This is a genomic window from Blastococcus sp. TBT05-19, from assembly GCF_003319095.1.
In the GTDB taxonomy this organism is placed as follows: domain Bacteria; phylum Actinomycetota; class Actinomycetes; order Mycobacteriales; family Geodermatophilaceae; genus Blastococcus.
The window spans coordinates 792873-849493 of the sequence record NZ_QOHI01000001.1; the positions used below are offsets into that span (position 1 = coordinate 792873).

Here is a 56621-nt window from a genome sequence, read left to right on the forward strand (position 1 = left end):
CTTCACCCAGCACCACGGGTCCAGCGAACGGGACCAGGAGTCCTGGCAGTCGCTGTTCACCGGTCAGCGGTCCTTCCGTCCCGACCTCTCCGTGCTGGCGGTGGCCGACGGCGAGGTCCAGGGCTACGTGCTGGCCTACGTCTACGAGTCCGACGCCCGGGCGAAGGGCTACCGGGAGACGGTCCTCGGCCAGATCGGGGTGCTGCCCGGCGCCCGGGGGCGCGGGATCGCCTCGGCGATGATCGTCCGCGCCCTCCGGTCGGCCGCCGACGCCGGCTGCGCTCGGGCCGCCCTCGACGTCGACAGCGACAACGTCACCGGCGCGCTCCGGCTCTACGAGGGCCTGGGGTTCGAGACCGTCCGCACCCGGGTCTCGTGGTCGACCTCGCTGCCGCCGGTCGCGGCTGACTAGGGTGCGGCTCATGGTCAGCGTCGATCAGCCCGTGCCCGCGTTCGATCCCGCCCTCGTCGGCCGCGCCCACCGCGCGATCGACCCGCTGCACTCGCAGCTGTACTTCGCCCCCGAGCAGGACGAGCACCTCGCCGCCCTCGGGCTCAAGCCGGGCCGGATGGTCTACTTCGCCGGCCGGGCCGCCGCCATGGGCGCCGTCGGCGCAGGGGTCGTGACGGCGACCTTCTACAACTTCTCGCCGTCGCTGGTGGCGCACATGGTCCCGCGGTGCTGGACCCTCGCCTCACCGGAGCAGGTGCTGGCCGCCCGGCTGGACGCCGCCCGCGCGTCGCTCACCCGCCTGCTGGGGGAGGACGTCGCCGCGTCGCCGGAGGTCGCCGAGCTGGGCGAGCTGCTCCGCAAGGCCTGCGCCGGGCTGAGCGCCGAGGGGCGGGCGCTGTTCGCCGGGCACGCCGACCAGCCGTGGCCCGAGGAGCCGCTGCTGGTGCTGTGGCACGGCGCCACGCTGCTGCGGGAGCACCGCGGGGACGGGCACGTCGCGGTCCTCGTGCACGCGGGCCTCACCGGCCTGGAGGCCCTGATCACCCACTCGGCCACCGGCCGCGGTTTCACCGTGCAGGCCGCCAAGGCGATCCGCGGCTGGAAGGACGAGCAGTGGGCGGCCGCGTCCGCCGCGCTCGCCGACCGCGGCCTGCTCGACGACGCCGGGCTGACCGCCGAGGGCGAGGAGCTGCGGCAGCGCATCGAGGTGCAGACCGACGCCCTGGCCGCCGACCCCTGGCTGCAGCTGGGCGCGGAGAAGACCGCTCGGGTCGTCGAGCTCGGCAAGGGGCTGTCCCGCCAGATCACCGCCAACGGCGCGTTCGGGCAGGGCATCTTCGGTCGCTGAGCCGACGGCTCGCCGGGTGGTCCGGCGCGTGCCAAGGTTCGAGGTCAGATCCTCAGCACCGGGAGACGCCATGACCGCGACGGAGCGGGCACCAGGCCAGGGCAAGCGGACCGACGTCGACGCGGCCTTCCGGGGCAGCGCGACCTACCGCAGCCTGGGCGAGCAGGAGCTGAGCCCGGCCGAGGAGCGGTTCGAGAAGGGTCGCCGCACCATCGGCCTGTTCCTCGCGCCGGCGGTGACGATCATCTTCGCGCTGCTGCCGATCGACCTCCCGCGCGACCAGCACCTGCTGGCCGCCATCCTGCTCGGCGTCATCGTCCTGTGGATCACCGAGCCGGTGCCCATCCCGATCGGCGGGCTCATCGGCATCGGGGCGATCGTCGTCCTGGGCGTGGTGCCCGCCGACGACGCGCTGGCGCCGTTCGGCTCCACCACGGTCTTCACCTTCATCGGGGCGTTCATCCTCGCCTCGGCGATGCTCAAGCACGGGCTCGCCCGGCGGTTCGCCATGTTCGTGCTCTCGCTGAAGTGGGTCGGCACCTCGACGTACCGGGTGGTGATCGCCTTCGGGGCGATCACCGCGCTGCTGTCGGCGTTCGTCTCCAACACCGCCACCGTCGCGATGCTGCTCCCCACCGCGCTCGGCATCATCTCGGTGATCGCCAAGCTCCTGCAGGACAAGGAGCTGGTGAAGCCCGACTTCGACCCGCTCCGGTTGCGGGTCGGCGTCGCGATCATGCTGATGCTCGCCTACGGCGCCAGCGTCGGCGGGCTGCTGACGCCGGTCGGCACGCCGCCCAACCTGATCGGCCGCGGGCTGATCGAGGAGGCGACGGGGGAGCGGATCGGCTTCCTCGACTGGATGATCATGGCCGCGCCGATCTGCGCGCTGATGTTCGTCGCGCTGGCCGCCGTCCTGCTGCTGCTCAACAAGCCCGAGATCCGCCGGATCGAGGGCGTCAGCGAGTACGTGGACAAGGAGCGCGCGGAGCTGGGGAAGTTCTCCCGCGCCGAGAAGAACACCCTGATCGCCTTCGCGATCACGGTCGCCTGCTGGATCTTCCCCGGCATCATCGCGCTGACCGCCGGTACCGAGTCCGACCTCTACGCGACCATCAGCGACCGGATGGACGAGGGCATCATCGCCGTCCTCGGCGCCTCGCTGCTGTTCCTGCTGCCGACGGACTGGAAGAACCGCGAGTTCACGCTGCGCTGGAGCGACGCCGCCACCATCGACTGGGGCACGATCCTGCTGTTCGGCACCGGCATCATCTTCGGCTCGCTGCTGGCCAGCACCGGCCTGGCCGAGACGATCGGCACCGCCTCGGCGGACTCGCTCGGCCTGACCAGCACCTTCGCGATCACGATCTTCGCGGTGATCCTGGCGATCATCATCAGTGAGACGACGTCGAACACCGCCTCGGCGGCGGTCGTGGTGCCGATCATCATCCCGGTGGCGATGGCGGCGGGGATCAACCCGTTCGTGCCGGCGCTGGCGGCCACGTTCGCGGCGTCGTTCGGGTTCATGCTGCCGGTCTCCACGCCGCAGAACGCGATCGCCTACGGGTCCGGCGTCGTGCCGATCACGAAGATGATCCGCTCGGGCGCCTCGTTCGACGTCCTGGGCGCGCTGCTGATCGTGATCCTGCTCCCGGTGATGGTCGAGGTGGTCCTCGGCTCGGTGGGCTGACGGCGATCCCGTGCGCGCCCGGGGAGGGACCGCCGCGCTGGCCTGCTCTCGGACTGCTACGACACCGGCCAGCCGGGCACGCCGCCACCCGCCCAGGACGTACCCGTCCTGCTCCAGCCGCCGGGCTCGGCGGCGCCGGTGCCGCTGGCCGAGGTCGACGCCGACGCGGAGGGGCGGATCGACGTCAGCGTGCCGATCCCGGCAGACACCGCCGCGGGGTCGGCTCGCATTCAGATCTGGGGGTCGTCTGCGGACCTCGAGGTGACCCCGCCCGGGTGACCCCGCCCACGGTCACCCGTTCGGGCCGACGTGCTCGACACCGCGTGGGAACATGGACGACGGCCCGCGGACGAGACCGGACCCGGATCAGGAGGGAGTCAGCGCGTGCGCAGCGAACCTCCGAGTACCGACCCCGAGGTCCTCCCGCTCTAGCCGGCTCCCCGAGCGTGGCGCGCGAAGACCTCACGGTGCCCTTCGTCGTCCCTCGCTCCCGGGAGTCCGTCATGACCGAGCGCCGCCTCGCCCCGCTCTCCGCGCTGTCCACCCTCACCCGCCGCCCGCGGGCGGACCTGGTGCCCTCCGCGCCCCCGGCGCCGTTGCCGGGCGAGCCCGCTCCGCGGCCGCACATGGTCGACAACGCCGTCTACTCCGACGGCCGTCGCGTCGCCACGCCGGACTCCGCCGAGGAGAGCCGCGAGGAACTGGGTCTGGGGGAGGACCGGCTGGCGTGGCTGGGGCTCTACCGGCCGGACGCCGGGGAGCTGGGCTCGCTGGCCGAGCTGTTCGACCTGCCCGAGCTGGCGGTCGAGGACGCGATCAAGGCCCACCAGCGGCCGAAGTTCGAGCGGTACGGGTCGACGCTGTTCGTCGTCCTCAAGGCGGCCCGGTACCTGGACGCGGCCGAGGAGGTCGAGTTCGGGGAGCTGCACCTGTTCCTCGGCCGTGACTTCGCCATCACCGTCCGGCACAGCGAGTCGCCCGACCTCTCGCGCGTGCGCCGGCGGCTGGAGAGCGAGCCCGCGCTGCTGGCCAAGGGCAGCGAGGCGGTGCTCTACGCGACGCTGGACGCCGTCGTCGACGGGTACCGGCCGGTCGTCGACGGGCTGGCGAACGACATCGACGAGATCGAGACGCAGGTCTTCGGGGGCGACCCCGGGGTGTCCCGGCGCATCTACGAGCTGTCGCAGGAGGTCCTGGAGTTCCAGCGCGCCGCGCAGCCGCTGAGCGGGATCCTCGTCGCCATCACCGCCGGCTTCGACAAGTACGGCGTGGACGAGGAGCTGCGCAGCTACCTGCGCGACGTCGCCGACCACGTCGCCCAGGTGACCGAGCGGGTCGAGGGCTTCCGGCTGCAGCTGCGCGACATCCTCACCGTGAACGCGACCCTGGTGGCGCAGCGGCAGAACGAGGAGATCCGCGAGCTGACCGAGACGAGCATCGCCCAGGGCGAGGAGGTCAAGAAGATCTCCGCGTGGGCGGCCATCCTCTTCGCGCCGAGTCTCGTCGGCGGTGTGTACGGCATGAACTTCGACGAGATGCCGGAGCTGCACTGGGCCTGGGGCTACCCGTTCGCGCTGCTGCTCATGGTCGGGGTGAGCCTGACGCTCTACCTGGTCTTCAAGCGCCGCGACTGGATCTGAGCCGGCGGCAGCCGAGGCCGGACGCCGAGATCCGTGCGCTGCGCGGTTCTGTCGCCGGGGTCAGGTAGACAGACCGGGTGCTGCACGTCCACCGAGCCGAACGGACCGCGCGCCTGGCCGACGGCCTGGCGGCCGTGCTGGCGCGTCCGCTGGCCGATCCGTTCGCTTCCGAGGTCGTCGCGGTGCCGGCCAAGGGCGTGGAGCGGTGGCTCGCCCAGCGCCTCTCGACCGCGCTCGGCGCGGGCGCGGCCGGTGACGGGATCTGCTCCGGGGTCGAGTTCCCGCCGGTCGGCCAGGTGGTCGGCGAGGCGCTCGCCGCGGCGCGCGGTTCGGGTGAGGCGGACGATCCCTGGACCGAGCCGGTGTGGCCGCTGCTCGAGGTCATCGACGCCTCGCTCGGCGAGCCGTGGTGCACCGTCCTGGCGCAGCACCTGGGGCACGGCGCCGACGACCACCGCCGCGGCCGGCGCTGGGCCGCCGCCGCCCGCCTCGCCGGGCTGTTCCGCTCCTACGGGGCGCACCGCCCGCACATGCTGCGGGACTGGGCCGCGGGCCGGGACACCGACGGGGACGCCCCCCTGCCGGCCGACCTGGCGTGGCAGGCGGAGCTGTGGCGCCGGTTGCGTGCGCGGCTCGGCGCGAGCCCGGCGGAGCGGCTGGAGGCCGACTGCGCCGCCCTGCGCGCGGACCCCGGGCTCTCCGAGCTGCCCGAGCGGATCAGCGTCTTCGGGCCCACCCGGTTGACCGCCGACGGGCTCGCGGTCCTCGATGCCCTGGCCGCGCACCGCGACGTCCATCTCTGGCTGCCGCACCCGAGTCCGGTCCTCTGGCAGCGGCTGGAGGGGCGGTCCGTCGGCCGGCGCCGCGCCGACGACACCGCCACGCTGCCGCGCCATCCGCTGCTGCGCAGCCTGGCCCGCGACGTCCGCGAGCTGCAGGTACGCCTGCCCGCGCACCAGGGGGAGCACCACGCCGACGCCGAGCGTCCCGCTACGCTGCTGGGCCGGCTGCAGGCCGACCTGCGCGACGACGTCGTCCCGGGTACCGCGGAGACCGACGACAGCCTGCAGGTGCACGCCTGCCACGGACCGGCCCGGCAGGTCGAGGTGCTGCGCGAGCTCCTGCTGCGCCTGTTCGAGGACGACCCGACGCTCGAGCCGCGCGACGTGCTGGTCATGTGCCCCGACGTCGAGACCTTCGCGCCGTTGGTCTCCGCCACCTTCGGGCTGGGGCCCGACCTGCCGCACCCCGGCGGAGCGCTGCGCGTCCGGCTGGCCGACCGGAGCCTGCGCCGGACCAACCCGCTGCTCGACACCGTCGCCGCGCTGTTGGACCTCGCGCAGGGCCGGGTCACCGCCAGCCAGGTGCTCGACCTCGCGGCCACCCCCGGGGTGCGCCGCCGGTTCGCGTTCACCGATGACGAGCTGGAGCGGATCCGCGGGTGGGTCGCCCAGTCCGGGGTGCGGTGGGGCATCGACGCGGTCACCGGGCGGCCCTTCGGGCTGGAACACGTCGTGCAGAACACCTGGCAGGCCGGCCTGGACCGGGTGCTGCTGGGGGTGACGACGTCGGAGGACGAGCCGGTGTGGCTGGACCGCGCGCTGCCGCTCGACGACGTCGACAGCAGCGACATCGACCTCGCGGGGCGGCTGGCGGAGTTCCTCGACCGGCTGAGCGACGTGCTCACCGATCTCAGCGGGAAGCGCCCGGCCGGCTCCTGGGTGGAGACGCTGGCGGCCGCGCTGGAGTCGCTCACCGAGACCGATCCGGACGAGGCGTGGCAGCTGTCCCAGGCGCGGCGTGAGCTCGCCGCAGCCGGCGAGGGAGCCGTCGCGCCGGTCCAGCTGGCCGACGTGCGCGCCATGCTGGCCGACCGGCTCCGCGGGCGGCCGACCCGCGCCAACTTCCGCACCGGCAACCTCACCGTCTGCACCCTGGTGCCGATGCGCTCGGTGCCGCACCGCGTGGTCGTGCTGCTCGGGCTCGACGACGGCGTCTTCCCGCGGACCGCCGGGATGGATGGCGACGACGTGCTGGCCCGGGACCCCTGTGTGGGGGAACGCGACGTCCGCAGCGAGGACCGGCAGCTGCTGCTGGACGCGCTCATGGCCGCGGGCGAGCGCGTGGTCGTCCTCTACACCGGGGCGGACCCGGTCAGCGGTGCGGCCCGCCCACCCGCGGTTCCCCTCGGGGAACTGCTCGACGTGCTGGAGGCGATGGCGCCCGGTGCCCGGTCCGCCGCGGTCAGCCGGCATCCGCTGCAGCCCTACGACGTCCGCTGCTTCACCGGCGCGCGCCCGACCAGCTTCGACCCGGTGGGCCTGGCGGGTGCGCGTCGGTCGGTGCGGCCGCGCAGCCCGGAGCGCGAGCGCCGGCCGCTGCCCCCGCGCACCGGTCCGGTGGCGCTCGACGACCTCGTCGCGTTCGTCGAGCACCCCGTCCGGGCCTACCTCCGGCAGCGGCTCAGGATCACGCTGCCCGGTGAGGACGACGAGGTGGACGACGCCCTCGCCGCGACCCTCGACCCGCTCCAGGAGTGGGCGGTGGGCGAGCGGCTGCTGGCCGCGGGCCTGCGGGGAGCCTCGCCCGAGGAGGCCCGGCGGGCCGAGTGGCTGCGCGGCACGCTGCCGCCGAGGGGTCTGGGCGAGCAGGTGCTGCAGCGGGTCGGTGGGCGGGTGGACGCCCTGGTCGCCGTGGGGCGGCCGCTCGTGGCAGCGACCCCGCGCACGGTCGACGTGCGCCTCGAGCTGGGCGGCCGCGAGCTCTCCGGCACCGTCAACGGCGTGCGCGACGGCGCGGTCGTGAGCGTCACCTACTCCAGCCTCTCGGCGAAGCACCGGGCGCGGGCCTGGGTGCTCGCCCTGGCGCTCGCGGCCACCGAGGGCACAGGCCGGGCGATCACCGTGGGCCGGCTCGGCAACCGTGCGCGGACCTTGACCCTCACCGCCCCCGCGGACCCGACCGCGGCACTGGCCGACCTGCTGGACCTCTACGACCGCGGCATGTGCGAGCCGCTGCCGCTGGCTGTGAAGACCTCCTGGGCCTACGCCGGATCGCGGCTGGGCGGGAACTCCCCGGAGCAGGCGCTCGACGCCGCCCGCAAGGAGTGGAACCGCGAGGCCGGCGGCGAGCGCGAGGACCGCTCGCACCAGCACGTCTGGGGGAACCGGCCGGCGTTCGAGGGGCTGCTCGCCGCACTCCCCGGCGACGGGGAGCAGTGGACCGGCGAGACCACCCGGTTCGGCGCCCTCGCCTGCCGGCTGTGGGCGCCGGTCCGGAACGCGGAGCAGCACTCGTGAAGGCCTTCGACGTCTGCGCGGCCCTGCCCACCGGGACCACCGTCCTGGAGGCCAGCGCCGGAACCGGGAAGACGTTCACCATCGCCGCGCTCACCGCGCGCTATGTGGCCGAGGGCGCGGCCGACCTCTCCCAGATCATGCTGGTCACCTTCGGCAACGCCGCCTCCCGCGAGCTGCGCGACCGGGTGCGGGAGCGGCTGGTGTCCGCCGAACGCGGCCTGCGCGACCCGGCGGCGGCCCGGGAGGACGACCGGGACCCGGTCCTCCAGCTGCTGGCCGACGCCGACCCCGCCGAGCTGGAGCGGCGGCGGGAGCGGCTGGCGCGGGCGCTCGCCGGCTTCGACGAGGCGACGATCGCCACCACGCACTCGTTCTGTTCGCAGATGCTGGCCGGGCTGGGCATGGCGGCCGACGCCGACCCCACCGCCGCCTTCGTCGAGGACATCAGCGACCTCGTGCGGGAGGTCGTCGACGACCTCTACGTGCGGGTCTTCGCCGGAGCCGCCGATCCGCCGTTCCTCACGCACGCCGAGCTGCTCGAACTGGGCCTGCGCGCCGTGGGCAGCGACCGGCAGGCCGAGCTGTGGCCGCTGGACGGTGACGGCGACTCCGGACGGCGGCGGCGAGCCGCGGAGGCGGTCCGCGGCGAGGTGGAGCGCCGCAAGCGGCTGGCCGGACTGGTCGACTACGACGACTGGCTGTCGCTGCTCCGCGACGCCCTGGCCGACCCGGCGGCGGGCGCGGTCGCGTGCGAGCGGATCGCCGCCCGCTACCGGGTGGTCATGGTCGACGAGTTCCAGGACACCGACCCGGTGCAGTGGGAGATCCTCGACCGGGCCTTCCACGACCGCACGACCCTGGTGCTGATCGGCGACCCGAAGCAGGCGATCTACGCCTTCCGCGGCGGCGACGTGACCACCTACCTCGCCGCCGCGGCGGAGGCGACCACCGAGGCGACCCTGGGCACCAACTGGCGCAGCGACGCCCCGCTGCTCGGCGCGCTGGACCAGGTGTTCGGCGGCGCAGCCCTCGGGCACGAGCGCATCGTCGTCCGCTCCGTCGAGGCGGCGCACACCGAGGCTCGGCTCTCGCGCGCGGGCGCCCCGCTGCGGCTCCGACGGCTGGGCCGGACCGGCCACGGCCGGGTGTGGCGGGGGTTCCCCGCGGTCGGTCGGCTGCGCGACGCGGTGGCCTGCGACGTGGCCGCCGACGTCGTCGACCTGCTGTCCGGGCCCGCCGAGTACGACGGACGGCCGGTGCAGCCGGGCGACATCGCGGTGCTCGTGCGCACCAACGCCCAGGGCCAGTTGGTGCGCGAGACCCTCGGACGCGCCGGGGTCCCGGCGGTCTTCGCCGGCGGCGGCAGCGTCTTCGCGACACCCAGCGCGCGGTCGTGGCTGCGGCTGCTGGAGGCCCTGGAGCAGCCGCACCGCGCGGGCCGGGCGCGCTCGGCCGCGCTCTCGGTGTTCCTCGGGTACGACGAGGAGACCCTCGACGCGGCCGGGGACGAGCTCGCCGACAGGCTCGGTCCGCAGCTGCGCCGGTGGGCCGACACGCTCGCCGAACGCGGCGTGGCCGCCTTCCTCGAGGTGCTCACGGCCGAGGTGGGGCTGCCCGCCCGGGTGCTCTCCCGCCCGGACGGCGAGCGGGTGCTGACCGACCTCCGGCACATCGGCCAGGTGCTGCACGCCGCGGTGCAGCGGGAGTCCCTCGGTCTCACCGCCCTCGTGGAGTGGCTGCGGCGCCGCATCGCCCAGGCCTCCGTGGAGGGCGCCGACGAACGCAGCCGGCGACTGGAGTCCGACGCCGCAGCGGTGCAGGTCATGACCGTGCACGTGAGCAAGGGTCTGGAGTTCCCCGTCGTCTACGTGCCGTTCGGCTGGGACCGGTGGGTGCCCGACAACCCGCAGGTGCTCCGGCTGCACGACGAGCAGGGACGCCGGGTGCTCGACGTCGGCGGCCCCGGAGGAGCCGGCTACGCGCAGGCGCGCGCCCGCCACGAGGCCGAGGAGTCCGGTGAGGACCTCCGGCTGCTCTACGTCGCGCTGACCCGTGCGCGCTGCCAGGTGATCGCCCACTGGGCGCCGAGCGGCAACACCGCCGCCGCGCCCCTGAACCGGCTGCTGTTCGGCGCCGCGGGTGCCGGAGCCGAGCCACCGGCGCGCATCCCACCGCCCGGCGACGACGACGCCGAGGCGGTCCTGGCCGCGCTGGCCGCGCGGTCGCACGGCGCGATCGACGCCGAGGAGGTCGGCAGCCGGCCGGTGCCACGCTGGGAGCCGCCGGTGCCCCCGGCGCCGGAGCTGTCGGTCAGCCGGTTCACCCGCGCGCTGGACGACGACTGGCGGCGCACCTCCTACAGCGCGCTCACCCGCAGCGCGCACGACGCGGCGCACGAGCAGCACCTGGCCAGCGAGCCCGACGAGCCGGTCACCGACGACGAGCGCGACGCGGAGCTGCCGGTGCCCGAGGAGCCGTCCGCCGACGCGCTCCCGTCGCCGCTGAGCGACCTCCCCGGCGGAGCGACGTTCGGCACGCTCGTGCACGACGTCCTCGAGGACCTCGACCCCGCGAACCTGGACGAGCGCTGCGCCGACGCGGTGGCGCGGCACCTGGTGCCGGGGGTGACCGCCGAGGCGCTGGCCGACGCGCTGCGACCAGTGCTGAGCACCCCGCTCGGCGACCTCGGGACCTCGCTGGCCGGGGTGGCAGCGGCCGACCGGCTCGCCGAGCTCGACTTCGAGCTGCCGCTGGCCGGCGGGGACGCCGCGGTGCTGCACGCGACGCTGGCCGACGTCGTCGCGCTGCTCCGCCGCTACGACCTCGGCTCGCTGGCCGGGTATCCCGATCTGATGGCCGCCCTCGAACCGCAGGCGCTGCGCGGCTACCTCACCGGCAGCATCGACGCCGTGCTCCGGCTGCCGGGACCGGTGTTCGCCGTCGTCGACTACAAGACCAACCGGCTCGGCACCGAGCCGCTGACCACGTGGCACTACCGGTCCGACGCGATGGCCGAGGAGATGCGGCGCACCCACTACGTGCTCCAGGCGCTGCTCTACTGCGTCGCGCTGCACCGCTACCTGCGCTGGCGGCTGCCCGGCTACGACCCCGAGCAGCACATCGGCCCGGTGCTCTACCTGTTCGTGCGGGGCATGGCCGGCCCGGACACTCCCGCCGGCGCCGGGGTCTTCAGCTGGACGCCGCCGCCCGGCCTGGTCGCCGAGCTCTCCGACCTGCTGGCGGGTCGGTCGTGATCCCGGTCCGGGCCGAGGGCCTGCTGCGCGAGTTCGCCGCGGCCGGGGTGCTGACCGCCGCCGACGTGCACGTCGCGCTGCGGCTCGCCCGGCTCGGGAACGAGCAGCGGGAGACGGTGCTCCTGGCCGCGGCGCTGGCGGTGCGCGGCGTCCGCGCCGGATCGGTGTGCGTGGAGCTCGCCATCGTCGCCGACTCGGTGGCGCCCGACGAGGACGCGCCCCCGGTCGAGCTGACCTGGCCGCAGGACTGGACGGCCCTCGACGACAGCCCCCTGGTCGCCGTCGGGGCCGACGCCTCGTGGCGCCCGCTGCGCCTCGTCGACGGCCTGCTCTACCTGGACCGGTACTGGCAGCAGGAGCAACTGGTCCGCCGGGAACTCGACGAGCGGGCCGCCCGCCCGGCACCGCCGGTCGACCTGGCCGCGCTGTCCGCGCTGTTCGACGGCCCGGCCCCGGACCTGCAGCGGCTCGCGACGGCCGTCGCCGCGGGCCGCTGGGTCAGCGTCATCACCGGCGGACCCGGCACGGGCAAGACGCACACGGTCGCGCGGCTGCTCAAGCTGCTGCTCGACCAGGCGGGCCCGCGGCCGCGCATCGCGCTGGCCGCGCCCACCGGCAAGGCCGCCGCGCGGCTCCAGGAGTCGGTGCTGGAGCAGGCGGCCGCCGTGGGCCTGCCGCGGGACCTCACCGCCTCCACGCTGCACCGCCTGCTCGGCTGGCGCCCCGGCAGCAGCAGCCGGTTCCGGCACGACGCGACGAACCGGCTGCCCTTCGACGTGGTCGTGGTGGACGAGTCCTCGATGGTCTCGCTCACGATGATGGCCCGGCTGCTGGAGGCGCTGCGGTCGACGACGCGGCTGGTCCTGGTCGGCGACCCTGACCAGCTCACCCCTGTCGACGCGGGCGCGGTGCTCAGCGACCTCGTCCACCGCCCCGCACCTCCGGAGGCGGCGGCGACGGTGCCCGCCGAGGCGGTCGCCGACGGCACGGAGCTCGACGAGGAGGCCCGCCGGCAGCTGCGCAACGGCGTCGTCCGGCTGCGGGTGTCCCAGCGGTACGGCCCGGCGATCGCCGGGTTGGCGGAGGCGGTGCGGATGGGCGACGCCGATCTGGCGCTGGAGCTGCTCGAGACAGAGGAGGGGCTCGTGCTCGACCCCGGAACCGAGGCCCTCGAGGAGCGGATCGGCGCGGTGGCCGGCGAGATGCGGGCGGCCGCCGAGCGCGGGGACGCCGCGGAGTGCCTGGCGCTGCTCGGGCGGCACCGGCTGCTCTGCGCCCACCGGCACGGCCCGTTCGGCGTCTCGGTGTGGAACGACCGGATCGGCCGGCTCACCGGCGCGATGCCGGGGGAGTGGTCGCCGGGGCTGCCGCTCCTGGTCACCGCCAACGACTACGAGAACTCCCTGTGGAACGGCGACACCGGCGTCGTGGTCCGGACCCCCGACGGGGTGCGGGCGGCGTTCCTCCGCGGGCAGTCGCCGGATCTCGTGCCGCTCTCCCGGCTGTCCTCGGCCGGCCCCGCGCACGCGCTGACGGTTCACCGCAGCCAGGGCAGCCAGTTCGACGAGGTGACCGTGCTGCTGCCGCCGGCGTCGTCACCGCTGCTGACCCGGGAGCTGCTCTACACCGGGGTCACCCGCGCTCGGCGGCGGGTGCGGGTCGTCGGCTCCGAGGCGTCGGTGCGGGCGGCCGTCGGCCGGCAGGTGGTGCGGGCCAGCGGCCTGCGCCGAGGTGCGCCACCCGCGCTGGGGAGCGTCGGGAACACCTGACTGGCGCGGAGCGCTACGCTGTCTGCACAACTGCACAGGGGGTGATTGGTCTCGACTTCGGTCGGGTGACCAGGGGAAGCGAGCCGAGGAAGCCAACGATGAGCTCGTTAACCACGCGTTGGAAAAAACACAAGCGCCGATTCCAATCAGCGCGACTTCGCTCTCGCTGCCTAACAGCAGCTAGGCGAGTCTGTCAGCCCGGGTTCGTCATCGGCCCGGATCCTGGCATCAGCTAGATGACTCACTGCACGTGCCGGTCGCGGGTACGTGCGGGACATCAAACAGTGACTGGGCCCGTCACGTCGACTTGTCCGCATGATCGACGGGGTCGAGCAGAGACAGCGCGGACTGCGCTCGGAGAAGCCCTGGTTGTACGTCGAAGGACGCGGGTTCGATTCCCGCCACCTCCACCACCACACCCACCCCTGAACGTCAAGCCGGGGCCACCGCGAACAGCGGTGGCCCCGGCTTCGTCGTCCACCGGCCGCCGCATGCTTCGGTCATCCCCACGACGACTCGGCGGCTGGCCTAGAGCATCTCGAGCGGGGCGTTCGCCGTCGGTGGCGGGAAGATCCGGTCCAGCTGGTCGAGCTCGTCCTGGGTGAAGCCGGTTCTCGATCGCGTGGGCGCTGTCGATACCGGTCCGGGAGGCGGACGGCTGGATGTCGTGGCCGCCCGGATCCTCACCCAGGTACCAGGTGCCCATGCCCAGGCGCGGGACGGCGGCTCCGCCGGGCAGGGTCACGGCGTGGGCGCTGGTTTCCGTCATGGCTCGCGCCCCTCGAGGATGGAAGGCGGAATCCGGAACGACACATCCGCTGCGACGGATGCCGGTGGCTGCCAGAGCCCGACCGGGCGCATTCGCCCGTGACACCGGGCGGCGGGCGGCGGAATCGGTCACCTGACGGATGTCGGCCCAGGGGAGCAGGACCTACCGTCGGGAAGCAGCGGCGGGTCCGCCGCGGGCGCCGATGGAGGCTCACATGTCGCAGTCGCCAGGGACCACGTACAAGGTCGGCTACTTCGTGGGGAGCCTCTCCTCCACGTCGATCAACCGGATCCTGTCCCGCTCGCTGATCCGACTCGCCCCGCCGGATCTGGAGTTCACCGAGATCCCGATCGGGAATCTGCCGCTGTACAGCCCAGACCACGACAGCGACTACCCGCCGGAGGCCCGGGCGCTCAAGGACGCGATCGCCGGGTCGGACGCACTGCTGTTCGTGACCCCGGAGTACAACCGGTCCATCCCCGGAGCCCTCAAGAACGCCATCGACTGGGCCTCCCGCCCCTGGGGCAAGAACTCGTTCCACCACATCCCGGCCGCCGTGATCGGAGCGTCCATCGGGGCCATCGGCACCGCGGTGGCGCAGCAGAGCCTGCGTGGAGTGCTCAGCTTCTGCAATGCCCGGCAGATGACGTCACCGGAGGCATACGTCCAGTTCACGGCGGAGGGATTCCGTGACGACGGGGAGGTCGTCGACGAGACCACGGCCGGCTTCCTCAAGGACTTCATGGAGGAGTTCAGGGACCACCTGGTGCGGGTGCTGACGGTTCTGCCCCGGCCGTGACCCCGAGCGTCCCTCCTGACCAGGGCCTTCCTCGACGATGGGGACCTAGCCATCGTGTCGCCGCGCGGCGGGCGGCGGAATCGGTCAACTGACGGATGTCGGCCAGGGGGGTTCCGGCCTAGCGTGCGGACCGACTCACCTTTCGGGCCGGAGGAGCCGACATGAACAGCAAGACGACCAAGGCGCTCGTCGTGAGGCTCACCGCCAAGCCGGAGACCTGCGACGAGGTGGCGGCATTCCTCGCCGGCGCCGTGGAACTCGCCAACGGCGAGAGCGGCACGACCGTATGGTTCGCCCTCCGCACCGACGAGTCCACCTTCTGGATCGTCGACGCCTTCCCCGGCCCGGCCGAGCGGCAGGCGCACCTCGACGGCCCGATCGCGGCGGCGCTGATGCAGAACGCCGACCGGTTGCTGGCCACCGATCCGGAGATCTTCCCTGCGGACGTGCTGGCCGCCAAAGTTCCCTGAGTACGGGCCGGCTCTCGATACCGCAGTGTGGACAGAACGCGATCTTGTTGTGACCGCCGATCGGCAAAGATCAACTACAGTCGGCTGACCTGGAGAGACGCATTTCGGGGACAACCCCACCACGGGGTGCTGGCGAAAAGCCAGGCCCCTAGTTGGCGAAAAGCCGGGGCCACCGCACACAGCGGTGGCCCCGGCTTCGTCGTCTGCGGGTGCTGTCCCGCAACCACCAGAGCCTGGCCGACGGCGGGCTGGTCACGAGCAAGGTGCTGGTGCGGGCCTGCTTCGCCGAGAACGCCCCGGGCGCCTGGGGTGACCTCGCGCTGGAACCCGAGTCCGGGGAGATCGTCGTCGTGAAGCTGTACGCCTCGGCGTTCTTCGGGACGTCGCTGGCCACGACGCTGCACGCCGCGGGCGTGGACACCCTGATGATCGCCGGCGTCTCGACGTCGGGCTGCGTGCGGGCCACCGCGATGGACGCGCTCAAGTCCGGTTTCCACCCGCATGTCGTGCGGCAGGCCTGCGCGGACCGGACACCGCGCTGGACGACAACAACCTCGCCGACCTCGACGCCAAGTACGCCGACGTCATCGACCTGGCGGAGCGCTCACGCACCTCTGACCATCAGCGGTCCGCGGGGAGCATGTCGTCGAGCGCAGCGCAGCCGACCCGCGTCATAGGACGTGTCGGCGCAGCGCCTCGTTGACGACCCCGGGAGCGGTCGCGTTCGGCAAGTGTGCGGCGCCGGGGACGACGGCGAACTGCGCCTCCGGGATGCCATCTGCGATGGACCGCACCATCTCCGGCGTCGTCGCCGGGTCTTCGGCGCCGGCGATCGTCAGGGTGGACGCGGTGATCTCGCCGAGCCTGTCGCGCACGTCGAACGCGCCGATCGCCTCGCAGCAGGCCGCGTACCCCTCCGGCGGGGTGGCGCGCAGCATGTCGAGCAGCCGCTTCGCCTCTCCTGGGGAGCGCTCCGCCCACTCGGCCGTGAACCAGGTGCCGGTGCGGGAGGACTCCAGGAACCCGGTGCCCTCCTCGCGCACCTGCTGCGCCCGCACCGCCCACGAGGGCGGGTCGGCGAACTGCGCGGCCGACGCGATGATCGCCAGCTTCTCCAGCCGCTCGGGCACGGTGAGCGCCAGCTGCTGGCCGATCGCCCCGCCGATGGAGACCCCCGCGTAGGAGAAGCGCTCGACACCGAGCCGGTCGAGCAGCGCGAGCACGTCGGCGGCCAGGTCGGCCATCGTGCAGGGGCCCGGTACGACCTCCGACGCCCCGTGGCCGCGCAGGTCGTACCGGACGATCCGCAGCCGGTCGGCGAACGCCGCGACCTGCGCGTCGAAGAGGCCGGTGTCGGTGCCCAGCGACGGGCCGAGCACGAGCACCGGGGCGTCGGCGGGGCCGTCCACGACGGCGTGCAGGCGGGCGGTCATGTGTCCTCCAGGGTGGCGGCGCGGGCGGACTCGAGCGTGAACGTGTGCCGGTCCCAGCCGTCGGCCAGGGGCACCCAGTAGGAGAAGCGCACCCGCTTCTCCCGGTAGCGCCAGCCGGCCTCGGTGCGCACCAGCTCGTCGGTGTAGCGGCCGGCGGCCACGTGCGGGACGCCGTCGACGACGCACGGCTGCCACAGCAGCGAGGTCACCGAGGCGCGGTCGCCGTCCACCTCGATCTCCAGGTTGGACACGTGGTGCCAGAACGCGGTCAGGCCGCCGTCGGCCAGGCCGGCGAAGAAGGCCAGCAGGTCGGCCCGGCCCTCGACCCGGCTCAGGCCGTCGAAGATGCCCTCCGGCGTGAACAGCCCCACCAGCCCCGGCCATTCGCCGTCGTCGAGCAGCCGGCAGTAGCGGGCGTCGAGCGACCGGATCGCCTCGACGTCCTCCAGCCGCCGCAGCCGCTCCTCGATCGTCACCGGGCACCCTCCGGCAGGAAGTCCAAGGAGACGACACCGTCGCCCGCCGGGCCGCCGGCCAGGCGGATCGCGCCGCCAGCCCCGACCACGACCTCCACGCAGACCCGCGCGTCGAGTCTGGTGATCGCGACGGGGTAGCGGCCCGGTGCCGGCACCGCCGTCCCCGGCGGGACCGCCAGCACGCCGCCGGCCAGCCGGCCCTCGACGCGGTGCGGCCGGCCCAGCACCCGCGCCGCGCCGGCGACGTCACCGGTGGCCAGACATGTGCGGACCTGTGTCGACGAGCACCGCACGCCCTCGGGGGAGAGCAGGTCGACGCCGTCGGCGGTGAAGCCGTGCCGCTGACCGAGCTCGGCGAGGGTGGCGACGTCCCCGGCCCCGCGGGCGCCGAACCGGAAATCGCTGCCGACGATGACGGCGTGGGCATCCAGCGCGTCGACCAGCACCCGCCGGACGAAGTCGTCGGGACACGTGCCGGCGAGCTCGGCGGTGAACGGCAGCACGAGCACCGCATCCACCCCGAGCTCCCCGGCCAGCTCCGCCCGCCGGCCCGGTGTCGACAGCGCGGCGGTGTCGCGCGGTGGGCCGACCACGCGGGCCGGGTGCGGGTCGAACGTGACCAGTACCGTCGGCAGGCCCCGCCCCAGACCCACGGCGACCGCTCGCTCGATGACCCGTACGTGCCCGCGGTGGACGCCGTCGAAGACGCCGATCGTCACCGCGCACGGGCCGAAGCCGGCCGGGACGTCGTCCAGCCCGTGCCAGAGCCGGGCGCCGGTCACGGTCGCCACGGTCATGGATTGGCGGAGAGGGCCGAGGGGTGCTCCGTCAGCGGGGTGACCGCGACGGTCATGAACGGGAACAGCGGCAGGTTCCACAGGATCTCGTGCAGCTCGTCGGAGCTCTCCACGTCGAAGATGCTCACGTTGCTGTACTGGCCGACCACCCGCCACAGGTGCACCCAGGTGCCCGTGCGCTGCAGCTCGAGCGCGCGGGCCTTCTCGTTCGCCAGCAGCGTCGCCCGTTCCTCGGGATCGAGGTCGCGGGGCACGGCGACGTCCATGCGGACGTGGAACAGCATGATCAGGTCCTCCTGGATTCAGCGGCGGGTGAAGCGGGCGACGGCGGCCGGGTCGAGCTCGACCCCGAGACCTGGGCCCTCGGGCAGGTGCAGCGCGCCGTCGGCGTAGCGCAGGGGCTCGGTGAGCAGCTCCTCGCGCATGAGCAGCGGGCCGAACAGCTCGCTGCCAAAGCTGACCGCCGGGGTCGAGCAGGCCAGATGGAGGGACGCGACCGTGCCGATCGGCCCCTCGATCGCGGTGCCGCCGTGGCAGGGGATGCCCGCAGCCGCGGCGACGTCGGCGATCTGGCGGGTGTAGCGGAGGCCACCGGACTTGGTCGTCTTGAGCGAGAAGACGTCGGCGGCGCGCAACCTGACCAGCCGCAGTGCGTCCGACGGTGTCCGGAGGCTCTCGTCGGCCATGACCGGGATCGGCAGCGCCGCGTTGATCTCAGCCAGCCACTCGACCTCGGCGCCCGGCACCGGCTGCTCGATGAGATCGACCCCCGCCTCAGCCAGGCGGGGCAGCCAGCGGAGCGAGGTGATGAGGTCCCAGCGGGCGTTGATGTCTACCCGGATGCTCGCGTTGCACGACAGCTTCTCGGCCACCTCGACGATCCGCGCGACGTCGTCCGCGGGATCCTGGGCACCCATCTTGAGCTTGAAGCTGGAGTGCAACCCGGCGTCCAGCTTGGCCTGCGCCTCCTCGACGACCTCGGACGCCGACTCGGTGCCCAGCGCCCACGTCACCGGGATCGAGGTGCGGGCGAGACCGCCGAGCAGCGTGTGCACCGGCACGCCGAGGCTGCGGGCCCACGCGTCGTGCAGGGCCACCTCGACGGCGGCCTTCGCGTAGAGGTTGGCGGCGACGACGTCGTTGATCGCCTGCTGGATGCCGGCGATGTCGTCGACGCGGCGGCCGATCAGGAGCGGCGCGATGTACCGCTCGATGATCAGCTGCATCGTCTCGACCGACTCGCCGCCCCACCACGGCCCGCCGGGGACGACGCCTTCCCCGATGCCCGAGACGCCGCCGCGGGTCGTGAGGGTGACCAGCAGCAGCGGCTGGGCGTCCATGCCGGTGCGCGCGAACCGGTGTGGTCGCCGCAGGGGGACGTCGAGGATCGCGGTGCTGACTCGTTCGATGTGCAGGTCGTTCACGGGGCAGCCCTCCGAGCAGGAGCGGGCATCAGGACGTGCGGGCCGGGAAGTGCAGGATCTCCAGGCCACCCGTCGCGAAGTTCGGGATGTCGGCCTGGGCCGCGGCGCCCTCCGGTGAGGCCAGGGCGGCGCCCATGTCCTCGGCCGAGTCGAAGTCGGCCTCGAAGACGGCGGTGAACGAGGGTTCGCCCTCGGCCGCGGCGACGTCGAGGCTGTAGCGCGCGGCCCGCACGCCGGGCAGCTTCTGCGCCAGCGGCAGGTGGACCTGCTCGTAGTACCGGTTGAACGCCTCGCGGTCGGCCGGGGGGCGGTACAGGACCATCAGGGTGTGCATCGGGGGAGCGCCTCTCGTTCGGGAGTTCAGCTGGCGGTGGCGAGGGGGGCACCGGCGGCCGCGAGGTCGGCGGCGTCGGTGAACTCCTCCTTGAAGACCAGTCGGGGGGCCATCCGGCGGCGCTTGAGCACCTTGCCGGCGGCCTCGACCATGGCAGGGGGCCCGCACAGGTAGGCCGACATGCCCTTGCAGCTCTCGAAGTCCTCCAGGACGACGTCGGTGACCATGCCGGTCGCGCCGTCCCACTGCTGTTCGGACAGGCACGGCCGGTAGTGGAAGTTCGGGTGCTCGGCCTCGAGCGCCCGGAACAGGTCGCCGTCGTAGAGATCGGCCTCGGTGCGCCCGCCGTGGTAGAGGTACAGCTCGGGCACCAGCCTCTCGGCCAGCGCGTGCAGCACCATCGACTTCATCGGGGCCAGGCCGGTGCCACCGGCGATCAGGATCGCCGGCTCCTCCTGGGGCCGGGAGATCCCGAAGACGCCCAGCGGGCCGCGGACGTCGACGGTGTCACCGATGGCCAGCGAGGCGAAGACCCACCCGTCGGTGGCGATGCCGCCGGGGGTCCGCCGGACGTGGAACTCCAGCCGGTGGGTCTCCGAGGGAGGGTTCGCCATCGAGTACTGGCGCCACACGCCTGAGCCCGGAACCTCGAGCTCGGCGTACTGACCCGCGTTGAACGGCATGGCCTCGGTCAGCTCGATCACGACCCGGCGGGTGTCGCGGGCGATGTCCTCCAGGACGACGACGCTGCCGGTGAGGTCGCGGAGCGGGTGCCGGACGACGCCGTCGTCGCTCACCTCGGCCAGCGGCTCAACCAGCAGGTCCGACCGCGGCGTCGCCTGGCACGCCAGGGTGATCCCCTGCTCCCGCTCCTCCGGGGTGAGGGTGAACGCCGGCGCGTTCCCGTGGTCGACCTCCCCGTCGAGCACCCGGAGCTTGCAGCTGCCGCAGGTGCCCTGCGTGCAGCCGTGCGGCAGCCAGACGTTGTCACGGAGGTAGGCGTCCAGGAGGGACTGGTCGCCGCGGCAGCTGGTGACCTTGCCCAGCGTCTGCAGGCGGACGGTGTGCCCAGTCATGTCAGCTCAGACCTCCCAGTTCGCGTGCAGCTCGACCGGCCCGCGGAAGCCCCAGCCCCAGAAGTCGATCTCCTTGGTCTCGTCCCGCTCGAGGTTGGGGATGCTCTCGAAGAGCTCCTCGAGCCCGATCCGGCACACCTCGCTGGCGAAGTAGATGCCCGCACAGCCGTGCTTGCCGGCGCCGAAGGCCATGTGCGGGACGGGCGCGCGGTCGAGGTCGTAGTCCGACGGCGCGTCGTAGGCGTTCGCGTCGTGGTTGGCCGAGCCGTAGGACAGCATCACGACCGAGCCGGCCGGCAGGAAGGTGCCGGCGACAGTGGTGTCGACCTTGTTGACCCGGGCGACGGCCGACCAGATGGGCGAGGTCCAGCGCAGGCTCTCGGTGATGGCCCGGCGGATCAGCTTGGGGTCGTCGACGACCCGCTCGAACTGGTCGGGTCGGGTCCAGAGGCCGGCGATGGTCGAGGCCATCGCGTGCCCCGGCTCCTGCATGGCGCCGAGCAGGAAGACGAACACGGTCGGGTAGATCTTCTCCCGGTCCCGTGTCTGGCCCTCGGGCATGCCGTCGTGCAGCCAGTGGGACAGGGCGCTGTCGTCCGGCTCGACGGTCCACTTGTCCAGCAGCGGGTCGAGCACCGCCCGGATCTCGGCGCGCGCCTCGTCACCGGGGATGAAGCCGTCCGGGTTGGCGAACTCGCCGTTCTCGTCCACCGCCGCGTTGGTGAACGAGACGTTCAGCTTGTGGAACCACTCCCGCAGCTTGTCCGAGCTGACCGACTGCAGGCCCATGAGGTCACCCAGGGCGCGGACGCTCACCGGCTCGCAGAACTGGGCCACCAGGTCGGCGTGCCCGTCGTTCTCGAAGGCCTCCACGTACCGCTTGGCGATGGGGCGGACGAGCCTGTCGACGTACCGGTCGACCTCGCTGGGCTGCAGCGCCGGGTCGACCATCCCGCGGAGCTCGTCGTGCTCGGGGCCGTTGACGTTGAGCACCGCGGGGTGTCCGAAGGTGCGGCCGCCGGCCGGGCTGATCACGCCGTCCCAGATGTCGCTCTGCGACCCGATCTCCTGGCAGGCCGCCCTCGTCGAGGCGATGTGGAGGCCGAGCGCGGGGACGAAGGCCACCGGGGCCTCCTTGCGCAGCCGCTCGTAGAACGGGTACGGGTCCTTCTCGAGCTCGGCCATGGTGATCTCGGCGATCCAGGCGGGCGTCTCGGTCACTGCGGTCACGCGGGGGTTCCTCCTCGTACGTCGGCGTCGGTGCCGATGGGGTGGGGGTGGTGGGCCGTCGGCCCCGTGCAGGGCTGCGGCCTCCGGTCGCTGGGTGACCGGAGGCCGCAGCAGAACGGTCGGTCAGGCGCGCTCGAGCTCGAAGTCGTAGGTGGACTTCAGCGTGCCGTCGCCCTGGTCCTGGGGGTCGAGCACCAGCTCGGGCTTGACCGCTTCGGCGACGTCGCTCTCCAGGTACTCGCCACCCTGGAAGTACAGCTGGGTGGTGATCGGCCGGTGTCCGGGCGCGCGCACGATCAGGTGCAGGTGCGCCGGACGCCACGGGTGCCAGCCGGCGGCGGTGATCAGCTTGCCGGTCGGTCCGTCGGTCGGGATCTGGTACGGCGCGGGCTGGATCGTGCGGATCTCGAACCGGCCCTCCTCGTCGGTGGTGACGACGCCCCGCAGGTTGCCCTCGGGCAGGTGGGGGGCGAAGCCGGAGTAGTAGCCCTCGCTGTCGGCCTGCCAGATGTCGACCTCGGCGCCGCCCAGCGGGGTGCCGTCGACGTCGCGGACCTGGCCGGCGAAGACCAGCGGCGTCCCCTTCTCGTCGTCCCGCATCGGGAGCGTGGCCTTCGCGGGCAGCGGCTTCGCGTCCGGCAGGTAGTAGGGGCCGAGGATCGTGCCCTTGCTGCCCAGTTGGGCCTGTGAGGTGACGTCCTCGACGACGTGCTCGATGAAGACGTCGAGGAACAGCGGCCATTCGCCGCCCTCGCCGACCTCGATCAGCCACGCCTTGGCGGCCTGGAACTCCGGATAGGTCACCTTCTGCTCGCGGATCGCGTTGTGGACGCCTTCCAGGACGCTCCGGACGACGGCGCTGACGCGCTCGGGTGAGACGTCGGCGACCTCCTTCTGGACCGATCGGAACGCCTGGGTGGCGTTGGCGCCGGAACCGGCGGCGGTGGGGCTGTGCTCGACAGTGGTCACGGATCGCTCCTCGTTGAGTGGGTGCGGGCCGCTGAGCCCGCGGGGGTGGGCGGAGGGGGTCAGCGGCGGTTGCGGAAGTAGGAGACGTCGTCGTTGCCGATGAGGTCGGGCACCGTCCAGCCGTCGAGGTCGTACTCGGAGAGGCATTGCTCGGCCAGGCCCTTCATGGCGCCGGTGGTGCCCTGGGCCTCGGCGGCGAAGAGGAGTTCGGCCTTCACGCCCTCGTGGTTGCCGGAGTAGTTGCGCTCGTACAGCTCGTGCCGGCCGCCGAACTCGGTACCGACCGAGTCCCAGAGCGCCTTCATGAGCTTGACGCGGTCGACGGCCTCGATGCCGTTGGAGCCGCGCACGTACTTGTCCAGATAGGGCCGGATCTCGGGGGTCTTGAAGTCCAGCGAGTGCGAGTTCAGGTAGATCAGCCCGCTGGCGACGTCGGACTCGATGATCTCCTTCACCCGCGGATAGCCCTGGATCATGAACATCCGGTAGGTGAGGCCGTAGTCGAGCTTGGGCAGCATGGTGCCGCCGACCCACTCGTCGGGGTTGTGGATCATGGCGTCGCTCAGCGCCCAGAAGATGTTCCGCCAGCCGATGACCTCGCCGACGCGGGTCTGCACGCCGCGGAAGTCCTTGCTGCCGGTGATCTCCAGCGCCTTGAGCAGCAGGCCCGCGATGAAGTCGAGCTTGACGGCGAGGCGGGTGCAGCCGTGCAGGGTGAAGCGGGGGAGGAACCCGGACGCTGGGAAGAACCCGTTGATCTTCTCCACGTCGCCGTAGAGGAAGACGTTCTCCCACGGCACCAGGACCTTGTCGAAGATGAAGATCGTGTCGTTCTCGTCCATCCGGCTCGACAGCGGATAGTCGAACGGACTGCCCATCACCGCGGCCTGCTGGGTGTACGAGGCGCGGCAGATCAGCTTCACGCCCGGTGCGTCCATCGGCACCGTGCAGATGAGCGAGTACTCCTTCTTCTTGATCGGGAGTCCGTAGTGGGCGATGAAGTTGTAGTTGGTGATCGCCGAGCCGGTGGCCACGACCTTGGCCCCGGACACGATCAGTCCGGCGTCGGTCTCCTTCTCCACCTTCATGAAGACGTCGCCGACCTCGTCCGGCGGGAGGTTCCTGTCCACCGGCGGGTTGATGATCGCGTGGTTCCAGTAGAGGACCTTCTCCTGCGATTCCTTGTACCAGCGCTTCGCGTTGTCCTCGTAGGGCGCGTAGAACTCGCTGTTCGCGCCCAGGGTGCCGAGGAAGGCGGCCTTGTAGTCGGGGGCCCGGCCCATCCAGCCGTAGGACATCCGGGCCCAGGTCGCGATCGCCTCGCGGTCGGCGACCATGTCCTCGACCGAGTGCGGTGCGCGGAAGAACGGGTGGGTGACGCCGCCGCTCCCGGTGTCGGTCGGCGTCGTCACCTTGTCCTTGACGGCGGGGTCGTGCATCGAGTCGTAGAGCCGCGCGGTCATGCGGATCGGGTTGCGGAAGGCCGGGTGCGTGGTGACGTCCTCGACCCGCTCGCCGTAGATCCAGACCTCGCGGTCGTCGCGGAGGCTCTCGATGTACTCGTCGCCGGTCATGGGCCGGGTGGCCGTGGGGGCGTCCAGATCCGGGACGCCGTCGGCGGCACTGGTGGGGCCAACGACTTCGCGCTCTTGCTCGAGTGTCACGGGAGAACCCTTCTTCGTCGGTGGAGTCGGGTGACGCGGTGGTGCAGGGGCCGCGCGGAGCTCAGGAGGCGGCGCGGTGCTCGTGGGAGTGCAGCGGGGTGAAGGTGGTCGAGGCGTCGAACCACCCCAGCTCCGGGCAGTCCATGGACCCGGCCCAGTGGATGCCGGTCGCCGGGGCGGCCAGCTCGCGGAAGCGGCCGCTGAAGAAGACGAGGGGCTCCTCGTCGGCGACCTGGAGGTCGGCGACCTCGCCGATGACGATCAGGTGGTCGCCACCGTCATAGGTGCGCCAGGGCCGGCACGAGATGGTCGCCGCATTGCCCACGAGAACGGGGGCGGTCGGACCCTCGGCCCATTCCGGCTCCGGGGACTGCGGCCGGCCCGCGAAGTGCCACGCCGTGTCCAGCTGCGCCGAGGACAGGACGTTGACCGCGAACGGCGCGTCCTCCAGGTAGCCGCAGGCCTTCGACTGCCGGGTGAGCGTCACCTGGCACAGGGCCGGTTCGAGGGAGACGGCGGTGAACGCGTTGACGGTGGCCCCGTGGGGGAGGCCGTCGTCCTTGGCACAGGTGACCACGGTGACGCCGGTGGCGAAGCGGCCGAAGGCGTTGCGGATCGTTCGTGGGTCGAGCATCGGGGGATCTCCTCGTCGAGGTCGCCGGCCGTGCCTGCAGGTTGTCTACTGCCCGCTATGCGTACGATCTGATCGCAGCGCGTGCATGCAGTGTGTTGTGCGTCACCTGGCGCGTCAACCCCTCCGGTGCAGGAAGATGAGGCCGATGGCCATCGCAGACGACTCCACCGGCGAGTCCCCCCAGGTCGACCGCGATCACGTGCAGAGCCTGGAGCGTGGGATCGCCGTCCTGCTCGCCTTCGACGAGGAGCATCCCGAGCCGACGCTGGCCGAGCTGGCGCAGATCACCGGCTTCTCCCGCCCGGCGGTGCGGCGCTTCCTGATCACGCTGGAGCGGATGGGGTACGTGCGCGGGTCCGGGGGCCGCTGGTCGCTGACCCCGCGTGTGCTCGCGATCGGCCAGCACTACACGGCCTCGCACGCCCTCATCGAGCTGGCCCAGCCGCACCTGCTGCGCCTGGCGGAGGAGACCCACGAGTCGGCCTCGCTGGCGACGCTGGACGGCGACGACGTCGTCTACGTCGCCCGCGTGCCGGTGCGCCGGATCATGAGCATCAACGTCTCGGTGGGCACCCGTGTGCCGGCGCACGCGACGTCGATGGGCCGGGTGCTGCTGGCCTGGGCGCCCGTACCCGTGGTCGATTCGGTGCTCAACCGGCGGCCCCTGCGGCCGATCACTCCGCGGACGGTGACCGATCCGTCCGCCCTGCGCGCCGAGCTCGCCCGCGTCCGGGCCGACGGCTGGAGCATCGTCGACGAGGAGCTCGAGCTAGGCCTGCTGTCAGCGTCGGCCCCGGTGCGCGACCGCACCGGCCAGGTGGTCGCCGCGCTGGCATCCTCCACCTCCGCGGGCCGGTCGAGCCGCGGCGAGCTGGAGCGGAACGTCGTCCCGCTGCTGGTGGAGACCGCCGAGCGGATCACCGCCGACCTCGGCCGGCGCTGACGGCGGGGCCTGGCGACATGGCCGGATCTCGCCGGAAGGGGACGGCGGTGAGCGGGCCGCACGGCCCCGCCGCGATGGCTCATCTCGGAAGGGAACCCACACAGACCTCGGTGGGCGTCGAAGCCGTGGCCGAGCCGCCCGCGGCGTGGGCACACCCCATGAATGGTGTGGGACACACGGTGTCACTGCTGAACGTCGGCTCCCCACGGTTCTCTACGCGGACGGTCGTCTCGGCGCGAAGATCAGCACGGCGGTCCGGGCGTCGTGGAGGTCGGAGCGACGCCCGCAGAGGCGTGTGCAAACCCGCGTCGATTCGTGTGCAACTCGAACAGGTCATCGCCATTCGTGGGCATGGACCTGCGGGTTTGCTTTTCGCCAGGCTCCCACCACCCCTGTTGTGTGCGAGAGCCCCGGTCGGCTGACCGGGGCTCTCGTGCGTCGTGGCCCGGTCGGCGGTCGGCGTGAGGGACCTCGCAGACCCCGTCCGGCGCGCCGTCGCACGGCTCCGTAGAATCGCCTCCGCAACCATCCGGAGCGGCTGAGAGACCTGGCTCGTCGACGTCGCAGCAACCCCCCGCATCGGCGGGCGCGGGTGCTACTGCCAGGACCGATGGAGGAACACCATGTGGCACGGGCAGATCTCGTGGGCTCGCCGGCACATCGACCTGTGCCGGACCGGCACAGCTCTGTGTCGCTGAGGCCTTTCCCCTCTCCCTGCTCGCACCCGCTTCGGGACGGCGCCCAGCCGCCGGCGCCACCGTCCTGCCTGGCCACATCGAGGATCCACGCTCCGTGATCGAACTGAAGGACGTCCGCAAGGTCTTCCCCGCCCGGGGGCGGGCCGGTGAGGTCGTCGCCGTCGACGGCGTCAGCCTGTCCGTGGACCGCGGCGAGTTCGCCGGCGTGGTCGGACCGAGCGGCTCCGGCAAGAGCACCCTGGTGCGGCTGGTGAACCTGCTCGAGCGGCCGACGTCGGGCTCGGTGACGGTCGACGGGCGGGTGCTCACCGAGCTGTCCGGCGACGAGGTCCGCAAGGCGCGCCGCTCCATCGGCATGGTCTTCCAGCACTTCGAGCTGCTCGACTCGCGGACCGCCGCGGGCAACGTGGAGCACCCGCTGGAGCTGGCCGGCGTCGGCCGCGCGGAGCGTCGCAGCCGCGCCACGGAGCTGCTGGACCTCGTCGGCCTCGGCGACCGCGCGGACGCCCGCCCCGGCCAGCTCTCCGGTGGGCAGAAGCAGCGCGTGGCCATCGCCCGCGCGCTGGCCGTCCGCCCGAGCGTGCTGCTCTGCGACGAGGCGACCTCTGCCCTCGACCAGGCCAGCACCGCCGGCGTGCTGGAGCTGCTGCGCCGGGTCCGCGACGAGCTGGGCCTCACCGTCCTGCTGATCACCCACGAGATGGCCGTCGTGAAGGCCGTCTGCGACAGCGCCGTCCTGCTGGACCGGGGGCGGGTGGTGGACAGCGGCCGGCTGACCGACGTCCTCACCCGCGAGCGCTCGCCGCTGGGCGACGCGTTGCTCCCCGCGCCGGTCGCCGACGCCGGCGCCGGGCACGGCGGCGCGCTGCTGCGGGTGACCGTCACCGACCGGACGCCGGAGACGCTGGTGCTGCAGACGCTCATCGGTGACCTGGGCGCGGCCGTCGAGATCGCCGGCGGGTCGGTGGAGACCGTCGCCGGCGGCCGTTACGGCCGGCTGCTCCTGCGGGTCACCGGGGGAGCGGAGGGCCTGGACGACGCCGTGCAGCGCCTGCGCACCGGCGGGGTCCTGGTCGAGCGCGTGACCGCCGGAGTGGCCCGATGAGCGACTGGAACCGCATCTACCCGCAGCTGCTGGACGCCACGTGGGAGACGCTCTACATGGTCGGCGTCTCGGCCGTGGTCACCGTGCTGCTGGGCGTCCCGCTGGGCGTGCTGCTCACGGTCACGTCCCCGGGCGGACTGGCGCCGCGGCCGATGCTGAACCGGGCCCTGGGCCTGGTCGTGAACCTCGGCCGCGCACTGCCGTTCATCATCCTGCTGGTGCTGGTCGCCCCGGTCACCCGCGGCATCGTCGGCACGACGATCGGCTCCACCGCGGCGATCGTGCCGCTGACCATCGGCGCCGTGCCGTTCCTCGCCCGGCTGGTGGAGACCAGCCTGCGCGAGGTTGCCGGCGGGAAGGTCGAGGCCGCGCTGTCGATGGGTGCACGGCGTCGCGACGTCGTCCGCACCGTGCTGCTGCCCGAGTCCCTCCCGTCGCTGGTCGCCGGCGTCACCGTCACCGTCGTCGCGCTGATCAGCTACTCGGCCATGGCCGGCGCGGTCGGCGGCGGCGGACTGGGCGACTTCGCCATCCGCTTCGGCTACCAGCAGTTCCGCACCGACATCACCCTCGCGACCGTCGTCCTCCTGCTGGTCGTCGTCCAGGCCCTCCAGTGGGCCGGCGACCGCTGGGCCCGCTCGCTCGCGCACGCCTGATCCCGCACACCGAACCGCACCACCGACGAGGAGAAACACCACCATGCGCACCCGCTTCCCCGCCCTCCTGACCGCCACGGCGATGACGGCGCTGCTCGCCGCCTGCGGCGGTGGCGAGGCCGAGCTGTCCGGGGCCGACGAGCCGCTGCGGGTGGGTGCCTCCCCGGTCCCGCACGCCGAGATCCTGCGGTACATCGACGAGAACCTCGCCGAGGACGCCGGCCTGGACCTGGAGATCAAGGAGTTCACCGACTACATCCAGCCCAACGTCGCCCTCGACGACGGCTCGCTGGACGCGAACTACTTCCAGACCATCCCCTACCTGGAGGAGCAGGAGTCCAGCGCGGGCTACGACTTCCAGGCCCTGGAGCCGGTGCACATCGAGCCGCTGGGCATCTACTCGAGCAGCCTGACCGACCTCGCCGAGCTCGCCGACGGCGGCACGGTCGCGATCCCGAACGATCCCACCAACGCTGCCCGGGCCCTGCGCCTGCTCGAGGCCAACGAGCTCATCACGCTCGCCGACACCGGTGACGCGGCGCCGACCTCGCTGGACATCGAGGACAACCCGAAGAACCTGGAGATCTCCGAGGTGGAGGCCGCCCAGGTGCCCCGCTCGCTGGCCGACGTCGACATCGCGGTGATCAACGGCAACTACGCCATCGAGGCCGACCTGGTCCCGGCCGAGGACGCCCTCGCGCTGGAGGAGGCCGAGGGCAACCCCAACGCCAACCTGCTGGTGGTGCGCACCGGTGACGAGGACGACGAGCGGATCCAGAAGCTGGAGGAGCTGCTGCACTCCGACGAGGTCCGCCAGTTCATCGAGGACACCTACGAGGGCGCGGTTCTCGCCGCCTTCTGATCCTCCCCGCACGACGAGGGCCCCGGTCGATTCCGACCGGGGCCCTCGCGCGTTCCTCAGAGCTCGAGCACGGCCACGGTCTGCTCGCCGGCCAGCTCCCCGGTCTCCCGGAAGCCCAGGCCCCGGTAGAAGCCCGCCGGACCGTCGTCGTCCGGTTCGTAGGTGGTGAACAGCTGCGTCCCGCCGCGACGGCGGATCTCGGCGGCCACCTCGTCCACGGCGAAGCGGCCGTACCCCCGGCCCTGCTCCTCGGCTGCGATGTTGAGCCGCCACAAGCCGGAGCGGACGTCGGACCGCGTGCCGTCGCCGAGCCAGTCGATGTCCAGGAACGCCATGAGGAACCCGACGGGGCGGTCTCCGTCGACGATCAGCCGCGGCCAGGCGAACTCGCCGTGCGCGTAGGCCTCGGCCAGCGACGTCGCCACCGGGGTGACGAAGCGCTCCTGGTCCGGGCGCACCCGGATCCCCATCGCCGCCTCGACGGTGGCCGGGGTGATCGGTTCCAGGCGGGGTGCGCTCACGGGTGCACCGTAGAGCGGGCCGGCGACGTCCAGCCGGCGCGGTGCAGCCGCTCGGCGCCGTCCAGGAGCAGGTCGAGGGCGAACTCGAACTCGAAGTCCTCGTCGCACCCCTGACCGACCGCCGAGAGGTCGCCACCGGTTGCCGCGGTGGCGACGGCCAGGATGCCGGGGAAGCGCTGCGCGAACTCCCGGGCCATCTCCGCCTGCTGCTCGGGGTCGGGGAGGGCCGCCCCCTGGGCCGGCTCCTCCTCGAACAGCTCGGGGCTGAAGCCCCAGATGCGGTTGCCGAGGGCGTGCATCACGTGATGGGTCAGGTCGGGGGAGAAGCCGCCGGCGAGGAGGAGGCGCGCGACCGCATCCATGTGCCCGAGCACGACCGGGGTGCGACGGGTGCGCGACTCGATGGCCCTGCGCGCCCAGGGATGGCGGAGCACGGCCCGGCGCGCGCCGAGCACCCGGGCCCGCACCGCGGCCCGCCAGTCGAGCGCCGGATCCGGGTCCTCGATCTCGATCAGGACCTGGTCGACCATGCCGTCGAGGAGCACCTCCTTGCTCGCGACGTGCTTGTACAGCGCCATGGGGACGACGCCCAGCCGCTGGGCCAGGGCTCGCATGCTCACCGCGTCGACGCCGGCCTCGTCGGCCAGCTCCACCGCGGCGACCAGCACCCGAGAGCTGCTCAGCGGCGTGCGCCCCGTTCCCGGCGCCATGTCGTACCTCCCCTGCTTGACGAGGTGTACAGCGTACGCCTAGCGTCTGCGGCGTTGGTGTACGCCGTACACCACATCCTGCTTCCGGAGGAGCTCAGATGGGATCGACGAGGACGACCGCTGTCGTCGCAGGCGTGTTCTTCGTGGTCGCGGCGGTCACCGCGGTCATCGCCCTGGCGCTGTACCAGCCGGCCCTGGGCGACGCGGAGTACGTGCTCGGTGCGGGGGAGAGCACCGGTGTGCTGGTCGGCGGCCTGCTCGAGATCGTGCTCGCCGCCTCGTGCATCGGGACGGCGGTGACCCTGTACCCGGTCATCCGGCAGCACGGGGAGGGCATGGCGCTCGGTTACGTCTGCGGGCGGCTGCTCGAGGCCGCGGTGATCGTCGTCGGGATCGTGGCCACGCTCTCGCTGGTCAGCCTCCGGGGGGCAGGGGGCGACGACGAGGCGCTGGTCGCCGTCGCCCGGGCGCTCGTCGCGGTGCACGACTGGACCTTCCTGATCGGTCCGGGCCTGGTGATCGGGGTGAACAGCCTGCTGCTCGCGGTCCTGCTGCACCGGTCGCGCCTGGTGCCGCCGGCGATCACGATGCTCGGGCTCGTGGGCGGTCCGCTGGTCCTCGCGTCGTCGATCGCGATCATGTTCGGGGTGTACGACCAGGTCTCGGTCTGGGGCTTCCTGGGAGCGGTGGTCGTCGCCGTCTGGGAGATGGCGCTGGCCTACCGGCTGATCGCGACCGGCTTCCGCGCGCCCGCCGAGGGGCCCGTGCCCGCCGGGATGCCGCTGCCGGCCTGACGGAGGGCCGGGTGCCTGTCGGTGGGCTGCCCTACCGTGCCGCCATGGATCTCGTCCTCGTCCCCGGGTTCTGGCTCGACGCGTCGTCGTGGGACGACGTCGTCCCTCTGCTGGAGGCGGCCGGGCACCGCGTCCACGCGCTGACCCTGCCCGGTACGGAGTCGCCGGACGCCGACCGGTCGGGCATCGGGCTGCGCGACCACGTCGACGCCGTCGTCGCCGCGATCGACCGGCTGGACGGGCCGGTGGTGCTGGTCGGGCACTCCGGCGGCGGCTCGATCGCCCACGGAGCGGCCGACGCGCGCCCCGACCGGGTGGCGCGGGTGGTCTACGTGGACAGCTGGCCGTTGGGCGACGGGGACTGCATCAACGCGGGCCTGCCGGTCGTGGACGGGGAGATCCCGCTGCCGGACTGGTCGGTGTTCGGCGAGTCCGAGCTGCGCGGGCTCGACGCGGACGCCCGGGCCGCCTTCCGGGCCCGGGCGGTGCCGACGCCGGCCCGGGTGGCGAGCGACCCCCAGCGGCTGGGCGACGAGCGCCGGTACGACGTCCCGGTCACGGTCATCGCCTGCGAGTCCCCGAGCGCCGACCTGCGCGAGTGGATGGACGCGGGGGAGCAGCCCCTCGCCGAGCTCGCGAAGGTCCGCGACGTCACCTGGATCGACCTGCCGACCGGGCACTGGCCGCAGTTCACCGAGCCCGCGCGGCTCGGCCGGCTGATCGCCGACAGCGCCTCGAACGGCTGACCGGCGCCGGTCTTCCTCCGCCGTCCGGGTGAGCCGGTCGGCGCGGCGGGCCCCGGTCACCGATCATGATCGGGTGAGCAACGGGAGCGGTCCGCGCCCCGGTCCCTCGTGACCGACGGCGACGGGACCCGGGACGGCGTGTGGCGCCGGCTCGCGACCCGGGCCGGGTGGATGCCCGGTGGACGCCTGGCGGTGCCGCTCGTCGTGGGCGTGGTGGTGGTCGCCAACATGATCGGTGTCGGCACCGTCGTGCTGCTGCTGATCGGCGTCCAGGACGGCAGCGCCACCTCCGCCCGGACCCCCGTGCTCTGGACCGCGGCCGGCTACCTCGTGCTGGCCTTCCCGCTCGGGGCCGTGGCCGGCCTGCGACGGCAGCGGGTCACCAACCACTGGCTGATGAGCGGCCGGGCGCCCAGCGGCGAGGAGGCCCGGCACGCGCTGCGGCTGCCGCTGGACACCGCGCTCATCGCCGGCAGCGTGTGGTTCATCGGCGCGGTGCTGATGGGCGTGGTCTCCGCGTTCGTCTTCCCCGACCCACGGGTCGGCTGGCGGGTGGGCGTCGCGGTGGCCCTGGGTGGTGTCGCCACCGCGGGTGTCACCTACCTGCTGGTCGCCTGGGTGGCCCGAGCGGTCACCGCGCGGGCGCTGGCCGAGCACCCGCCGGCCGGCACGCTGGCCCTGGGTGTGCGCATCCGCCTGCTGCTCACCTGGGGGCTCACCAGCGGGGTCCCGATGCTCGGCGTCGTCCTGCTCTACGTCGACCCCAGCAACCCCGGCGGCCCGGGCAAGACCGCCGTCGTCTTCCTCGTGGTCGTCGCGCTGCTCGTCGGCGCGCTGGCCACGCTGCTCATCGCCCGCGCGGTGGGCGAGCCGCTGCGCGAGCTGCGGCGCGCCGTGCAGCAGGTCGGCTCCGGCGACTACGACGTCGACGTCGTGGTGGACGACGCCGGCGAGATCGGTCTGCTGCAGGAGGGCGTCAACTCCATGGCCGCGGGGCTCGCCGAGCGCGAGCGGCTGCGCGACCTGTTCGGCCGGCACGTCGGCACGACGGTGGCCCAGCGGGCGCTGGCCACGGGGGTGTCGCTGGGCGGCGAGGAGCGCACCGTCGCCGCGCTCTTCGTCGACATCGCCGGCTCCACCTCGCTGGTCCGCCGCACCGGACCGGAGCAGATGGTCGGCCTGCTCAACCGCTTCTTCGAGATCGTCGTCGACACCATCGAGGACGAGGGCGGGCTGGTGAACAAGTTCGAGGGCGACGCCGCGCTCTGCGTGTTCGGCGCCCCCGCCGACCACCCGGACCCGGCCGGCGCGGCGCTGCGGGCCGCGCGCCGCATCTGCGCCGCGGTCGCCGAGGCCGGGGAGGTCGACGTCGGCGTGGGTGTGGCCTGCGGCCCGGTGTGGGCCGGTCAGGTCGGTGCGGCCAGCCGCCTGGAGTACACCGTCATCGGTGACCCGGTGAACGAGGCCGCCCGGCTCACCGACCTGGCGAAGGACCACCCCGGGCGGGCGATGGCCAGCGAGTCCACCGTGCTGACCTCGGGTGGCGACGAGCGCGAGCACTGGACCGCCGACGCCGAGGTGGAGCTCCGCGGCCGCGACGAGCCCACCCGCACCTGGGTCTTGGTTACTTAGGTCCTGCCGAGCGGGGCCCGCTCGGCGCGACACCTCAGGGGTGGGAGCGGACCACGACCAGCACGTCGTCGGCCTGCAGGGTGCCGATCAGGTGGTCGTCGAACCGCAGCGTGCGTCCGCTGCGGGTCACCGACAGCACGATGTCGCGCAGCTGGCGCGGACCGAGCCCGACCTCGTCGGCGGTGACCGTGCGCTGGTGCAGGTCCAGGCCCTGCCCGCCGGTGACCAGGTCCTCGACCACGGCCACCACGCGCGGGGCGTCGGTCGACAGCCCCAGCAGCCGGCCCGAGGTCGCCGACGTGATGATGACGGTGTCGGCCCCGGACTGGCGGAGGAGGTTGGCGTTCTCCTCCTCCCGCACCGAGGTGGTGATCGGCACGCTCGGGTTGAGCTGGCGCACGGTGAGGGTGATCAGCACGGAGGCGTCGTCGCGGTTGGCGGCCACGATCACCGACCGGGCGCGCTCCACCGAGGCCCGGCGCAGCACCTCGGTGCGGCCGGCGTCGCCGACGATGCCGGTGAGCCCGAGCGAGTTGGCCTCGTCGATGGCGCCCGGGTCGGGGTCGACGACGACGATCTTGTCCGACGGCGTGCCGTTGGCCTGCAGCGAGCGGATGGCGCTGCGGCCCTTGGTGCCGTAGCCGCACACGATGACGTGCTGACGCAAGCGGGACCTCCAGCGACGGATGCGGAACTCCTCCCGCGAGCGCGTCGTGAGCGCCTCGAGGGTGGTTCCGATGAGGACGATGAGGAACAGCACGCGCAGCGGCGTGATGACGGCGAGGTTGATCAGCCGGGCCTGGTCGGTCACCGGCGTGATGTCGCCGTACCCGGTGGTGGAGAGGGTGACCGTCGCGTAGTACGCCGCGTCGAGCAGCGTCACCTCGCCGTCGACGTCGCGGTAGCCGTCGCGGTCGACGTAGACCAGCACGACGGTGAGCACGAAGACGGAGAGCGCGAAGATCAGCCGCTGGCTCACCTGCCGGATCGGCGACGGCTCCTCGTGAGCGATCCGGACCCCGGTGTGCTCGGTCACCGGACCGTTCTCGGGCTCTGCCACGACGGCGACCCTAGAGCGCGCGGGGCCCGACTGCGCGTCGCCGCACCCGAGCGGGGGATGCGGCGACGCGCGGTCGGGGGGGCGGATCAGCCCTCGGTCACGGCCTCCCGCTCGCGGGCGGCCAGCTCACGCTTGAGCACCTTGCCGGCCGCCGACACCGGGATGGCGTCGATGAACCGGACGTCGCGCAGCCGCTTGTACGGGGTGACCTTGTCGTTCACCGCGGTCATCACCGACTCCGCGGTGAGCGCGGCGCCGTCGGCGTCGTCCTTGCGCACGACGTAGGCGATCGGCAGTTCGCCGGCCTCCTCGTCGGGCCGCCCGACGACGGCCGCGCCCCCGACGCCCGGCACGGCGAAGAGGATCTCCTCGAGCTCGCGCGGGAACACGTTGTAGCCCTTGTAGAGCAGCATGTCCTTGGTGCGGTCGACGATCGAGAGGTAGCCGTCCTCGTCGAGGATCCCGACGTCACCGGAGTGGAACCAGCCGTCGGCGTCGATCGCCTCCGCGGTGGCGTCCGGGCGGTGCGCGTACCCGCGCATCACCTGGGGGCCGCGGATGCAGACCTCGCCGCGCTCGCCGGGCGGCAGCGGGTCGCCGCCGCCGAGCGGCCGGATGGAGATCTCGGTGTCGAAGACCGGGACGCCCACGGTGCCGGGCTTGCGCGTGCCGGACCGGAACGACGGGGCCCCGGTCGCCTGCATCGTGACCTCGGTGAGCCCGTAGCCCTCGCCGATGGTGGCGTTGGGCATCAGCGTCGCCATCTTGTCGATCAGCGACTTGGCCAGGGGCGCGGCGCCGCTGGTGACCCCGCGGACGTGCGAGAGGTCGGCCTCGGCGAACCCGGGCACCTGCAGCAGCGCCACGAAGACCGGCGGCGCGCCGCCGATGGCGGTGACCTCGTACTTCACCATGTCCTCGACGTACTTCACCGGGTCGAAGCGCATGTGGATGACGGTCATCGTGCCGCCCATGACCATGCCGTTGAGGTAGCCGATCGCCCCCATCGCGTGGAACCACGGGGTGAGGTTGATGATCCGGGCCTCGCCGAGCCGGGTGGCGATCTCCTCCTCGCCGAGCACCTGGCGCATGGTCACGTCGCCGTGCTCGTCGAGCTCCGGCAGCGAGCCGGAGGTCCAGCAGCCCGACTGCAGCACGTTGGTGACGACGTTGCGGTGCGGCAGCTCCACGCCCTTGCTGACGCCGGTGGTGCCGCCGGTGTAGGCCAGGTGGGCGAGGGCCTCGGCCGGGTCGAGGTCGGCGTCCAGGTGCCGGTCGGTGGGGTCGCCGGCGAGCAGGTCGGCCAGGTCGACGTCGCTGTCCTCCAGGCCGTCGAGCCGGGCGGCGAAGTCGAGGATGTGCGCCTCGCCGGTCACGACGACGGTGCGCACCGGGGTCTGCTCCAGCGCGCCGCGCACGAAGGGGAGCACCTGGTCCCAGGTGACCAGCACGGTCGCGCCGGCGTCGGTCAGCTGGGCGGCCAGGTCGGCGGCCGGCAGCAGCGGGTTCGTGGGCGAGAACGTCGCGCCGGACAGCATGATCCCGTAGTAGAGCGGCGGGTACTGGCGGCAGTTGGGGATGTGCACCGCGACGACGTCGCCGGGGCCCACGCCGGAGTCGGCGAGCCAGCCCGCGACCGCGTGCGCGCGCGCACCCATCTCGGTGAAGGTCAGCGGGACGTCGTGGTCGATGAACGCCGTCCGGTCGCCCCATCGGCGCACCGCTGCCCGCAGGATCGACCCCACCGGGACGCTGGGGTAGTCCAGCGACCGGGGGAGCCCGGGCGGCCAGCTGGCCGCTGCCGGTGCCGGGGCGGACTGCACGGTGGTCATGCGTTTCCTCTCGTCGGAGACATCGGCACACAGCGTGGCCCACGTCACACGCGCTGTCGAGGGTCTGTGCACCGGTCGGGGGTCTGTGAGGATGGCGCCCATGAGCGACCAGCGCACCGCCCTCGTGCTCGGCGGCGGCGGCATCACCGGCATCGCCTGGGAGATCGGCGTGCTCGCCGGTCTGGCCGAGGCGGGCATCGACCTGACCGGCGCCGACCTCGTCGTCGGCACCTCGGCCGGGTCCGTCGTGGGAGCGCAGGTGACCAGCGGGGCGCCGCTGGAGGAGATGTACGGCCGCCAGCTCGAGCCGCCGGCGCAGGAGAAGGTCGCCCGGGTCGGCCGCGGCACGCTGGCGCGCTACGCCTGGGCGATGCTGACCAGCCGGGGCCGCGACGTGGAGTTCCGCCGCCGGATCGGCGCGCTGGCCCTCGCCGCCGAGAAGGCGGGCCTCACGCCCACCGAGCAGGAGCGGCTCGACGTCATCGGTTCCCGCCTGGTCGGGAAGGACTGGCCCGAGCGGAACCTGACGATCACCGCCGTCGACGCCGCCACCGGCGAGTTCCGCACCTTCGACCGCGACTCCGGGGTGCCGCTGCTGCAGGCGGTCGCGGCCAGCTGCGCCGTCCCCGGCGTCTACCCGCCGGTGACCATCGAGGGACGGCGCTACGTCGACGGCGGCATGCGGTCGGCGGCCAACGCCGACCTCGCGCACGGCTACGACCGGCTCGTGGTGCTCGCGCCCATCCCGCGCGGCGTCGGTCCGCTGGCCAGCGTGGACGCGCAGGTCTCCGGGATGGTGTCGCGGGTCGCCGTCGTCGCCCCCGACCAGGCCAGCCGGACGGCGATCGGCCGCAACGTCCTCGACCCCGCCGCCCGGGAGCCCGCCGCGCGGGCCGGGCGGGCGCAGGCGGCCGAGGCCGTCGCCCGCGTCGCGGACGTCTGGGCCGGCTGACCCCGCGCGGGGGCTCAGACCACCGGCTCCGCGACCAGCGAGCCGGCCGAGTGCTCCTGGCGCAGCGAGGTCTTGAGCACCTTGCCGCTGGGGTTGCGGGGGAGCGCCCCGACGATCGAGTACTCGCGCGGGTTCTTGTAGCGGGCCAGCCGCTCCTGGCACCAGGCGCCCAGCTCCTCGGCGGTGGGCGGGTCGGCCGCGTCCCGCGGGGCCACGACTGCCAGCGGGGCCTCGCCGTACCGGGTGTCGGGGACGCCGATGAGCGCGACCTCGCCGACCTTGGGGTGCGCGGCGAGCACGTCCTCGACCTCGGCGCAGTAGATGTTCTCGCCGCCGGAGATGATCATGTCCTTCTTGCGGTCGACGACGTAGAAGTAGCCGTCCTCGTCCTGCCGCACGAGGTCGCCGGAGTGGAACCAGCCACCGTCGAAGGCCTCCGCCGTGGCCTCCGGCTTGCCCCAGTACTCCTTCATGACCATCGGGCTGCGGTAGACGATCTCGCCGACCTCGCCCCGGGCGACGTCCTGCATGGCCTCGTCGACGACGCGCACCTCGACGTTGAGGATCGGCGTCCCGACCGAGCCGATCTTGCGCACGGAGTCCTCGCCGCGCAGCAGGCAGGTCACGGGTGAGCACTCGGTCTGCCCGAAGGCGGTGACCACCTCCGCCTGCGGGAACGTGTCGATGAGGGCGCGCAGGAGCGTGGTGGACGCCGGTGCCGCCCCCCAGGAGACCCTTCGCAGGCAGGAGAGGTCGCGGTCGGCGATGCCGGGCACGGCGACCACCGCGGCCCACATCGCCGGCACCAGGAAGATGCTGGAGATCCGTTCCCGCTCGATGAGGTCGAGGGTCTCGACCGGGTCGAACCCGCCCGACCTCAGGATCACGTTCGTGCCGCCGAGCAGCAGCGGTGGCAGCCCACCGGCCAGCCCGGCGATGTGGAACAGCGGCGCACCCGGTGCGCCGACCCGGTCGTCGGGATCCCAGCCCAGCGTCGTGATCTGGCTGAAGCAGTGCATCACCAGGTTGCGGTGGGTGAGCACGGCGCCCTTGGGGCGGCCGGTCGTGCCGGAGGTGTACATGATGAACGCCGGCTCGTCCTCGTCGACGACGACGTCGAGCGGCTCGTCGCCGGCCGCGGCGAGCGCCTCCTCGTAGGGCTCGCTGCCCGGCCCGGCCGTGCCGCCGCCGATGACCAGGACGGTCCTCACCCCCGGGGCCTGCTCGCGCGCCTTCTCGGCCACCGGGGCCAGCGCGGTGTCGACCACCAGGGCGACGGCGCCGGAGTCGGTGAGCGCGTAGGCGACCTCGTCGGCGACCAGCCGGAAGTTCACCGGCACGACCACCGCGCCGAGCCGCACGCCGGCGAGGTAGGACTCCCACGCCTCCATGCCGTTGAGCGCCAGCACCGCCACCCGGTCGCCGGTGCGCACGCCGCGCTGCTGCAGGGCGCGGGCGAGGCGGGTGACGCGCTCGTCGAGCTCGGCGTAGCTGCGGCCGGCCCCGTCGAAGCGCAGCGCCGCGACGCCGGGGGTGGTGCGCGCGTGCCGGGCCAGCTGGTCGCTCATGGTCATGCCCCGGCCCTGCAGGGTGGGGACGGCAACGCTCACGGCTTCTCCTCGGCCTCGCCCGGATGTGACCTGCGTCATGCTGGCGGGGGTGAGGAGCGTCGGTCAACCGGGGTCATTCACGGTGCTCGTTGACCCGTCGGAGGAACGGCTGACACGCTGCGGTGCGTCCCGCTCACCGACGAGAGGCGCCGCCCGTGGACTTCGACGACAGCCCCGACGAAGCCGCCTACCGGTCGCGCGTGCGGGCGGCCCTGGAGGAGCACGCGGACGAGCTGCTGCGGCTGGCCCCGGGCCAGGAGTCCGTGGACGCCCGCATGCAGGAGGCCGAGATGCGGCGCACCCAGCGGGTCCTCCACGAGGCGGGGCTGGTCGGCGTGACCTGGCCACGGGAGTACGGCGGCCAGGGCGGAACGCTCCTGCAGCAGGCGATCGTGGCGCAGGAGCTGGCCCGCTTCCGGGTGCCGGCCCTGATCAACCACATCGGCATGGGCATGTGCGGCCCGACGGTCATCGCCCACGGCAGCGCCGACCAGCGCGACCGCTACCTGGCCCGGCTGCTGCGCGCCGACGACGTCTGGTGCCAGCTGTTCAGCGAGCCGGCCTCGGGCTCGGACCTGGCCGCCCTGCGCACCACCGCCGTCCGCGACGGCGACGACTGGGTCGTCAACGGGCAGAAGGTGTGGACGACGCTGGCGCACGTCTCCGACTACGGGATCCTGCTCACCCGCACCGACCCCGACCGGCCCAAGCACGCCGGCCTCACGATGTTCGTCGTCGACATGCACGCCCCCGGGGTCACGGTGCGGCCGCTGCGGCAGATGGGCGGGCAGTCGGACTTCAACGAGGTCTTCTTCGACGACGTCCGCATCCCCGACGCGGAGCGGCTGGGCGAACCCGGCGAGGGCTGGCGGGTCGCGCTGACCACGCTGATGAACGAGCGGGTGACCATCGGCGGCGCGGGGACCGCCATCGGCGCGCCGGTGGAGGAGTTCGCGCGGCACGCGGGGGAGCGGCTGCCCGCGCTCGACCCGGACCGGCAGGTGCTGGCCCGGCAGGCCGTCGGCCGCGCCGTGGTCGCCGCGCTGGGTGCCCGCTACACCGGCTACCGGCGGCTGACCGTGCTCAGCCAGGGCGGGATCCCGGGGCCCGAGGCCAGCGCCGGCAAGCTCGCCGGCACCGAGGCCGCGCAGCTGATGGCCGACGCCGGGGTCCGCCTGCTCGGCGACGAGGCGGTCTACGCCGCTACCGCCGACGGCGACGACCGCTGGCAGCGCACCCAGTCGTGGCTGCCCGGCATCTCGATCGCCGGCGGCACCGACCAGGTGCTCCGCAACATCCTCGGCGAGCGGGTCCTGGGCCTGCCGCCAGAACCCCGCCTCGACAAGACCGCGCCCTTCTCGGGAGGACGGCGGTGAACTTCGACCTCGACGCCGACCAGCGCGACATCGCCGCCGGCGCCCGCGACTTCTTCCGGGGCAGCGCCTCGCCGGCCGCGGCCCGCGCGGGGCTGGAGGGCGGTGCGCTCGAGCCCGGCCGGAAGGCGCTGGCCGACATCGGCTTCCTCGGCATCACCGTGCCGGAGTCCGCCGGCGGTTCAGGGCGCCCGCTGCTCGACCTCGCCGTCGTCGCCGAGCAGGGCGGGGCCGTGCTGGCCGGGCCCTCGCTGGTGACCGCGGCGCGCGCCGCCGTCCTCCTCGCCGACGCGCCCGACCTGGCCGCGCAGCTGGCCGAGGGTGGGGCGTTCGCCGTCCTCGACGGTCCGGTGGACGGGTCGGCACCGTCGGTGGACGCCGCCGACGCGACGCTCTTCCTCGGGCTGGACGGCGGGGCGCTCGTCGTCGGCGAGGGCGAGGTCGTGCCCGGCCGTCCGCTGGACGCCACCCGCGGTCTCGCCTCGGTGCGGCTGACCTCGCGCCGGGTGCTGGCCGAGGACGCCGGGGAGCTGTGGGCCCGGGCCCGGCAGGTGGGTGCCGTCGTCATGGCCGCGGAGGACCTCGGGGGTGCCGACCGCTGCGTGCAGCTGGGCGTGGCCTACGCCCAGGAGCGCGAGGCGTTCGGCCGGCGGATCGGCTCCTACCAGGCGGTCAAGCACATGCTGGTGGACGCGTGGGTGGGCGTGGAGCAGCTGCGCTCGCTGGTCTGGTGGGCGGCCTGGGCGGCCGACTGCAACCCGGCGGAGCTGCCGCTGGCCGCCTCGGCGGCCAAGGGCTGCGCGGCGGCGAGCTTCGAGCGGGCGGCCTCGACGCTGATCCAGGTGCACGGCGGGATCGGCTTCACCTGGGAGCACGACGCCCACCTGTTCTGGCGGCGGGCGAAGGTGGACCGGCTGCTGCTCGGTGACGAGGCCGAGCACCTGGACGCCGTCGCGCGACTGGCCGTCGCCGGGGCGCTGGGCGCGTGACCCACCCAGGGGAGCTGACCGAGCTCCGCTACGAGGTGGCCGACCGGGTGGCGACGGTGACGCTGCACCGCCCGGACCGGCTGAACGCCTTCACGCTGACGATGGCCGACGAGCTCGCCCGGGTCGCCGCGGCCGCCGACGCCGACGACGACGTGCGCGTGGTGGTGGTGACCGGGAGCGGCCGGGCGTTCTGCGCCGGCGCCGACCTGGGCGGCGGGCCCGAGACCTTCGCCGACCGGCGCACCCGGGAGCGGCCGCCCGGCGCCCTGAGCGAGCGGATCGACGGCTTCCCGCGCGACGCCGGCGGGGTGGCCTCGCTGCCGTTCGCCGCGCTGCGCAAGCCGGTGATCGCGGCGGTCAACGGCGCGGCGGTGGGCATCGGGGCGACCCTCACCCTGCCCATGGACATCCGGATCGCCGCGGAGTCGGCCCGGTTCGGGTTCGTGTTCGGCCGGGTCGGCATCGTGCCGGAAGCGGCCTCCTCCTGGTTCCTGCCCCGGGTCGTGGGCATCAGCCGGGCCGTGGAGTGGGTGGCCACCGGCCGGGTCTTCGACGCCGACGAGGCGCTGCGCGGAGGCCTGGTGTCCCGGGTCGTCCCCGACGGCGACCTGCTGCCCACCGCGCACGCGCTCGCGCAGGAGATCGTGGCGAACACCAGCGGGGTGGCCACCGGCGCCGCCCGGCAGATGCTGTGGTCGATGCTCGGTGCGGCCTCGCCGTGGGACGCCCACCGGGTGGAGTCCCGGGCGCTGGTCGAGCTGGGGGAGGGGCCCGACAGCGCCGAGGGGGTGGCCGCCTTCCTGAAGAAGCGGCCGCCGCGCTTCGAGGCGGCGCTGGGGACCGGTTCCGTCGCCGGCGTCCCGCGCTGGCCGCTCCCACCCGACGACGTCACGCCCGGCTGACGGTTGCGCGCGCCACCGTTTGTCCACACGGGCGAACCGGGCAGGAGCGCGCCGTGGACACCCAGATCACGCTCCGGGTCGACGGCGGGACGCACCCGCTGACCGTGGACACCCGCACGACCCTGCTGGACGCGCTGCGCGAGCGGTTGCGGATCACCAGCCCGAAGAAGGGCTGCGACCACGGGCAGTGCGGGGCCTGCACGGTGCTGCTCGACGGGCGCCGGGTGAACAGCTGCCTGGTGCTCGCGGTGACCGTGGACGACGCGGAGGTGACCACCTCCGACGGCCTGGCCGACGGCGACCGGGAGCACGTGCTGCACCGGGCGTTCCTGGACAACGACGCCTTCCAGTGCGGTTACTGCACCCCGGGCCAGGTCTGCTCGGCGGCCGGGGTGCTCGCCGAGGCGAAGGCCGGCTGGCCGAGCACGGTGACCGAGGACCTCACGGCGGAGCAGGTGGACCTCACCGACGACGAGATCCGCGACCGGATGAGCGGCAACCTCTGCCGCTGCGCCGCCTACGCCCACATCGTCCCGGCGGTCGCGACCGTGGCCGAGGCCGAGGGGGTCCGGCGATGAGGGATTTCCGCTACGAGCGGGCGGCCGACCCGGGCTCCGCCGTCGCGCTCCTGGCCGCCGAACCGGCGGGTGCCTTCCTCGGCGGCGGCACCAACCTCGTCGACCTGATGAAGCTCGGCGTCGCCACCCCCGACGTGCTCGTCGACGTGCGGCGGCTGACCTCGGCCGAGATCACCGACCTGCCCGACGGCGGGCTGCGGATCGGCGCCGCCGTGCCCAACGCCGACCTCGCCGCCGACCGGCGGGTGCGCGAGCGCTTCCCGGTGCTCAGCCAGGCCTTGCTGGCCGGCGCCTCGGGCCAGCTGCGCAACCGCGCCACCACCGGCGGGAACCTGCTGCAGCGCACCCGCTGCGGCTACTTCACCGACGTCACGAGGCCCTGCAACAAGCGTTCGCCGGGCAGCGGCTGCGGTGCGCTGGAGGGGGTGCACCGCAACCACGCGATCCTCGGTCAGACGCTCGAGGGGCCCGGTACGTGCGTGGCCACGCACCCGTCGGACATGGCCGTGGCGCTGACCGCGCTGGACGCCGTCGTCCGGGTGCTCGGCCCCGACGGCGAGCGCGAGGTGCCGATCGCCGACCTGCACCGGCTGCCCGGGGAGGACCCGTCGCGGGACACCACGCTGCGGCACGGCGAGCTGATCACCGCCGTCGACCTGCCGGCGCTCGGCATGCCCTCGCGCTACCGCAAGGTCCGCGACCGGGCATCGTTCGCCTTCGCGCTGGTCAGCATCGCCGCCGCGGTGCGGGTGACCGACGGCGTGGTGGACGACGTCCGGCTGGCGCTCGGGGGCGTGGCGCACAAGCCGTGGCGGGCGATCGCCGCGGAGGAGGCGCTGCGCGGCCGCCCGGCGACCGAGGAGTCGTTCGCCGCGGCCGCCGACGCGGAGCTGTCCGCCGCCACGCCGCTGCGCGACAACGGCTTCAAGGTGCCGCTGGCCCGCAACCTCGTCGTCCGCACCCTGCTGCAGCTGGCGGAGGGCACCCGATGACCACGACCGACCGCCTGATCGGCGCGGGCGTCGAGCGCCTCGACGGCCCGGCCAAGGTGCGCGGCACCGCCCCCTACGCCTACGAGCAGGACCCCGGCGAGCCGATCTGCCACGTCGCGGTCGTGCAGAGCACCGTGAACCGCGGCCGCATCACGCGGCTGGACCCGAGCGCGGCGGAAGCGGTGCCCGGCGTGCTGGCCGTGCTCACCCCGGCGAACGCGCCGCGGCTGGGGGAGGGGCTGGCCGCCGACCTGCCCGTGCTGCAGTCGCTGGACGTCCACTACCAGGGGCAGATCGTGGCCGCCGTCGTCGCGGAGAGCTCGGAGATCGCCAAGGCGGCCGTCGGTGCGGTCGCCGTCGAGTACTCCGCCTCCGAGCCGGACGTCGCGCTGGGCGTGGACCGGCCCGACCTGTACGCGCCGCCGCAGCTGATGGCGGGCTTCGAGACCGACTCGGTGATCGGCGACGTCGACGGTGCGCTGGCCGCCGCCGCGGTCACCGTCGACGCCACGTACGAGACGCCGACCCAGCACAACAACCCGATCGAGATGCACACCTCGATGGCCCGGTGGGACGAGGACCGGCTGACGCTGTGGGACGCCAACCAGGGCCCGCACAACATCGTCAACGACCTCATGACGGCGTTCGGCCTGGAGCGCGGGCAGGTGCGGGTGATCTCGCCGTACGTGGGCGGCGCGTTCGGGGCCAAGGCCTTCACCCACCCCAACCAGATCCTGGCCTCGATGGCCGCGAAGGTGGTCGGGCGCACCGTCGTGTTCGAGCTGACGCGGCAGCAGATGTTCTCGCTGGTCGGCCACCGGACGCCGACGATCCAGCGGGTGCGCCTCGGTGCCGACCCCGAGGGCAGGCTGACGGCGATCAGCCACGAGGTCGTCGAGCACACCTCGCGGATCAACGAGTTCGCGGAGCAGACGGCGACCGCGACCCGGCTGATGTACGCCGCACCGCACCGGCGGACCACGCACCGGCTGGCCCGGCTCGACGTCCCGCCGCCGACGATCATGCGGGCGCCGGGGGAGACCCCGGGCATGTTCGCGCTGGAGTCGGCGATGGACGAGCTGGCGCACTCCCTCGGCATCGACCCGGTGGAGCTGCGCATCCGCAACGAGCCCGAACGCGACCCGGAGCGCGACGTGCCGTGGTCCAGCCGCAACCTGGTCGCCTGCCTGCGCACCGGGGCGGAGCGGTTCGGCTGGGCCGGCCGCGACCTGCGGCCCGGCGTGCGCGAGGACGGGCGCTGGCTGGTCGGCACCGGCGTCGCCGCCGCCACGTACCCGGCCCGCCGTCGCCGGGCCGAGTGCCGGATCACCGGCCACGGCGACGGCCGCTGGACGGTGGAGATCGACGGCTCGGACATCGGTACCGGCGCGTGGACGGCGCTCACCCAGATCGCGGCCGACGCCCTGCGCGTGGAGCTCGCGGCGGTCGAGCTGAAGATCGGGGACAGCGACCTGCCGTTCGCCGGCGGAGCCGGTGGCTCCACCGGCCTCGCCTCGTGGGGCTCGGCGATCGTGCTGACCGCCCGCGAGGTGCGGGAGCAGCTGGACGAGCGGTGGGGAGGGCAGCTGCCGGCCGACGGCGTCGTCGTGAAGGGCGAGGTGCCCGGGCCCTCACCGCACGCCGAGAACTACTCGATGCACGCGTTCGGCGCGCACTTCGTCGAGGTGCGGGTGGATCGGGACACCGGGGAGGTGCGGCTGCCGCGGGCCTCGAGCGTGTACGCCGCAGGCGCGATCGTGAACGCCCGCACCGCGCGGTCGCAGTTCCTGGGCGGCTTCAGCATGGGTGTGTCGATGGCGCTGCACGAGGAGTCGGTGGTCGACGAGCGGTTCGGCCACTACGTCAACCACGACCTGGCCGAGTACCACGTGGCGACCAACGCCGACATCGGCGACATCGACATCCACTGGGTCGAGGAGCACGACCCCTGGGTCAACGAGCTGGGGATCAAGGGCATCGGCGAGATCGGCATCACCGGCGCCGCGGCGGCCGTGGCCAACGCCTACTGGCACGCCACCGGCCTGCGGGTGCGCGACCTCCCGATCACGCCGGACAGGTACTTCCGGGAGCTCGGCCTCGCGTGATCCTCAGCGGGAGCGGTCGGGGTCGAGGTGGCGCAGCAGCGTCTCCCCGAAGTCGCGCATGTTCTCGACCTGCTCCGGCGAGAGCTGGTCGAACAGCTCCCGGCGGACCGCCTCGACGTGGATGGGCGCGGCACCCTCGAGCGCGGCGAACCCCTCCTCGGTGAGGACGGCGAGCTGCCCGCGGCCGTCGTCGGCGCACACCTGGCGGCGCACCCACCCGCGCTCCTCGAGCCGGGACACCGCGTGCGAGAGCCGGCTGCGGGAGGACAGGCACCGGTCGGCCAGCTCGCTCATGCGCATCATCCGCTCGGGCGTCTCCGACAGCGCCACGAGGATCTCGTAGTACGCGTGCGAGATGCCGGTGCGGTGGGTGAGGTCGCGGTCGAGGCGGTCCTGCAGCAGCTGGGCGCTGTAGAGCCACGCGCGCCACGCCTTCTGCTCCTCGGCGTCGAGCCAGCGGGGCTCACCCGCAGGGAGGGGCTCGGGCGACACGGAGGAGATCATGACCCAAGAATACTGGCGGAATAGTTCAACGCTCAACTACGCTACTGCCCGGCGACAGCCCCACCGCTCAACCAGGGAGACACCATGACCAGCAGCACCGTCCAGATCCCCGGCTACGTCGCCGGCACCTGGGACATCGACGCCAGCCACTCCACCGTGGGCTTCTCGGTCCGCCACATGATGGTCAGCAAGGTCCGCGGCTACTTCCGCGAGTTCGCCGGCGAGATCACCACCGCCGCCGACCCGGCCCAGTCGTCGGTCACCGCCACCGTGAACATGGACTCGATCGACACCCGGCAGGAGCAGCGCGACGCGCACATCAAGTCCGCCGACTTCTTCGACGTGGGCAACCACACCCAGATGACCTTCCGGTCCACCGAGGTCCGCACCGACGGCGCCGACTGGTCCGTCCTGGGCGACCTGACCATCAAGGGCATCACCAAGCCGGTCACCCTGGAGCTGGAGCTCAACGGCTTCGGCCCGGACGCCTACGGCGGCACGCGCGCCGGCTTCAGCGCCAAGACCGAGATCTCCCGCAAGGAGTACGGCGTCGACATCGACATGCCGATGGACGGCGGCGGCGTCGTCGTCGGCGACAAGATCACCGTCGAGCTCGAGATCGAGGCCGTGCTCCGCACCGCCTGATCCTCGTCGCGGGGGGAACCCCGAGATGTGCCGGAGGCCGGTATCCCCTGAGCGGGATACCGGCCTCCGCCGCATCTCGGCGTCGACAGGGAGACTGGACCGCATGTCGACCTCCGCCCTCGCCCGGATCCCCGCCTCGCTGCTCGTCGCCGTCGGTCTGGCCGCCGGCTTCGGGATCGCCCAGGGCACCGGCATCCGCGCTCTGGGCGGTGCGGTGTTCGCCGCCTGCGGTGTGGGCGCGGGCTGGATCGCCGCCCGCCGGCGCGGTCCTGCGGTCACCGCGGCACTGGCCGCGCTCTACGTCGGGGCCTTCGTCCTGGCCCACGTGCTCGCGCTGGGGGCCGGGTTCCCGGCCTGGTTCGCGGTGAGTCTGGTCACTGTTGCCGCCGCAGGGGTGACCTACGGGGTGATCGACCGGCCGCGGACGGCGGTGCCCGCGCGCTGAGCACCTAGAGTGGAGGGAAGGTCGCGGCATCGGACGCTGTTGACCTGATGCCCGCGCGCGTCCGCGCGGCGCGATCCCGATCTCCCCGAGGTGCCCTTCCGCATGCCCACCCGCAACGACCTGCGCAACGTGGCGATCGTCGCCCACGTCGACCACGGCAAGACGACCCTGGTCGACGCCCTCCTCCGCCAGGCAGGCGCCCTCGGGCGCGCCAAGGGCGAGGGGACGGACAACGACTCCACGCAGGACCGCGTGATGGACTCGATGGACCTCGAGCGCGAGCGCGGCATCACCATCCTCGCGAAGAACACCGCGATCCGCCTGGCCGACGACGACGGCAACCCCGTCGTCGTCAACATCGTCGACACCCCGGGGCACGCCGACTTCGGCGGTGAGGTCGAGCGCGGCCTCTCCATGGTCGACGGCGTCGTCCTGCTGGTGGACGCCTCCGAGGGCCCGCTCCCGCAGACCCGCTTCGTGCTGCGCAAGGCGCTCGGCAAGGGGATGCCGGTCATCCTCGCGGTCAACAAGACCGACCGCGGCGACGCCCGCATCGACGAGGTCGTCGACGAGTGCTACGAGCTGTTCATGGAGCTCATGGAGGACTCGGGCATGGACGCCGACGCCCTCGAGTTCCCGATCGTCTACTGCAACGGCCGCACCGGCCAGGCGTCGATGAACCGCCCGGAGAACGGCACCGTCCCCGACAGCCCGGACCTGGCGCCGCTGGTCAAGACCCTGCTGGACACGATCCCGGCCCCCACCTACGACGCCGAGGAGCCGCTCCGCGCGCAGGTCACCAACCTCGACGCCTCGCCGTTCCTGGGCCGCCTCGCGCTGCTGCGCATCCACTCCGGTGAGATGAAGCGGGGCCAGCAGGTCGCCTGGTGCAAGGTCGACGGCACCATCAAGAACGTCAAGATCACCGAGCTGCTCGTCACCGAGGGCCTCACCCGCACCCCGGCCGAGAGCGCCGGCCCCGGCGACCTCGTGGCCATCGCCGGCATCGAGGACATCATGATCGGCGACACGCTCGCCGACCCGAACGACCCGCGCCCGCTGCCGCCGCTGATCGTCGACGAGCCGTCGATCTCGATCACCATCGGGATCAACACCTCGCCGCTGTCGGGCAAGTCGGGCAAGAAGCTCACCGCCCGCCTGATCAAGAACCGCCTCGACCAGGAGCTGGTCGGCAACGTGTCGGTCCGCATGCTGCAGACCGACCGTCCCGACACCTGGGAGATGCAGGGCCGCGGCGAGCTGGCGCTGGCCATCCTCGTCGAGCAGCTGCGCCGCGAGGAGTTCGAGCTCACCGTCGGTCGCCCGACCGTCGTCACCAAGGAGATCGACGGCAAGCTGCACGAGCCGGTCGAGCGGGTCACCATCGACACCCCCGGCGAGTACGTGGGCACGCTGACCCAGGCCCTGGCCACGCGCAAGGCGCGGCTGGAGAACCTGGTGCACCACGACACCGGCTGGGCGCGGATGGAGTACCTGGTCCCCTCGCGCGGCCTGATCGGCTTCCGCACCGAGTTCCTCACCGAGACCCGCGGCACCGGCGTCCTGAACAGCAACTTCGACGGCTACGAGCCGTGGATGGGCGACATGCGCGCCCGCCCGACCGGCTCGCTGGTCGCCGACCGCCAGGGCGTGGCGACGACCTACTCGATGTTCTCGCTGCAGGAGCGCGGCCAGCTCATGGTCCAGCCGGGCACCGAGGTCTACGAGGGCATGATCGTCGGTGAGAACTCCCGTCCGGACGACATGGACGTGAACATCACCAAGGAGAAGAAGCTCACCAACATGCGCAAGTCCACCTCCGAGGAGCTGGAGCGGCTCATCCCGCCGCGCATCCTCAACCTGGAGCAGGCGCTGGAGTTCTGCGCCGAGGACGAGTGCGTCGAGGTCACCCCGGGCACCGTCCGCATCCGCAAGGTCGTCCTGGACCAGACCGAGCGCGGCAAGACCAAGAACCGCAAGCCCAAGCCCTAAAAGGACCCCGTCCTCCTCACCCCTCGCAGGCTCGGGGTGAGCCTCTGGACGGGGCCGTTCCAGCGGGTTGCTGTGCCGCCCCCGTCTCGCACCTTGCGAGGCGGGGGCGTTCTCGTGTGGTCGGCAGGTCACGAATCGTGATGGCCTGCCGATAGGGGGAGGCGCGCCGGGGCGGCGCGCGAGGGGTCCGGCGTGCCGGGAGTCCTACGTTCGTGTCGGGGCCGTGTACGACCGTGCCCGCGGCGAGCGACGAGAGGTGGCCGAAGGCCGATGACGACGATCACCCGTGCGGTTCCGGCGAGCGAGGGCTTCCGGGGTGGGATCGACGTCCGGGTGAGCCTGCGGGACGACGCCGGTTCCGGGCGTTCCGCCTTCGACGGGGCGTGGTTCCCGCGCAGCCGCGAGCTGGCCGTGGAGCTCCCCGAGCTGATCGCCGCCCTGGAGCGCCGCGGGGTGCGCGTCGAGCGGTTCACCTACGCCCTGGAGGCCTGGGAGCCGGTCGACCGCAAGCTCGAGGTCCTGGGCCGCACCGTGCGCACCGGTGGCTTCCGCAGCATGGACCCGGGCGTCGTCTGCCTGACGTGGGCCGGCGGCACCCGCCGCGCCGACCTGCTGGTCGTGCCGCCGGAGACCGACGTCCTCACCGGTGCCCGGGCCCTGCGCCTGTGCACCCGCCGGGGACTCCCGTCGTCGCCGCAGATGGTCCTGGCCGCTGCCCGGTCGACCCCGCTCCCGCAGGTCCCCGCCTCCCGGGCCGTCTAGCGGTTCAGCCGGCCGCGAACCGGCTGGACGGCGGGGGAGCCGCTGGGTTGGGGTGATCGCCATGAGACTCCTCGTCCTCGGCGGCACGCACTTCCTCGGCCGGCACGTGGTCATGGCGGCGCTCGAGCGCGGCCACGAGGTCGCCACCTTCACCCGGGGGCTCTCGGGGGCGCCGCCGGAGGGTGCACGGGCGCTGCACGGGGACCGCGACGACCCGGCCGCCCTGCCGGAGGCCCTCGACGGCTGGCAGCCCGAGCTCGTCGTCGACACCTCCTGCAAGACGCGGGCGGCCGCGGACAACGCCGCCGCCGCGCTCGGCGGGGTGGCCGGCTACGCGTTCGTGAGCAGCCTCAACGCCTACCGGAACTGGCCGCCCGGGCCGGTGGGACCCGAGGACGCCGAGCCGACGTGGGACACCGACGAGGACGGCTACGGCCCGAACAAGGCGCACGCCGAGCGGGTGCTGGCCGCTGCGGTCGGCCCGGCGTTCCTGACCGCCCGCGCCGGCCTGATCGTCGGGCCGCACGACCCCGTGTACCGCCTCGGCTGGTGGCTGGACCGCATCTCCCGGGGTGGCCGCGTCGTCGTCCCGGCCGAGGGGATGGACCAGCCCATCTCGCTCGTCGACGCCCGCGACCTCGCCACCTGGCTGGTGGAGATGGCCGAGCGCGGGCAGGGCGGGGCGGTGAACGCCAAGGGCCCGGTGGGCATGACCACGTACGGCGGCCTCCTGGAGGTCTGCCGCGACGTGACCGGCAGCGACGCCGAGTGGGTGCCGGTCCCCGAGGCGGAACTGGTCGCCGCGGACGTGCAGGAGTGGGTGCACCTCCCGCTGTGGCTCCGCCAGCAGGAGGCGCGCACCGCCTGGGACGTCGACACCACCCGCGCCCTCGAGCTGGGGCTGACCACCCGGCCCCTGGAGACGACGGTGGCCGACACCTGGGCCTGGATGCAGGCCGCCGAGCGCCCACCGCTGCCGGCGCACCGTCCGGCACCGGGTCTCCCCGCGGAGCTGGAGCGACACCTCCTCGAGGGGCGCTGATGATCAGCAGACCTGATCACCACGGGTCCTCCCTCGTGGTCGACCGTGAGGGAGGACCCTGAACGGTGAGGGAGGAACGACGAGAGGCCCCGCCCGGCAGCTGCCGGACGGGGCCTCTCGTCATGCGCAGCCCCGAGGGGCGTCGTTCAGTCGCGCGGGTCGCTCGGGCGCCCGGCGCCGATCGGCTGCGCGTTCGCCACGCGGACGTCGTCCACCTCGGCGACGACGTTGCGCTCGGCCACCTCGGCGATGGCGTCGGCGGACTCCAGGGCCTTGTCCTTGCGGAACTGGCGGTAGGAGTGCACGACGGCCAGGGCCCACAGGGCGTAGAGCACCGCGTAGACGGCGTAGCGCGTGGCGTCGGGGGCGTCGAGCCAGTCGCTGCGCAGCAGGGTGCGGGTGTTGGTGATGACGATGAGGCCACCCACCAGCGAGCCGAGCATCCGCGGCGGGATGTGCCGGACGAGCCAGGCGGCGATCGGGGCGGCCACCAGGCCACCGGCGAGCAGGCCGACCACCCAGACCATGTTGATGCCCTGGGAGCCCAGCGCGAAGAGGAAGCCGAGGCTGGCGGCCAGGGCGACGAGGAACTCCGAGGTGTCGATCGAGCCGATGACCTTGCGCGGCTCCATCCGCCCGCTGGCCAGCAGGGCCGGGGTGCCCACGGGGCCCCAGCCGCCGCCGCCGGTGGCGTCGACGAAGCCGGCCACGAGGCCCAGCGGGCTGAGGAAGCGCTTGCGGACCGGCTTGCCCAGGTTGCGGCGGTCGATGCCGCGGAGGGTGAAGCGCGCCAGGATGTAGGCGCCGAGGCTCACCAGGATCAGCGACATGACCGGGGCGGCGACCTCGGTGGAGAGGTTGGACAGGAACGTCGCTCCGGCGAACGCGCCGATCGCCCCCGGCACGCCGATCTTGGCGACGACCTTCCAGTCGACGTTGCCGAACTTCCAGTGCGACAGGCCCGAGGCCAGCGTGGTGCCGATCTCGGCGAGGTGGATCGTGGCCGACGCGGCGGCCGGGTTGGTGCCCAGCGCCAGCAGCAGCGTCGTCGAGGTGACGCCGTAGGCCATGCCGAGGCTGCCGTCGACGAGCTGGGCACCCAGGCCGGCGAGGGCGATCAGGATGAGGGTCTTCACGGGTACTGACTCCGGGTCTCAAGGAGCGCGGCGCGCAGCGGCGCACGCGAAAACATGCGGGGGAGGGTGAGACAGAGCGGCGCCGGGACGGCGCGGGAATCAGCAGCCTCGACAGGCGGCGGTGCAGACGCGCAGCAGATCGACGTGCAGGCGGCTCACCAGGAGCAGCATCGTCGGGCGCGCGGTCACGGGTGAATGTCTACCAGATCGATGCACTTAAGCGTCAATTCCGTGTCCGCACAGTGGGACGGGTCGCCGCTCCGGACGACCACGGCCCCTCCCGCGAGCGCGGGAGGGGCCGTCGGTGGGACCGTTCGGAGGGGTCAGACCACCAGGTCGGTGAGGAAGAAGGCCACCGCGGCCACGAGTGCGGCGGCGGGCAGCGTGACGATCCAGGCGACGACGATGTTGCCCGCGACGCCCCACCGCACGGCCGACAGCCGGCGCGTCGAGCCGACGCCCATGATCGAGGTGGTCGTGATGTGGGTGGTGGACACCGGGACGGCGAAGACCGTCGCGGTGGTGACCATGACGCTGGAGGCGACCGTCTGGGCGGCGAACCCACCGGCCGGGGTGAGCTGGATGATCCGGCGGCCCATGGTCCGCATGATGCGGAAGCCGCCCGCGTAGGTGCCGGCGCTGATCGCGGCGGCCGCGGCCAGCACCACCCAGAACGGGACCTCGAAGCTGTCGATCTCCCCGGCGGTGAACAGCGCCAGGGTGATGATGCCCATCGTCTTCTGGGCGTCCTGCATGCCGTGGCCCAGCGCCATCGTGGCGGAGCTGACGATCTGCGCGTACCGGAAGTTGCGGTTGGCCTTCGACACGTTGGCCCGCCGGAAGGTCCAGAGCAGGATCAGCATGAACAGGTAGCCCAGGCCGAAGCCCACGAGCGGCGACAGGATCATCGGGATGATGACCTTCTCGAACACGCCCATCCACTGGACCGAGTGCGCGGCCGCCAGCGCGGCGCCGACCAGGCCGCCGATGAGGGCGTGGGACGACGACGAGGGCAGCCCGTACCACCAGGTGATCATGTTCCAGGTGATGGCGCCGATCAGCGCCGCGAACACGATCTCCAGGCCGTTGTTCCCCTCGGGCGGGTCGATGATCCCGGCGCCGACGGTCTTCGCGACCTCGGTCGAGAGCAACGCCCCGATCAGGTTCATCACCGCGGCGAGGGCGAGCGCCACGCGCGGGGTCAGCGCCTTGGTGGAGACCGCGACGGCGATGGCGTTCGCGGCGTCGTGGAAGCCGTTGGTGTAGTCGAACGCCAGGGCGACCAGGACGATGACGACCAGACCGATGAAGGCCGCGTCCATCAGATGCTGTCCATCCGGGGTCAGGACTCCTTGACGGCGATCGTCTCGACCACGTTGGCGAGGTGCTCGAACGCGTCGGCGGCCTCCTCCAGCTGGTCGGCGACCTCCTTGAGCTTGAGGATCTCGAGGGCGTCGAACTCACCGCTGTAGAGCCGGGACAGCAGCCGGCGGTACAGCTTGTCGGCCTCGTTCTCGATCCGGTTGACCTCGATCCAGTAGTCGGAGAGGTCCTTGAGCGTCTTCAGCCGGGGCATCGCCTCGGCGGTGACCTGCGCACAGCGCTGCAGGAGGGCGACCTGCTGGCTCATCTCGGCCGGCAGCGTGCCCAGGCCGGTGAGGATGACCAGGTCGGCCGCCGCCTCGACGTAGTCCATGACGTCGTCGAGGTTGCTGGCCAGGGAGTAGATGTCCTCGCGGTCGAACGGCGTCACGAAGCTGGTGTTGAGCTGGCGGAAGATCGCGTGCGTCGCCTGGTCGCCGACGTGCTCGAGGTCGCGCAGCCGACCGGCCAGCTCCTCCCGGCGTGCGTGGTCGTGGACGAACTCGCCGAGGACCTCGGTGGCCACCACCAGGTTCTCCGCGGAGGCGGTGAACAGCGGGTAGAAGGTCGAGTCCTTGGGCGTCAGGCTGAAGGGCACGCGGGAGGCTCCGTCTCGGGTGGGGGCACGGGCCGCGCTCGCCGGAGGGCGTGTGGAGGGCCGTCGGGCAGCATAGGTCGCCCGCACGTCACCCGTCGTTCACCTGAGGTCAGGTGTGAGCGGCATCGCGCCGGCCGGCAGACCCGCTCACCCCGGAGAGGGACGTGACGAGGTCCGCGCGGGCGCGCGCGACGCGGGAGCGGATGGTGCCGACCGGGCAGTCGGCCACCTCCGCGGCCTCGGCGTAGGAGAGCCCCAGCAGCTGGGTGAGCACGAAGGCCTCCCGGCGGTCGGCGTCCAGCCGGGCCAGCAGGTCCGACACCGCCGCACCCTCGCCGACGGCGTCGGTGGTCGCGTCGGATGCCAGCAGCTCCAGGTCCGTGGCCTCCCGGACCAGGGTGAGCCGCCTGCGGCGCCGGGACCGGACGGCGTCGGCGCACACGCGGCGGGCGATGGCGAGCAACCAGGTGCGCAGCGAGGAGCGGCCCTCGAAGCGGTGCAGCGCGGCGAAGGCGCGCAGGTAGGTCTCCTGCGTCAGGTCGTCGGCGCTGTCGCGGTCACCGAGCGCGGCGCACAGCCGCCAGACGTCGGACTGCGTCTCCCGCACGAGGGTGGCCGCGGCCAGCGGGTCGCCGTCGGCGGCGTCCGCGGCGATGCGGGCCAGGTCGTCCATGTCCTCGTCTCGTGCGTGGGGAGAAAGTTCCGCGTCGCGGGAACCGGACGGCGTCCGGCGACGACCAATGAACCATGTCCTGCCAGAACTACCGCGAGGCGCTGTCGGCGCGCCTGGACGGCGAGCCCCTCGGCATGCCCGTCGACGAGCTCGACGGGCACCTCTCCCACTGTCCCACCTGCACCGCCTGGGTCGGGGCCGCCGAGGGAGTGACACGGCGGACACGGCTGGCACCGGCACCCGCCGTCCCCGACCTCACCGCCACGGTCCTCGCCGCCCTGCCGCGCGAGCTCCCGGGCGCCCGCGCCGCCGCGCGCGTCCGGCTCGCCGGCACCGCCCTGCGGCTGGTGCTGCTCGCGGTCGGCGTCGCCCAGGCAGCTCTCGCCTGGCCGGTCCTCGTCTCCGGTGCCGGCGCGATGAGCGCGCCGGTGCACCTGGCGCACGAGACGGGCGCGTGGAACCTCGCGCTGGCCGCGGCCTTCCTGGCCGTGGCGGCCGCCCCGCGCCTGGCTGCCGGCGCGCTCCCGTTCCTGGGGTCCTTCGCGGTCCTGCTGCTGGCGCTGACGCTGGCCGATCTCTCCGCCGGTCACGTGCACGCCGACCGCGCCGGAGCCCACCTGGTCCTGCTCGCCGGGGTCGCCGCCGTCGCGGGGATCGCCTGGCGCGGGCGGCGGCGGCGCCACCTCCCGGCGCTGGCCGGCCGGCGGGTGACCGCGTGAGGCGGACCGCCGTCCTGCTGGCCCTGCTGGTGACCGGCTGGCTGGGCGCCGGGGTGGTGACCGCGGACCCGGCCGCCGCGCACGCGACGCTGGTCTCCACCGACCCGGGGGAGGGGGCGCGGCTCGACGCGGCGCCCCAGGAGGTCACCCTGACCTTCAGCGAGGGCGTCTCGCTGGGCGCCGGCTACGCCCGGGTGCTCGACGGCGACCAGCAGCGGGTCGACGCCGGGGCGCCCGAGGTCGATGGCGCCGTCCTCACCGTCCCGCTCCGCGGCGAGCTCCCCGACGGCGGCTACCTGGTGACCTACCGGGTCATCTCGGCCGACTCGCACCCCATCGCGGGGGCCTTCTCCTTCGCGGTCGGGGATGCCGAGCTGCTCGCCACCGGGGGCGAGGCGGCGGAGGACGACACCGATCCGGTCGTCGCCGCGCTGCTGCCCACGGCGCGGTGGCTCGGGTTCGCGGGGCTGGCCCTCGCGGTCGGGCTGCCGGTCCTGGCCGCGGTGTGCTGGCCGGCCGGCTGGGCCGCGCCCCGGCTGCGGCGGGCGGCCTCGATCGGCGCCGTCGCCGTCGCCGTCGGCGCGCTGGCGACGGTGGTCCTGCAGGGCCCGTACGCGGCCGGCTCCGGCATCGGGTCGGTCGCCGATCCGGCGCT

General features: G+C 73.2%; 54 protein-coding genes, 1 other RNA gene and 1 riboswitch (2 of these 56 cut by a window edge). Of the genes, 33 read left to right on the top strand and 22 right to left on the bottom strand.

The window, feature by feature from the left end:
- The 3 genes from DQ244_RS03845 to DQ244_RS03855 form a co-directional block, all read left to right on the top strand.
- A protein-coding gene (locus DQ244_RS03845) for a GNAT family N-acetyltransferase (RefSeq protein WP_113810099.1) crosses the window boundary here: on the top strand, positions 1 to 412 show its 3' end. It extends 587 nt beyond the left edge of the window; 412 of the gene's 999 nt are visible here — the last part of the coding sequence; its start codon lies beyond the left edge, outside the window; its stop codon occupies positions 410 to 412.
- 10 nt (positions 413 to 422) lie between these two features.
- Positions 423 to 1301: an SCO6745 family protein gene (locus tag DQ244_RS03850; RefSeq protein WP_113810638.1), complete on the top strand. Its 879-nt coding sequence runs from the start codon at positions 423 to 425 to the stop codon at positions 1299 to 1301.
- A 70-nt stretch (positions 1302 to 1371) separates the two neighbouring features.
- A complete protein-coding gene (locus tag DQ244_RS03855; RefSeq protein ID WP_113810100.1) occupies positions 1372 to 2991 on the top strand; it encodes a DASS family sodium-coupled anion symporter in 1620 nt (539 codons plus the stop codon).
- A 56-nt stretch (positions 2992 to 3047) separates the two neighbouring features.
- Here the strand turns inward: DQ244_RS03855 and DQ244_RS19285 are convergent, their stop codons facing one another.
- Positions 3048 to 3200, bottom strand: coding sequence for a hypothetical protein (locus DQ244_RS19285; RefSeq protein ID WP_158544458.1), 153 nt, complete (start codon positions 3198 to 3200; stop codon positions 3048 to 3050).
- Between the two features lie 294 nt (positions 3201 to 3494).
- Between DQ244_RS19285 and DQ244_RS03860 the strand changes: the two genes are divergently transcribed.
- The 8 genes from DQ244_RS03860 to DQ244_RS03895 all read left to right on the top strand — a co-directional run bounded on the left by DQ244_RS03860 (position 3495) and on the right by DQ244_RS03895 (position 15668).
- Positions 3495 to 4631, top strand: a complete 1137-nt coding sequence (locus DQ244_RS03860; protein WP_113810639.1) for a magnesium and cobalt transport protein CorA — start codon at positions 3495 to 3497, stop codon at positions 4629 to 4631.
- A 77-nt stretch (positions 4632 to 4708) separates the two neighbouring features.
- Positions 4709 to 7930 carry an exodeoxyribonuclease V subunit gamma gene (recC, locus tag DQ244_RS03865; RefSeq protein WP_113810101.1) on the top strand — a complete coding sequence of 1074 codons (3222 nt, stop codon included), beginning with the start codon at positions 4709 to 4711 and terminating at the stop codon, positions 7928 to 7930.
- Positions 7927 to 11184 (top strand): UvrD-helicase domain-containing protein, encoded by a 3258-nt coding sequence (locus tag DQ244_RS03870; RefSeq protein ID WP_113810102.1) that lies wholly within the window; start codon positions 7927 to 7929, stop codon positions 11182 to 11184. Before recC ends, DQ244_RS03870 begins: the two co-directional genes overlap by 4 nt.
- Positions 11181 to 12953, top strand: coding sequence for an exodeoxyribonuclease V subunit alpha (recD, locus tag DQ244_RS03875; RefSeq protein ID WP_113810103.1), 1773 nt, complete (start codon positions 11181 to 11183; stop codon positions 12951 to 12953). The genes DQ244_RS03870 and recD overlap by 4 nt, the downstream gene beginning before the upstream one ends.
- 37 nt (positions 12954 to 12990) lie before the next feature.
- Positions 12991 to 13366: a transfer-messenger RNA gene (gene ssrA, locus DQ244_RS03880) on the top strand.
- 570 nt (positions 13367 to 13936) lie between these two features.
- Complete coding sequence (locus DQ244_RS03885) at positions 13937 to 14521, top strand: NADPH-dependent FMN reductase (protein ID WP_113810104.1); 585 nt, start codon at positions 13937 to 13939, stop codon at positions 14519 to 14521.
- Between the two features lie 161 nt (positions 14522 to 14682).
- Positions 14683 to 14991 (top strand): putative quinol monooxygenase, encoded by a 309-nt coding sequence (locus DQ244_RS03890; RefSeq protein WP_113810105.1) that lies wholly within the window; start codon positions 14683 to 14685, stop codon positions 14989 to 14991.
- A gap of 209 nt (positions 14992 to 15200) precedes the next feature.
- Positions 15201 to 15668 (top strand): isochorismatase family protein, encoded by a 468-nt coding sequence (locus DQ244_RS03895; RefSeq protein ID WP_233491153.1) that lies wholly within the window; start codon positions 15201 to 15203, stop codon positions 15666 to 15668.
- On the opposite strand, the gene pcaD is transcribed toward DQ244_RS03895, so the two are convergent.
- The 11 genes from pcaD to DQ244_RS03950 all read right to left on the bottom strand — a co-directional run bounded on the left by pcaD (position 15663) and on the right by DQ244_RS03950 (position 25028).
- Positions 15663 to 16424 (bottom strand): 3-oxoadipate enol-lactonase, encoded by a 762-nt coding sequence (gene pcaD / locus DQ244_RS03900; RefSeq protein ID WP_113810106.1) that lies wholly within the window; start codon positions 16422 to 16424, stop codon positions 15663 to 15665. The two genes, DQ244_RS03895 and pcaD, sit on opposite strands and share 6 nt — an antisense overlap.
- Entirely contained in the window at positions 16421 to 16900 is a 480-nt protein-coding gene (locus tag DQ244_RS03905) for a nuclear transport factor 2 family protein (RefSeq protein ID WP_091379125.1), read from the bottom strand. Before DQ244_RS03905 ends, pcaD begins: the two co-directional genes overlap by 4 nt.
- Positions 16897 to 17682, bottom strand: coding sequence for a bifunctional riboflavin kinase/FAD synthetase (locus DQ244_RS03910; protein WP_199580145.1), 786 nt, complete (start codon positions 17680 to 17682; stop codon positions 16897 to 16899). Before DQ244_RS03910 ends, DQ244_RS03905 begins: the two co-directional genes overlap by 4 nt.
- An 11-nt stretch (positions 17683 to 17693) precedes the next feature.
- Entirely contained in the window at positions 17694 to 17981 is a 288-nt protein-coding gene (gene catC / locus DQ244_RS03915; RefSeq protein WP_199580147.1) for a muconolactone Delta-isomerase, read from the bottom strand.
- 18 nt (positions 17982 to 17999) lie between these two features.
- A complete protein-coding gene (locus DQ244_RS03920; protein WP_091379134.1) occupies positions 18000 to 19121 on the bottom strand; it encodes a muconate/chloromuconate family cycloisomerase in 1122 nt (373 codons plus the stop codon).
- 28 nt (positions 19122 to 19149) lie between these two features.
- Positions 19150 to 19455, bottom strand: coding sequence for an EthD family reductase (locus DQ244_RS03925; RefSeq protein ID WP_091379137.1), 306 nt, complete (start codon positions 19453 to 19455; stop codon positions 19150 to 19152).
- 26 nt (positions 19456 to 19481) lie between these two features.
- Entirely contained in the window at positions 19482 to 20531 is a 1050-nt protein-coding gene (locus DQ244_RS03930) for an NADH:ubiquinone reductase (Na(+)-transporting) subunit F (protein ID WP_091379140.1), read from the bottom strand.
- Positions 20532 to 20537: 6 nt separating this feature from the next.
- Positions 20538 to 21761 (bottom strand): cytochrome P450, encoded by a 1224-nt coding sequence (locus DQ244_RS03935; protein WP_218120669.1) that lies wholly within the window; start codon positions 21759 to 21761, stop codon positions 20538 to 20540.
- 123 nt (positions 21762 to 21884) lie between these two features.
- A complete protein-coding gene (catA, locus tag DQ244_RS03940; protein ID WP_233491154.1) occupies positions 21885 to 22730 on the bottom strand; it encodes a catechol 1,2-dioxygenase in 846 nt (281 codons plus the stop codon).
- A 59-nt stretch (positions 22731 to 22789) separates the two neighbouring features.
- Complete coding sequence (locus DQ244_RS03945; RefSeq protein WP_199580149.1) at positions 22790 to 24394, bottom strand: 4-hydroxyphenylacetate 3-hydroxylase family protein; 1605 nt, start codon at positions 24392 to 24394, stop codon at positions 22790 to 22792.
- Positions 24395 to 24455: 61 nt separating this feature from the next.
- On the bottom strand, positions 24456 to 25028 hold the full coding sequence (locus tag DQ244_RS03950; RefSeq protein ID WP_091379150.1) for a flavin reductase family protein: 573 nt from the start codon (positions 25026 to 25028) through the stop codon (positions 24456 to 24458).
- A gap of 145 nt (positions 25029 to 25173) precedes the next feature.
- Between DQ244_RS03950 and DQ244_RS03955 the strand changes: the two genes are divergently transcribed.
- The 5 genes from DQ244_RS03955 to DQ244_RS03970 all read left to right on the top strand — a co-directional run bounded on the left by DQ244_RS03955 (position 25174) and on the right by DQ244_RS03970 (position 29292).
- On the top strand, positions 25174 to 25971 hold the full coding sequence (locus DQ244_RS03955) for an IclR family transcriptional regulator C-terminal domain-containing protein (RefSeq protein WP_218120670.1): 798 nt from the start codon (positions 25174 to 25176) through the stop codon (positions 25969 to 25971).
- A gap of 522 nt (positions 25972 to 26493) precedes the next feature.
- Positions 26494 to 26588: riboswitch (SAM riboswitch) on the top strand.
- A 6-nt stretch (positions 26589 to 26594) separates the two neighbouring features.
- A complete protein-coding gene (locus DQ244_RS20205; protein WP_369832095.1) occupies positions 26595 to 26669 on the top strand; it encodes a putative leader peptide in 75 nt (24 codons plus the stop codon).
- Positions 26670 to 26763: 94 nt separating this feature from the next.
- Positions 26764 to 27774: a methionine ABC transporter ATP-binding protein gene (locus DQ244_RS03960; RefSeq protein WP_113810108.1), complete on the top strand. Its 1011-nt coding sequence runs from the start codon at positions 26764 to 26766 to the stop codon at positions 27772 to 27774.
- Positions 27771 to 28430 (top strand): methionine ABC transporter permease, encoded by a 660-nt coding sequence (locus tag DQ244_RS03965; protein WP_113810109.1) that lies wholly within the window; start codon positions 27771 to 27773, stop codon positions 28428 to 28430. The genes DQ244_RS03960 and DQ244_RS03965 overlap by 4 nt, the downstream gene beginning before the upstream one ends.
- A 43-nt stretch (positions 28431 to 28473) precedes the next feature.
- Positions 28474 to 29292, top strand: coding sequence for a MetQ/NlpA family ABC transporter substrate-binding protein (locus DQ244_RS03970; protein WP_113810110.1), 819 nt, complete (start codon positions 28474 to 28476; stop codon positions 29290 to 29292).
- Between the two features lie 56 nt (positions 29293 to 29348).
- Here the strand turns inward: DQ244_RS03970 and DQ244_RS03975 are convergent, their stop codons facing one another.
- Positions 29349 to 29813, bottom strand: coding sequence for a GNAT family N-acetyltransferase (locus DQ244_RS03975; protein WP_199580151.1), 465 nt, complete (start codon positions 29811 to 29813; stop codon positions 29349 to 29351).
- Positions 29810 to 30523: a TetR/AcrR family transcriptional regulator gene (locus DQ244_RS03980; RefSeq protein ID WP_113810111.1), complete on the bottom strand. Its 714-nt coding sequence runs from the start codon at positions 30521 to 30523 to the stop codon at positions 29810 to 29812. The genes DQ244_RS03975 and DQ244_RS03980 overlap by 4 nt, the downstream gene beginning before the upstream one ends.
- A gap of 98 nt (positions 30524 to 30621) precedes the next feature.
- On the opposite strand from DQ244_RS03980, the gene DQ244_RS03985 reads away from it, so the two are divergent.
- From DQ244_RS03985 to DQ244_RS03995, 3 genes are all read left to right on the top strand, one after another.
- On the top strand, positions 30622 to 31317 hold the full coding sequence (locus DQ244_RS03985) for a DUF4386 domain-containing protein (RefSeq protein WP_113810112.1): 696 nt from the start codon (positions 30622 to 30624) through the stop codon (positions 31315 to 31317).
- A gap of 44 nt (positions 31318 to 31361) precedes the next feature.
- Complete coding sequence (locus DQ244_RS03990; protein ID WP_113810641.1) at positions 31362 to 32063, top strand: alpha/beta fold hydrolase; 702 nt, start codon at positions 31362 to 31364, stop codon at positions 32061 to 32063.
- Between the two features lie 108 nt (positions 32064 to 32171).
- A complete protein-coding gene (locus DQ244_RS03995; protein WP_199580153.1) occupies positions 32172 to 33695 on the top strand; it encodes an adenylate/guanylate cyclase domain-containing protein in 1524 nt (507 codons plus the stop codon).
- A gap of 34 nt (positions 33696 to 33729) precedes the next feature.
- On the opposite strand, the gene DQ244_RS04000 is transcribed toward DQ244_RS03995, so the two are convergent.
- Together DQ244_RS04000 and DQ244_RS04005 are read right to left on the bottom strand one after the other, a co-directional pair.
- On the bottom strand, positions 33730 to 34755 hold the full coding sequence (locus DQ244_RS04000) for a TrkA family potassium uptake protein (protein WP_113810113.1): 1026 nt from the start codon (positions 34753 to 34755) through the stop codon (positions 33730 to 33732).
- 86 nt (positions 34756 to 34841) lie between these two features.
- Positions 34842 to 36587, bottom strand: a complete 1746-nt coding sequence (locus DQ244_RS04005; RefSeq protein ID WP_113810114.1) for a class I adenylate-forming enzyme family protein — start codon at positions 36585 to 36587, stop codon at positions 34842 to 34844.
- A gap of 100 nt (positions 36588 to 36687) precedes the next feature.
- Here DQ244_RS04005 and DQ244_RS04010 point away from each other — a divergent pair, with 100 nt between their 5' ends.
- Complete coding sequence (locus DQ244_RS04010) at positions 36688 to 37539, top strand: patatin-like phospholipase family protein (RefSeq protein ID WP_113810115.1); 852 nt, start codon at positions 36688 to 36690, stop codon at positions 37537 to 37539.
- A gap of 14 nt (positions 37540 to 37553) precedes the next feature.
- Here DQ244_RS04010 and DQ244_RS04015 read toward each other — a convergent pair whose 3' ends face one another.
- Positions 37554 to 39149, bottom strand: coding sequence for a long-chain-fatty-acid--CoA ligase (locus tag DQ244_RS04015; RefSeq protein ID WP_199580154.1), 1596 nt, complete (start codon positions 39147 to 39149; stop codon positions 37554 to 37556).
- Between the two features lie 155 nt (positions 39150 to 39304).
- Here DQ244_RS04015 and DQ244_RS04020 point away from each other — a divergent pair, with 155 nt between their 5' ends.
- Genes DQ244_RS04020 through DQ244_RS04045 form a run of 6 tightly spaced genes read left to right on the top strand, consistent with a single transcriptional unit; the run spans position 39305 to position 46088 of the window.
- Positions 39305 to 40525: an acyl-CoA dehydrogenase family protein gene (locus tag DQ244_RS04020; RefSeq protein WP_113810117.1), complete on the top strand. Its 1221-nt coding sequence runs from the start codon at positions 39305 to 39307 to the stop codon at positions 40523 to 40525.
- On the top strand, positions 40522 to 41511 hold the full coding sequence (locus tag DQ244_RS04025; protein ID WP_113810118.1) for an acyl-CoA dehydrogenase family protein: 990 nt from the start codon (positions 40522 to 40524) through the stop codon (positions 41509 to 41511). Before DQ244_RS04020 ends, DQ244_RS04025 begins: the two co-directional genes overlap by 4 nt.
- A complete protein-coding gene (locus DQ244_RS04030) occupies positions 41508 to 42413 on the top strand; it encodes an enoyl-CoA hydratase-related protein (RefSeq protein WP_113810119.1) in 906 nt (301 codons plus the stop codon). The genes DQ244_RS04025 and DQ244_RS04030 overlap by 4 nt, the downstream gene beginning before the upstream one ends.
- A gap of 53 nt (positions 42414 to 42466) precedes the next feature.
- Positions 42467 to 42991: a 2Fe-2S iron-sulfur cluster-binding protein gene (locus DQ244_RS04035; protein ID WP_113810120.1), complete on the top strand. Its 525-nt coding sequence runs from the start codon at positions 42467 to 42469 to the stop codon at positions 42989 to 42991.
- Positions 42988 to 43983 carry a xanthine dehydrogenase family protein subunit M gene (locus tag DQ244_RS04040; RefSeq protein WP_113810121.1) on the top strand — a complete coding sequence of 332 codons (996 nt, stop codon included), beginning with the start codon at positions 42988 to 42990 and terminating at the stop codon, positions 43981 to 43983. The genes DQ244_RS04035 and DQ244_RS04040 overlap by 4 nt, the downstream gene beginning before the upstream one ends.
- Complete coding sequence (locus tag DQ244_RS04045) at positions 43980 to 46088, top strand: xanthine dehydrogenase family protein molybdopterin-binding subunit (protein ID WP_113810122.1); 2109 nt, start codon at positions 43980 to 43982, stop codon at positions 46086 to 46088. Before DQ244_RS04040 ends, DQ244_RS04045 begins: the two co-directional genes overlap by 4 nt.
- A gap of 3 nt (positions 46089 to 46091) precedes the next feature.
- On the opposite strand, the gene DQ244_RS04050 is transcribed toward DQ244_RS04045, so the two are convergent.
- Positions 46092 to 46592 carry a MarR family winged helix-turn-helix transcriptional regulator gene (locus DQ244_RS04050; protein ID WP_113810123.1) on the bottom strand — a complete coding sequence of 167 codons (501 nt, stop codon included), beginning with the start codon at positions 46590 to 46592 and terminating at the stop codon, positions 46092 to 46094.
- 84 nt (positions 46593 to 46676) lie between these two features.
- On the opposite strand from DQ244_RS04050, the gene DQ244_RS04055 reads away from it, so the two are divergent.
- The 5 genes from DQ244_RS04055 to DQ244_RS04075 all read left to right on the top strand — a co-directional run bounded on the left by DQ244_RS04055 (position 46677) and on the right by DQ244_RS04075 (position 51478).
- Positions 46677 to 47237 (top strand): YceI family protein, encoded by a 561-nt coding sequence (locus tag DQ244_RS04055; RefSeq protein WP_113810124.1) that lies wholly within the window; start codon positions 46677 to 46679, stop codon positions 47235 to 47237.
- A 103-nt stretch (positions 47238 to 47340) separates the two neighbouring features.
- A complete protein-coding gene (locus DQ244_RS04060) occupies positions 47341 to 47682 on the top strand; it encodes a hypothetical protein (RefSeq protein WP_113810125.1) in 342 nt (113 codons plus the stop codon).
- 102 nt (positions 47683 to 47784) lie between these two features.
- Entirely contained in the window at positions 47785 to 49674 is a 1890-nt protein-coding gene (gene typA / locus DQ244_RS04065) for a translational GTPase TypA (protein WP_113810126.1), read from the top strand.
- Between the two features lie 270 nt (positions 49675 to 49944).
- Complete coding sequence (locus DQ244_RS04070) at positions 49945 to 50436, top strand: DUF5994 family protein (RefSeq protein ID WP_113810127.1); 492 nt, start codon at positions 49945 to 49947, stop codon at positions 50434 to 50436.
- Between the two features lie 61 nt (positions 50437 to 50497).
- Positions 50498 to 51478 carry an NAD-dependent epimerase/dehydratase family protein gene (locus DQ244_RS04075; protein WP_113810643.1) on the top strand — a complete coding sequence of 327 codons (981 nt, stop codon included), beginning with the start codon at positions 50498 to 50500 and terminating at the stop codon, positions 51476 to 51478.
- Positions 51479 to 51624: 146 nt separating this feature from the next.
- Here the strand turns inward: DQ244_RS04075 and DQ244_RS04080 are convergent, their stop codons facing one another.
- The 4 genes from DQ244_RS04080 to DQ244_RS04095 all read right to left on the bottom strand — a co-directional run bounded on the left by DQ244_RS04080 (position 51625) and on the right by DQ244_RS04095 (position 55247).
- The gene (locus DQ244_RS04080; protein ID WP_113810128.1) at positions 51625 to 52614 is read right to left on the bottom strand and encodes a sulfite exporter TauE/SafE family protein; all 990 of its coding nucleotides are present in this window, start codon (positions 52612 to 52614) and stop codon (positions 51625 to 51627) included.
- A 323-nt stretch (positions 52615 to 52937) separates the two neighbouring features.
- Positions 52938 to 53936 carry an inorganic phosphate transporter gene (locus DQ244_RS04085; protein ID WP_113810129.1) on the bottom strand — a complete coding sequence of 333 codons (999 nt, stop codon included), beginning with the start codon at positions 53934 to 53936 and terminating at the stop codon, positions 52938 to 52940.
- 20 nt (positions 53937 to 53956) lie between these two features.
- Positions 53957 to 54574 carry a DUF47 domain-containing protein gene (locus DQ244_RS04090; RefSeq protein WP_113810130.1) on the bottom strand — a complete coding sequence of 206 codons (618 nt, stop codon included), beginning with the start codon at positions 54572 to 54574 and terminating at the stop codon, positions 53957 to 53959.
- Between the two features lie 109 nt (positions 54575 to 54683).
- Positions 54684 to 55247 (bottom strand): sigma-70 family RNA polymerase sigma factor, encoded by a 564-nt coding sequence (locus tag DQ244_RS04095; protein WP_113810131.1) that lies wholly within the window; start codon positions 55245 to 55247, stop codon positions 54684 to 54686.
- A 74-nt stretch (positions 55248 to 55321) separates the two neighbouring features.
- On the opposite strand from DQ244_RS04095, the gene DQ244_RS04100 reads away from it, so the two are divergent.
- Together DQ244_RS04100 and DQ244_RS04105 are read left to right on the top strand one after the other, a co-directional pair.
- Positions 55322 to 55966, top strand: a complete 645-nt coding sequence (locus tag DQ244_RS04100) for a zf-HC2 domain-containing protein (RefSeq protein ID WP_113810132.1) — start codon at positions 55322 to 55324, stop codon at positions 55964 to 55966.
- On the top strand, positions 55963 to 56621 hold the 5' end (the start) of the coding sequence (locus tag DQ244_RS04105) for a copper resistance CopC family protein (RefSeq protein ID WP_113810133.1). 1111 nt of this gene lie beyond the right edge of the window; the window shows 659 of its 1770 coding nt (coding positions 1-659); the start codon lies at positions 55963 to 55965; its stop codon lies beyond the right edge, outside the window. Before DQ244_RS04100 ends, DQ244_RS04105 begins: the two co-directional genes overlap by 4 nt.

Bases quoted from the DNA above. Each gene is read 5' to 3' on its own strand.
- DQ244_RS03985 (WP_113810112.1), top strand. From the start codon at position 30,622: ATGGGATCGACGAGGACGACCGCTGTCGTCGCAGGCGTGTTCTTCGTG.
- DQ244_RS03965 (WP_113810109.1), top strand. From the start codon at position 27,771: ATGAGCGACTGGAACCGCATCTACCCGCAGCTGCTGGACGCCACGTGG.
- typA (WP_113810126.1), top strand. From the start codon at position 47,785: ATGCCCACCCGCAACGACCTGCGCAACGTGGCGATCGTCGCCCACGTC.
- pcaD (WP_113810106.1), bottom strand. From the start codon at position 16,424: ATGACCGCCCGCCTGCACGCCGTCGTGGACGGCCCCGCCGACGCCCCG.
- DQ244_RS04010 (WP_113810115.1), top strand. From the start codon at position 36,688: ATGAGCGACCAGCGCACCGCCCTCGTGCTCGGCGGCGGCGGCATCACC.
- DQ244_RS03860 (WP_113810639.1), top strand. From the start codon at position 3,495: ATGACCGAGCGCCGCCTCGCCCCGCTCTCCGCGCTGTCCACCCTCACC.
- DQ244_RS03955 (WP_218120670.1), top strand. From the start codon at position 25,174: ATGGCCATCGCAGACGACTCCACCGGCGAGTCCCCCCAGGTCGACCGC.
- DQ244_RS04070 (WP_113810127.1), top strand. From the start codon at position 49,945: ATGACGACGATCACCCGTGCGGTTCCGGCGAGCGAGGGCTTCCGGGGT.
- DQ244_RS03970 (WP_113810110.1), top strand. From the start codon at position 28,474: ATGCGCACCCGCTTCCCCGCCCTCCTGACCGCCACGGCGATGACGGCG.
- DQ244_RS03850 (WP_113810638.1), top strand. From the start codon at position 423: ATGGTCAGCGTCGATCAGCCCGTGCCCGCGTTCGATCCCGCCCTCGTC.
- DQ244_RS03890 (WP_113810105.1), top strand. From the start codon at position 14,683: ATGAACAGCAAGACGACCAAGGCGCTCGTCGTGAGGCTCACCGCCAAG.
- catC (WP_199580147.1), bottom strand. From the start codon at position 17,981: ATGCTGTTCCACGTCCGCATGGACGTCGCCGTGCCCCGCGACCTCGAT.
- DQ244_RS04075 (WP_113810643.1), top strand. From the start codon at position 50,498: ATGAGACTCCTCGTCCTCGGCGGCACGCACTTCCTCGGCCGGCACGTG.
- DQ244_RS03990 (WP_113810641.1), top strand. From the start codon at position 31,362: ATGGATCTCGTCCTCGTCCCCGGGTTCTGGCTCGACGCGTCGTCGTGG.
- DQ244_RS03980 (WP_113810111.1), bottom strand. From the start codon at position 30,523: ATGGCGCCGGGAACGGGGCGCACGCCGCTGAGCAGCTCTCGGGTGCTG.
- DQ244_RS04060 (WP_113810125.1), top strand. From the start codon at position 47,341: ATGTCGACCTCCGCCCTCGCCCGGATCCCCGCCTCGCTGCTCGTCGCC.
- DQ244_RS04045 (WP_113810122.1), top strand. From the start codon at position 43,980: ATGACCACGACCGACCGCCTGATCGGCGCGGGCGTCGAGCGCCTCGAC.
- DQ244_RS03885 (WP_113810104.1), top strand. From the start codon at position 13,937: ATGTCGCAGTCGCCAGGGACCACGTACAAGGTCGGCTACTTCGTGGGG.
- DQ244_RS03925 (WP_091379137.1), bottom strand. From the start codon at position 19,455: ATGCACACCCTGATGGTCCTGTACCGCCCCCCGGCCGACCGCGAGGCG.
- DQ244_RS04050 (WP_113810123.1), bottom strand. From the start codon at position 46,592: ATGATCTCCTCCGTGTCGCCCGAGCCCCTCCCTGCGGGTGAGCCCCGC.
- DQ244_RS04040 (WP_113810121.1), top strand. From the start codon at position 42,988: ATGAGGGATTTCCGCTACGAGCGGGCGGCCGACCCGGGCTCCGCCGTC.
- DQ244_RS04005 (WP_113810114.1), bottom strand. From the start codon at position 36,587: ATGACCACCGTGCAGTCCGCCCCGGCACCGGCAGCGGCCAGCTGGCCG.
- DQ244_RS04085 (WP_113810129.1), bottom strand. From the start codon at position 53,936: ATGGACGCGGCCTTCATCGGTCTGGTCGTCATCGTCCTGGTCGCCCTG.
- DQ244_RS04100 (WP_113810132.1), top strand. From the start codon at position 55,322: ATGTCCTGCCAGAACTACCGCGAGGCGCTGTCGGCGCGCCTGGACGGC.
- DQ244_RS03950 (WP_091379150.1), bottom strand. From the start codon at position 25,028: ATGCTCGACCCACGAACGATCCGCAACGCCTTCGGCCGCTTCGCCACC.
- DQ244_RS03930 (WP_091379140.1), bottom strand. From the start codon at position 20,531: ATGACTGGGCACACCGTCCGCCTGCAGACGCTGGGCAAGGTCACCAGC.
- DQ244_RS04055 (WP_113810124.1), top strand. From the start codon at position 46,677: ATGACCAGCAGCACCGTCCAGATCCCCGGCTACGTCGCCGGCACCTGG.
- DQ244_RS03855 (WP_113810100.1), top strand. From the start codon at position 1,372: ATGACCGCGACGGAGCGGGCACCAGGCCAGGGCAAGCGGACCGACGTC.
- DQ244_RS04095 (WP_113810131.1), bottom strand. From the start codon at position 55,247: ATGGACGACCTGGCCCGCATCGCCGCGGACGCCGCCGACGGCGACCCG.